Origin of the sequence: Streptomyces sp. NPDC060002, from assembly GCF_042737245.1 — a bacterium.
Classification (GTDB): domain Bacteria; phylum Actinomycetota; class Actinomycetes; order Streptomycetales; family Streptomycetaceae; genus Streptomyces.
In genome coordinates this window covers 1-43069 of sequence record NZ_JBHWUW010000062.1, presented here as the reverse complement: position 1 = coordinate 43069, position 43069 = coordinate 1, and the positions used below count along the sequence as shown (strand labels likewise).

30 protein-coding genes and 1 pseudogene are annotated in these 43069 nt (G+C 70.2%); 13 read left to right on the top strand and 18 right to left on the bottom strand.

Annotation, left to right across the window (positions count from 1 at the left end; all coding sequences use genetic code 11):
* Positions 1 to 165 precede the first annotated feature (165 nt).
* The gene (locus ACFWBD_RS35405; protein ID WP_385676224.1) at positions 166 to 1827 is read left to right on the top strand and encodes a threonine/serine exporter ThrE family protein; all 1662 of its coding nucleotides are present in this window, start codon (positions 166 to 168) and stop codon (positions 1825 to 1827) included.
* A 48-nt stretch (positions 1828 to 1875) separates the two neighbouring features.
* Here the strand turns inward: ACFWBD_RS35405 and ACFWBD_RS35400 are convergent, their stop codons facing one another.
* On the bottom strand, positions 1876 to 2886 hold the full coding sequence (locus tag ACFWBD_RS35400) for a DedA family protein (RefSeq protein ID WP_385676221.1): 1011 nt from the start codon (positions 2884 to 2886) through the stop codon (positions 1876 to 1878).
* 141 nt (positions 2887 to 3027) lie between these two features.
* On the opposite strand from ACFWBD_RS35400, the gene ACFWBD_RS35395 reads away from it, so the two are divergent.
* Positions 3028 to 3393, top strand: coding sequence for a YbjQ family protein (locus ACFWBD_RS35395; RefSeq protein ID WP_385676218.1), 366 nt, complete (start codon positions 3028 to 3030; stop codon positions 3391 to 3393).
* Between the two features lie 28 nt (positions 3394 to 3421).
* On the opposite strand, the gene ACFWBD_RS35390 is transcribed toward ACFWBD_RS35395, so the two are convergent.
* Entirely contained in the window at positions 3422 to 4183 is a 762-nt protein-coding gene (locus tag ACFWBD_RS35390) for a MerR family transcriptional regulator (RefSeq protein ID WP_385676215.1), read from the bottom strand.
* A gap of 127 nt (positions 4184 to 4310) precedes the next feature.
* On the opposite strand from ACFWBD_RS35390, the gene ACFWBD_RS35385 reads away from it, so the two are divergent.
* Both ACFWBD_RS35385 and ACFWBD_RS35380 read left to right on the top strand, forming a co-directional pair.
* Complete coding sequence (locus ACFWBD_RS35385; RefSeq protein WP_385676212.1) at positions 4311 to 5594, top strand: ion channel protein; 1284 nt, start codon at positions 4311 to 4313, stop codon at positions 5592 to 5594.
* Between the two features lie 29 nt (positions 5595 to 5623).
* Complete coding sequence (locus ACFWBD_RS35380) at positions 5624 to 7030, top strand: glutamate decarboxylase (RefSeq protein ID WP_385676209.1); 1407 nt, start codon at positions 5624 to 5626, stop codon at positions 7028 to 7030.
* Between the two features lie 8 nt (positions 7031 to 7038).
* Here the strand turns inward: ACFWBD_RS35380 and ACFWBD_RS35375 are convergent, their stop codons facing one another.
* The 5 genes from ACFWBD_RS35375 to ACFWBD_RS35355 form a co-directional block, all read right to left on the bottom strand.
* On the bottom strand, positions 7039 to 7800 hold the full coding sequence (locus tag ACFWBD_RS35375) for an ABC transporter permease (protein ID WP_385676206.1): 762 nt from the start codon (positions 7798 to 7800) through the stop codon (positions 7039 to 7041).
* 52 nt (positions 7801 to 7852) lie between these two features.
* Positions 7853 to 8824, bottom strand: a complete 972-nt coding sequence (locus ACFWBD_RS35370; protein ID WP_385676203.1) for an ATP-binding cassette domain-containing protein — start codon at positions 8822 to 8824, stop codon at positions 7853 to 7855.
* A gap of 92 nt (positions 8825 to 8916) precedes the next feature.
* Positions 8917 to 9558, bottom strand: coding sequence for a PadR family transcriptional regulator (locus ACFWBD_RS35365; protein ID WP_385676200.1), 642 nt, complete (start codon positions 9556 to 9558; stop codon positions 8917 to 8919).
* A gap of 95 nt (positions 9559 to 9653) precedes the next feature.
* Entirely contained in the window at positions 9654 to 11114 is a 1461-nt protein-coding gene (locus tag ACFWBD_RS35360) for an aldehyde dehydrogenase family protein (protein ID WP_385676197.1), read from the bottom strand.
* A 131-nt stretch (positions 11115 to 11245) separates the two neighbouring features.
* Complete coding sequence (locus ACFWBD_RS35355; protein WP_351764882.1) at positions 11246 to 12073, bottom strand: helix-turn-helix transcriptional regulator; 828 nt, start codon at positions 12071 to 12073, stop codon at positions 11246 to 11248.
* A gap of 353 nt (positions 12074 to 12426) precedes the next feature.
* On the opposite strand from ACFWBD_RS35355, the gene ACFWBD_RS35350 reads away from it, so the two are divergent.
* A complete protein-coding gene (locus tag ACFWBD_RS35350; protein WP_385676194.1) occupies positions 12427 to 12933 on the top strand; it encodes an ATP-binding protein in 507 nt (168 codons plus the stop codon).
* A gap of 124 nt (positions 12934 to 13057) precedes the next feature.
* Here ACFWBD_RS35350 and ACFWBD_RS35345 read toward each other — a convergent pair whose 3' ends face one another.
* Positions 13058 to 13276 (bottom strand): DUF397 domain-containing protein, encoded by a 219-nt coding sequence (locus tag ACFWBD_RS35345; protein WP_052183895.1) that lies wholly within the window; start codon positions 13274 to 13276, stop codon positions 13058 to 13060.
* 1071 nt (positions 13277 to 14347) lie between these two features.
* Between ACFWBD_RS35345 and rpsN the strand changes: the two are divergent.
* The 3 genes and pseudogenes from rpsN to ACFWBD_RS35330 all read left to right on the top strand — a co-directional run.
* A pseudogene (gene rpsN / locus ACFWBD_RS35340) lies at positions 14348 to 14581 on the top strand (30S ribosomal protein S14); the annotation flags it as partial.
* Positions 14582 to 14707: 126 nt separating this feature from the next.
* On the top strand, positions 14708 to 15235 hold the full coding sequence (locus ACFWBD_RS35335; RefSeq protein WP_385676191.1) for a hypothetical protein: 528 nt from the start codon (positions 14708 to 14710) through the stop codon (positions 15233 to 15235).
* 180 nt (positions 15236 to 15415) lie between these two features.
* Positions 15416 to 15967 carry a DUF4232 domain-containing protein gene (locus ACFWBD_RS35330; RefSeq protein WP_385676188.1) on the top strand — a complete coding sequence of 184 codons (552 nt, stop codon included), beginning with the start codon at positions 15416 to 15418 and terminating at the stop codon, positions 15965 to 15967.
* Between the two features lie 180 nt (positions 15968 to 16147).
* Here the strand turns inward: ACFWBD_RS35330 and ACFWBD_RS35325 are convergent, their stop codons facing one another.
* Entirely contained in the window at positions 16148 to 17461 is a 1314-nt protein-coding gene (locus tag ACFWBD_RS35325) for a DUF2786 domain-containing protein (RefSeq protein WP_385676186.1), read from the bottom strand.
* 91 nt (positions 17462 to 17552) lie between these two features.
* Here ACFWBD_RS35325 and ACFWBD_RS35320 point away from each other — a divergent pair, with 91 nt between their 5' ends.
* Both ACFWBD_RS35320 and ACFWBD_RS35315 read left to right on the top strand, forming a co-directional pair.
* Positions 17553 to 18287, top strand: coding sequence for a Clp protease N-terminal domain-containing protein (locus ACFWBD_RS35320; protein ID WP_385676183.1), 735 nt, complete (start codon positions 17553 to 17555; stop codon positions 18285 to 18287).
* Positions 18288 to 18327: 40 nt separating this feature from the next.
* Entirely contained in the window at positions 18328 to 20058 is a 1731-nt protein-coding gene (locus ACFWBD_RS35315) for a bifunctional 3'-5' exonuclease/DNA polymerase (protein WP_385676180.1), read from the top strand.
* A gap of 249 nt (positions 20059 to 20307) precedes the next feature.
* Here the strand turns inward: ACFWBD_RS35315 and ACFWBD_RS35310 are convergent, their stop codons facing one another.
* Positions 20308 to 21201, bottom strand: a complete 894-nt coding sequence (locus ACFWBD_RS35310) for a glycosyltransferase family 2 protein (RefSeq protein ID WP_385676230.1) — start codon at positions 21199 to 21201, stop codon at positions 20308 to 20310.
* Positions 21202 to 21480: 279 nt separating this feature from the next.
* Positions 21481 to 21903, bottom strand: coding sequence for a DUF3052 domain-containing protein (locus tag ACFWBD_RS35305; protein ID WP_385676177.1), 423 nt, complete (start codon positions 21901 to 21903; stop codon positions 21481 to 21483).
* Positions 21904 to 21967: 64 nt separating this feature from the next.
* On the opposite strand from ACFWBD_RS35305, the gene ACFWBD_RS35300 reads away from it, so the two are divergent.
* Positions 21968 to 22933 carry a D-2-hydroxyacid dehydrogenase family protein gene (locus tag ACFWBD_RS35300; protein WP_385676174.1) on the top strand — a complete coding sequence of 322 codons (966 nt, stop codon included), beginning with the start codon at positions 21968 to 21970 and terminating at the stop codon, positions 22931 to 22933.
* A 36-nt stretch (positions 22934 to 22969) separates the two neighbouring features.
* Here ACFWBD_RS35300 and ACFWBD_RS35295 read toward each other — a convergent pair whose 3' ends face one another.
* The gene (locus tag ACFWBD_RS35295; RefSeq protein ID WP_385676172.1) at positions 22970 to 23791 is read right to left on the bottom strand and encodes a hypothetical protein; all 822 of its coding nucleotides are present in this window, start codon (positions 23789 to 23791) and stop codon (positions 22970 to 22972) included.
* Positions 23792 to 23990: 199 nt separating this feature from the next.
* Between ACFWBD_RS35295 and ACFWBD_RS35290 the strand changes: the two genes are divergently transcribed.
* Entirely contained in the window at positions 23991 to 24191 is a 201-nt protein-coding gene (locus ACFWBD_RS35290; RefSeq protein ID WP_385676169.1) for a DUF397 domain-containing protein, read from the top strand.
* Positions 24192 to 24197: 6 nt separating this feature from the next.
* Here the strand turns inward: ACFWBD_RS35290 and ACFWBD_RS35285 are convergent, their stop codons facing one another.
* Positions 24198 to 24626 (bottom strand): hypothetical protein, encoded by a 429-nt coding sequence (locus ACFWBD_RS35285; protein ID WP_385676166.1) that lies wholly within the window; start codon positions 24624 to 24626, stop codon positions 24198 to 24200.
* A 6-nt stretch (positions 24627 to 24632) separates the two neighbouring features.
* Positions 24633 to 32429: a ricin-type beta-trefoil lectin domain protein gene (locus ACFWBD_RS35280; RefSeq protein ID WP_385676227.1), complete on the bottom strand. Its 7797-nt coding sequence runs from the start codon at positions 32427 to 32429 to the stop codon at positions 24633 to 24635.
* 388 nt (positions 32430 to 32817) lie between these two features.
* Between ACFWBD_RS35280 and ACFWBD_RS35275 the strand changes: the two genes are divergently transcribed.
* Positions 32818 to 36318 carry a DNRLRE domain-containing protein gene (locus tag ACFWBD_RS35275; protein ID WP_385676163.1) on the top strand — a complete coding sequence of 1167 codons (3501 nt, stop codon included), beginning with the start codon at positions 32818 to 32820 and terminating at the stop codon, positions 36316 to 36318.
* Positions 36319 to 37904: 1586 nt separating this feature from the next.
* Here ACFWBD_RS35275 and haaN read toward each other — a convergent pair.
* From haaN to haaT, 4 genes are all read right to left on the bottom strand, one after another.
* Positions 37905 to 38378 (bottom strand): cyclophane-containing RiPP N-acetyltransferase HaaN, encoded by a 474-nt coding sequence (haaN, locus tag ACFWBD_RS35270; protein WP_385676160.1) that lies wholly within the window; start codon positions 38376 to 38378, stop codon positions 37905 to 37907.
* A gap of 81 nt (positions 38379 to 38459) precedes the next feature.
* On the bottom strand, positions 38460 to 39623 hold the full coding sequence (locus tag ACFWBD_RS35265; protein ID WP_385676157.1) for an FxsB family cyclophane-forming radical SAM/SPASM peptide maturase: 1164 nt from the start codon (positions 39621 to 39623) through the stop codon (positions 38460 to 38462).
* A gap of 13 nt (positions 39624 to 39636) precedes the next feature.
* Positions 39637 to 39828: a HaaA family cyclophane-containing RiPP peptide gene (haaA, locus tag ACFWBD_RS35260; protein ID WP_385676154.1), complete on the bottom strand. Its 192-nt coding sequence runs from the start codon at positions 39826 to 39828 to the stop codon at positions 39637 to 39639.
* 140 nt (positions 39829 to 39968) lie between these two features.
* Positions 39969 to 42749: a cyclophane-containing RiPP biosynthesis TPR protein HaaT gene (haaT, locus tag ACFWBD_RS35255; protein ID WP_385676151.1), complete on the bottom strand. Its 2781-nt coding sequence runs from the start codon at positions 42747 to 42749 to the stop codon at positions 39969 to 39971.
* Positions 42750 to 43069: the final 320 nt, after the last annotated feature.

Sequence of the window (43069 nt, the reverse complement as noted above, 5' to 3'; positions counted from 1 at the left end):
TCTTTTTGCGGGGTGACAACCTGTTTTACTATGCCCGGGGGCGCCCTGTTGGGTTTGGGCGGGTTTGGGGGGCGGGGGGGCCCCCCCGCCTCGGGGGCCCCCCCCTCCGCGTGTCTGTGTTCATACTGAGGCGTACGAAAGGTGTCGTTCAGGGAGCGTTGCTGAGTGTCGGAGGCGGAGGACCGCAAACCGCAGTCGGACGAGGCGAGGAGTGGCTTCGACCCCGAGATCACGTCCGAGTTCGCGATCCCGGCGGGGCTGGCCGTCCCCAGAACCGGCGGTGAGCCGGAGACCACGTCCGAGTTCGCCGTACCGAACGGACTGGACGTGGGCCCGCCGGCCGCCGGGGAGGGCGAGGGGTCGCAGTTCAGCCTGCCGAGCACGTACAGCGCCCGGGAGGCCCCGGCCGCCTTCACACCGCCCGACGGCGTGCCGGTGGTGAGCCTGATCAAGGACCTCCCCTGGCAGGACCGGATGCGCACGATGCTGCGGATGCCGGTATCCGATCGGCCCGCGCCGGAGCCGAGGCCCAAGGTGGAGGAGGGCGGCCCGGCCGTCCCGCGCGTGCTCGACCTGACCTTGCGCATCGGCGAGCTGCTGCTCGCGGGCGGGGAGGGCGCCGAGGACGTGGAGGCCGCGATGTTCGCGGTCTGCCGCTCCTACGGGCTCGACCGCTGCGAACCGAACGTCACCTTCACGCTGCTGTCGATCTCGTACCAGCCGTCTCTGGTGGAGGACCCGGTGACGGCGTCCCGGACGGTCCGCCGCCGGGGCACCGACTACACGCGCCTGGCGGCCGTCTTCCGGCTCGTGGACGACCTGAGCGACCCGGAGAGCCATCTCTCCCTGGAAGAGGCCTACCGGCGGCTCGCGGAGATGCGCCGCAACCGGCATCCGTACCCGACCTGGGTGCTGACGTCGGCGAGCGGGCTGCTCGCGGGCGCGGCCTCGGTGCTGGTCGGCGGTGACCTGGTCGTGTTCGTGGCGGCGGCGCTCGGCGCGATGCTCGGTGACCGGCTGGCGTGGCTCTGCGCGGGGCGCGGGCTGCCGGAGTTCTACCAGTTCCTGGTCGCCGCGATGCCGCCGGCCGCGATAGGCATCGCGCTCACGCTGGCGGACGTCGAGGTGAAGGCGTCCGCGGTCATCACCGGTGGGCTGTTCGCGCTGCTGCCCGGACGGGCGCTGGTGGCGGGCGTCCAGGACGGCCTGACCGGTTTCTACATCACCGCGGCCGCGCGGCTGCTGGAGGTCATGTACTTCTTCGTGGGCATCGTGGCGGGCGTGCTGGTGATGCTCTACGTCGGTGTGCAGCTCGGCGCGCATCTCAATCCCGACGCGGCCCTGGGCGTCACCGAGCGGCCGCTGTGGCAGATCGGCGCGTCGATGCTGCTGTCGTTGACCTTCGCGGTACTGCTTCAGCAGGAACGATCCACCGTGCTGGCCGTCACCTTGAACGGCGGTGTGGCGTGGTCGGTGTACGGCGCGATGCACTACGCCGGGGAGATCTCGCCGGTCGCCTCCACGGCCGTCGCGGCGGGCGTGGTGGGGCTGTTCGGGCAGTTGCTCTCGCGCTACCGGTTCGCCTCCGCCCTGCCGTACACGACCGCCGCGATCGGGCCCCTGCTGCCGGGATCGGCGACCTACTTCGGGCTGCTGGCCATCGCGCAGGACGAGCTGGACGCGGGGCTGGTGTCGATCACCAAGGCCGCGGCTCTGGCGATGGCCATCGCGATCGGTGTGAACCTCGGGTCCGAGATCTCGCGGCTGTTCCTGCGGATCGGCTCCGCCGAGAAGCGGCGGGCCGCCAAGCGGACGCGCGGCTTTTGAGAGGCGTCCTCCGAGGGGTGTCCTGCGACGCCCTTCGGAGGCGTGTTTCTAGTAGCCCTGGTTGTTGTTGTCGTACGGGTACCGGCTGTTCTGCTGGGCGCCGTACGGCTGCTCCTGCGGCTGCTGGGGCTGCTGGGGCTGCTGCCAGTCCTGGGGGTACTGCTGCTGTTGCGGGTACTGCTGCTGCTGGCCGTAGTAGTCGGTCTGGTGGCCCTGGTGCTGACCGTGGTTCTGTTGCTGGCCCTGGTACTGACCGTGGTTCTGGTTCTGGTTCTGGTTCTGGTCGTGGTGCCGCCCCTGGTTGCCGTACGGGTACTGCTCGTCGTGCTGGTCGATCCGGCGGAGCTGGGTCGTCGCGTCGTCCAATACCGGGGGCTGCTGCTGGTGGTGCTGGTGCTGCTGCCCCGGAGTCTGCGACGGGGTCTGCTGCGGGTTCTTCTTGGACTTCGAGCGGGCCCGCAGGAACTCGATGATGATCGGGACCACGGAGACGAGGACGATCAGGATGAGGATCGCTTCGATGTTCTTCTTGACGAAGTCGATGTTGCCCAGCCAGGAGCCCAGCAGGGTGACGCCCGCGCCCCACAGGACGCCGCCGATGACGTTGAAGACCAGGAAGGAGCGGTACCGCATGCCGCTGACGCCGGCGATGATCGGCGTGAAGGTGCGCACGATGGGCACGAAGCGGGCCAGGACCAGGGACTTCGGGCCGTACTTCTCGAAGAACTCGTGCGCCTTGGTGACGTTCTCCTGCTTGAAGAGCCGGGAGTCCGGCCGGTTGAAGAGCGACGGCCCGACCTTGTTGCCGAACATGTAACCCGCCTGGTCGCCCAGGATCGCGGCGACGCAGATCAGCGCGACCGCGCCCCACAGCGGGAAGTCCAGCTGGTTCGACGTGATCAGCAGGCCGGCGGTGAACAGCAGGGAGTCACCGGGCAGGAAGAACCCGATCAGCAGGCCGGACTCCGCGAAGACGATGAGCAACAGGCCCCAGAGACCGAAGTTGTCGAGCAGGTAATTGGGGTCCAGCCAGCTCGGTCCGAGGGCGATCGTCGTCACGGTTCCGGGCTCCTGATGGGTGGGGGAAGGTACGGCTTCCATGGTGCAGCCGCACAAAGCTATCAACGCAATGTGTGCGCCCCAGGTTCCACGGATGTCTCCGGGATGCACTGTGGGCCCGCTGGGACGAAGCTGTGAGCCATGGGCATCGAAGACTACGGCGGCGGGCAGGGCCCCGAGCCGGACGTACTGGTCGTCACCACGAACGACGCACCCGGGTTCCGGGTGCAGCAGGTCATCGGCGAGGTCTTCGGGCTGACCGTGCGCTCACGGCACCTGGGCAGCCAGATCGGCGCGGGCCTCAAGTCGATGATCGGCGGTGAGCTCAAAGGCTTGACGAAGACCCTCGTCGAGACCCGCAACCAGGCCATGGAACGCCTCGTCGAGCAGGCACGCGTGCGTGGAGCCAACGGCGTGCTGATGTTCCGCTTCGACGTGACGGAGGCGGCGGAGGTGGGCACCGAGGTGTGCGCGTACGGAACCGCGGTGGTCCTGGTCCGGGAGTAGCCCCGGAGCAGGACCCACAGGGACGGCCTTACGCCGCCTGCCGGGCCGCGTTCGTTGCGATCGCCTCCTTGAGGTGCTCGGCGAGGCCCGGCCGCATCGCGTCGTAGAACGCCTTGAAGCGCTCGTCGGAGACGTACATCTCCCCCAGACAGCGGTGCGTCTCGTACGAGCAGTCGTAGAACCACCTGCTGATGTGCTGCCGGTGTTCCTCGGCCATCCCCAGCGCGGCCTCGCCGGTGGGCGGCTCGCCGGCGGACATGAGGTCCTCGTAGCGCGCACCCCAGTCGGAGACCTCGTCCTGCATGCGCTTCCAGTCGTCCTTCGTGTAGCGGGCGGCGCGGCGCTGCGACTCCGCGTAGGCCTCCGTGCCGCCCCAGCGCTGCTCCGCCTCCTCGGCGTACCGCTCCGGGTCCTTGTCGCCGAAGACCTCGAACCTCTCCTCGGGCGTGAGGTGGATACCCATCTCGCGTGCCTCCATCGCGTGTTCCACGGCCGCGGCCATCTTCTGCAGCTGCTCGATCCGGACGGTCAGCAGTTCGTGCTGCCGGCGCAGGTGCGCGCGCGGGTCGGCCGCCGGATCGTCGAGCAGGGCCGCGACGTCCTCGAGCGGGAAGCCGAGCTCGCGGTAGAACAGGATCCGCTGGAGCCGGTCGAGGTCGGCGTCGTCGTAGCGCCGGTGGCCCGCGTGGCTGCGCCCGCCGGGGACGAGCAGGCCGATGTCGTCGTAGTGGTGCAGCGCGCGCACCGTGACACCGGCGAATCCGGCGACCTGTCCTACCGAGTAGCTCACTTCGTCCGCTCCTTCCTCCGTACGCGCTCCACGGTGCGTCCTCACGCCACGTGAGGTGCAAGGCCGATTCCCCCGCGTCCGCTCCCGTCCGGATGTCATGTCTGTTTTGCCCGCTTATCGTGAGCGCGTGGCCCAGGACACCGCGCAGCAGGCGCCCCTCCCTCCGGCGACCCCGGCACGCGCCCTGCTGCCGTCGATCCTGCCCGCTCTCGCCGTCGGCGTGCTGGCGAGCCTGCTGCTCCTGCTGGTGGAGGGGGTGGCCGAGCAGTTCGAGCACGTGCTGTGGCAGAACCTGCCGGACGCACTGGGCGTCGGCCGCTACTCGGTGCTGTGGATGCTCGTCGTGCTCACCGCGACCGGGGTGCTGGTGGGGCTGGTGGTGTGGAAGGTGCCGGGGCACGCCGGCCCCGATCCGGCCACGATGGGGCTGGACGCGCGCGTGCTGGCGCCGGGGGTCCTCCCAGGACTGCTGGTGGCGACCGTGCTGATGCTGGCGGGCGGGCCGAGCCTGGGCCCGGAGAACCCGATCATCGCGGTGAACGTGGGGCTCGCCGTCTGGCTGGGCCGCCGGCTCCGGCCGCGGGCGCCGGGCGCGTTGTGGGTGGTGCTCGCGGAGGCGGCGACCATCGGCGCGCTGTTCGGCACACCGGTGGCCGCGGCGCTGCTGATCTCCGAGGCGCTGGCGGGGCGGCAGACCGAGGGGCCGCTGTGGGACCACGTCTTCGCGCCGTTGGTCGCCGCCTCGGCCGGCGCGATGACGACCACTCTGGTGGCCCATCCGACCTTCGACCTCGATCTGCCGGTGCTCGGGGAGCCCGGGTGGGTCGATCTGCTGGCGGCTGTCGTGATCGCCGTGGTGGGCGCGCTGCTCGCCATGTGCGCCGTCTACGCCTTCCCGTACGTCCACGGCGCGTTCAGGCTGCTGCGGCACCCGATGGTGGCGCTGCCGGTCGGCGGACTCGTCCTGGGCCTGCTGGGGGCCCTGGGTGGCCATCTGACGCTCTTCAAGGGGCTGGACGAGGTCGGTGAGCTCGCGGCCGATCCCGAGGGCTGGTCGGCCGGGCAGTTCGCCACGATGACGGTGGTGAAACTGGCCGCGCTGCTCGTCGCCGCGTCCTGCGGTTTCCGGGGCGGGCGGATCTTCCCGGCCGTGTTCGTGGGCACCGCCCTCGGTCTCACCGCTCACGCGCTCGTGTCGGACGTCCATCCGTCGGTGGGCGTGGCGGCCGGGGTGCTGGGCGTGCTCCTGGCGATCACCCGGCAGGGCTGGGTGAGTCTCTTCGTCGCCGCCGTACTGGTCGCCTCGGCCTCGATCATCGCCCTGCTCTGTGTCGCCTCGCTGCCGGCCTGGCTGCTGGTGACGGGGCGGCCCCAGATGCAGTTGCACGCGGACGGAACTCCGGTCCGCTGACACCCGTTCGATCCTTCAGGAGGCACTCCATGCCGTTGCACAAAGGTCCCGCGAAGCCCGACGAGCGTCCCCTGTCCGTGAACCCCTTCTACGGTGAGGCGGATCCGGTCGGCGGCATGATCGAGGCGCCGCCCAAGCACCGGCTGCCGGACGGCCCGACGCCGCCGTCGACGGCGTACCAGCTGGTGCACGACGAACTGATGCTGGACGGCAACTCGCGTCTCAACCTGGCCACCTTCGTCACCACGTGGATGGAGCCGCAGGCCGGGGTGCTGATGGCGGAGTGCCGGGACAAGAACATGATCGACAAGGACGAGTACCCGCGCACCGCCGAGCTGGAGCGGCGCTGTGTGGCGATGCTCGCCGAGCTGTGGAACGCGCCCGATCCGTCGGCGGCCGTGGGCTGTTCGACGACCGGGTCGAGCGAGGCGTGCATGCTCGCCGGCATGGCGCTGAAACGGCGGTGGGCGCAGCGCAACGCCGACCGCTACCCCGGCGCCCGGCCGAACCTCGTGATGGGCGTCAACGTCCAGGTCTGCTGGGAGAAGTTCTGCAACTTCTGGGAGGTGGAGGCCCGTCTGATCCCCATGGAGGGGGACCGGTTCCACCTCGATCCGCAGGCCGCGGCCGAGCTGTGCGACGAGAACACCATCGGGGTCGTCGGCATCCTCGGCTCCACCTTCGACGGGTCCTATGAGCCGATCGCCGATCTGTGCGCGGCGCTGGACGCCCTTCAGGAGCGGACCGGCCTCGACATCGCGGTGCACGTCGACGGCGCGTCCGGCGCGATGATCGCCCCCTTCCTCGACGAGGACCTGGTGTGGGACTTCCGCCTCGCGCGCGTGGCGTCCATCAACACCTCGGGGCACAAGTACGGGCTGGTGTACCCGGGCGTGGGCTGGGCGCTGTGGCGGGACAAGGAGGCCCTGCCGGAGGAGCTCGTGTTCCGGGTGAACTACCTGGGCGGCGACATGCCGACCTTCGCCCTCAACTTCTCCCGGCCGGGCGCCCAGGTCGTCGCGCAGTACTACACGCTGCTGCGGCTGGGCCGCGCGGGCTACCGGGCGGTGCAGCAGACCACGCGGGACGTGGCCCGGGCCATCGCCGAACGCGTGGAGGCGCTCGGCGACTTCCGGCTCCTCACCCGGGGCGACGAGCTGCCGGTGTTCGCCTTCACGACGGCCCCGGGCGTGGACGCGTACGACGTCTTCGACGTCTCACGGCGGCTGCGCGAGAGCGGCTGGCTGGTGCCCGCGTACACGTTCCCGCCGAACCGGGAGGACCTGTCCGTCCTGCGGGTCGTGTGCAGGAACGGCTTCTCGGAGGACCTCGCCGACATGTTCGTGGAGGACCTGTCCCGACTGCTGCCGGAGCTCCGCCGGCAGTCGGGCCCGAACACACGGGACAAGAGCGCGGCGACCGGGTTCCACCACTAGTCGTCGGCTCAGCGGCTCATGCGGGTGAACTTCCGGACCGCCAGGGGGAAGAAGATCGCCAGCAGGGCCAGGGGCCAGGCGGTGGCCGCCCAGATGTGGGCCGGGTCGGCGCTTAGGCCGCCGAACAGGTCACGTACCGCTGTCGCCGTCCGCGACATCGGGTTCCATTCGACGGCCGTGCCCAGCCAGCCGGGCATGGAGGCGGGGGTGGCCAGGGCGTTGGAGAGGAAGCCGACCGGCCAGACCAGGATCTGGACGGCCTGCACCATCTCCGGTTTCCCGGCCACCAGCGCCAGGTGGATGCCGATCCACAGCATCGCGAAGCGGAAGAGGAGGAGCAGAGCCACCGCGGCCAGGAAGGCGCCCGGGCCGCCCTGGGGGCGCCAGCCGAGCGCGAGGCCGACGACGATCAGCACGGCCAGGCCCACGGCCGACTGGAGCATGTCGGCGGCCGAACGGCCCACCAGGACCGCGCCGTCGGCCATCGGCATGGCACGGAAGCGGTCGATGACGCCCTTGTTGAGATCCTGGGTGACGGCGAGCATCGTGCCCTCCAGGCCGAAGGCCATGGTGAGCGCGAGCATGCCGGGCATCAGATAGTCGAGGTAGTCGCCGCTCACCCCGCGGCCGCCGCCGACCAGGTAGCCGAACATCAGCAGCAGCATCACGGGGAAGACCAGACCGACGACCAGCCGGCCCGGCTGCCGTGCCCAGTGGGCGAGTTCGCGCCGGGTCATGGTCCAGGAATCGGTCAGTGCGTACGTACTCACACGGTCTCCTTCGTACGCGTCATGGTCCAGGAACCGGTCAGTGCGTACGTACTCACACGGTCTCCTTCGTGCGGTCGTCCTGCCCGGTCAGGTGCAGGAACACCTCGTCCAGCGTGGGGCGGCGCAGCGCCACGTCCTCCGCCTCGACGCCGGCCTCCTCCAGGGCGCGGACGACGGCGGAGAGGGCGGCCATGCGGTCGGTGACCGGGGCGCTGAGCAGGCGGCGGTCGGGGTCGACGGTGACGTCCCGCTCGGGCAGGGGCAGCAGCGCGAGGGCCGCGCCCAGGTGGCCCGCGTCGCGCAGGACGACGTCGATGCGGTCGCCGCCCGTCAGCGCCTTCAGTTCGTCCGCCGTGCCGTCGGCGATCACGTGGCCCCGGTCGACGACGGAGATCCGGTCGGCGAGCTGATCGGCCTCCTCCAGGTACTGGGTGGTGAGCACGACCGTCGTGCCGCCGCCGACCAGTGAGCGGACCGCAGACCACACCTCGGCGCGCCCGCGCGGGTCGAGGCCGGTGGTCGGCTCGTCCAGGAAGAGCACCTCCGGGTCGGTGCCGTGCCGGTTGCCGATGAGGGAGGCGGCCAGGTCCAGGCGGCGGCGCATGCCTCCGCTGAAGGCGCGGACCGGCTTGCGGCCGGTGGCGGTGAGGTCGAAGCGCTCCAGGAGCTCGTCGGCGCGCACGCGCGCGTGGCGGGCGCCGAGGTGGTGGAGGCGGCCGAACATCTCCAGGTTCTGGCGGCCGCCCAGCTCCTCGTCGAGGGCGGCGTGCTGGCCGAGCAGACCGATGCGCGGGCGGACCTCCCTGGCCTGGCGAACGACGTCGTGGCCGGCCACCTCGACGCGTCCGGAGTCCGGCCGCAGCAGCGTGGACAGGATCCTGACCAGGGTCGTCTTGCCCGCGCCGTTCGGCCCGAGCACCCCGTGCACGGTGCCCCGGGCCACCGTGAGGTCGAGCCCGTCCAGTGCGTGTGTGTCGCCGTACCTCTTGCGTACGCCTTCGACGGTGATCGCCGTGCCGGCCATGAAAGTCCCCCGCTCCTTCGCTGATCCCGCTGACTAATCAAACTTGACTACCGACTCAAAGTATCTCCGCGGATGCGAGTCGTCAAACTTGATTAGCGGGCGTCCCCCGGATGCCGTTCATCCGTCGCGTACGGGTTCTCCTCGCCCTCCGCGAGGACGCCGACGAACGGCTCGCCCTCCCCCGCGAAGGTGTACGCGCCCCGCTCGATCCGCGCGATCAGGCCCTGTGTCCACGCGGCCTCGGCGTCGGCCGTGTGAAGCCAGAGGTTCATGATCTCCCCGATGTGGCCCAGCTGCTCCGGCCCGTCCTCGGGGACGTAGTGCCCGGTGACGGCGGTGCGCCACTCCTCGATGCCGTGGATGCGCTCCTTCAGCAGCGACACGGCCTCCGCGCGCGGGAGGTCGACCACGAAGCCGATGGCCGCCGACTTCACGTCCGTCTTCTGGTCGTAGGAGGTCAGCGCGTCGCGCAGCAGCCTGAAGTACTCCTCGGTGCCGGTCTCGGTGATCTCGTACTCGGTGCGCGGCGGGCCGCCCGCGGTGGACGGGGCCGTCTCGTGCTCGCGCAGCAGCCCCTGCTTCGCCATCTGCTTCAGGGCGTGGTAGATCGAGCCCGGCTTGGCGTTGGACCACTCATGCGCGCCCCAGTACTCCAGGTCGCCGCGCACCTGGTAGCCGTGGGCCCGCCCGTGCTGACGCACGGCGCCCAGCACGAGAAGACGGATCGCTGACATGCGCCCAGGTTATGGCGTGGCGGACATGCGCCCGTCAGGCAGGGCACATGTCCGCCGGTGCTGCCGGAGGGACGCCTCTCAGGGCGTCGGGCGGCTCAGAACGGGAAGCCGCTGCGGCCGTGCTGGACCGAGATCCACTTCGTGGTGGTGAAGGCCTCCAGGGTCGTCTCGCCGTTGAGGCGGCCGACGCCGGAGCTCTTCTCGCCGCCGAAGGGGACGATCGGCTCGTCGTGGACGGTGGCGTCGTTGACGTGGAACATGCCGGTGACGATCTGCTTGGCGAAGGCGACGCCCCGCTCGATGTCGGCGGTGTGGACCGCGCCGCTGAGGCCGTACGGCGTGTCGTTGGCGATGCGGACCGCCTCCTCCTCACCGTCGAAGGTGTTGATGAAGACGACCGGTCCGAAGACCTCCTGCTGGAGCAGGGCGGAGTCGACGGGCAGGCCGGCCAGCACGGAGGGCTCGACGAGGTTGTCGGTGGTCGTGCCGTGCAGCAGGGCGGTCGCGCCCTCGGCGATCGCCTGCTCGACGGCGCCGGTCACGGCCTCCGCCTGCTGGGAGTTGATCACCGGGCCGATGGCGGTCTGCGGGTCGCGCGGGTCGCCGGCCTTGAGGGTCTTCACCTTGGCGACGAACTTCTCGGTGAACTCGTCCGCCAGCGAACGGTCGACCAGGATGCGGTTGGCGGCCATGCAGACCTGGCCCTGGTGGACGAAGCGGCTGAAGACGGCCGCGTCGACCGCGTAGTCGACGTCGGCGTCGTCGAGGACGACGAAGGCGCTGTTGCCGCCGAGTTCGATGATCGACCGCTTGAAGTGCGAGGCGGCGACGGTGGCGACATGACGGCCGACCTTGTCGGAACCGGTGAAGGAGATGACCCGCGGGATCGGGTGCTCCAGGAAGGCGTCGCCGATCTCGGCGATGTCGGTCACCACGACGTTCAGCAGGCCCGGGGGCAGACCGGCGTCCTCGAAGAGCTTGGCGATCACGGTGCCGCCGGCGATCGGGGTGTTCTGGTGCGGCTTGAGCACCACGCCGTTGCCGAGGGCCAGCGCGGGGGCGACGGACTTCAGCGACAGCAGGAAGGGGACGTTGAACGGGCTGATCACACCGACGACGCCTACCGGCTCCCGGTAGACGCGGTTCTCCTTGCCGTCGATCGGCGAGGGCAGGATGCGGCCCTCGGGACGCAGCGCCAGGTGGATCGACTCGCGCAGAAACTCCTTGGCGAGGTGCAGCTCGAAGGCGGCCTTGCCGAAGGTGCCGCCGGCCTCGGCGACGAGGACCTCGCTGATCTCCGCCTCGCGCTCCTCGACCAGCCGCAGCACCTTCTCGAAGACCGAGCGGCGGGCATAGGCGTTGGTCGCGGCCCACTGCTTCTGGACGCGGGCGGCGGCCCGGTAGGCGTCGTCGACTTCCTCGACGGTGGCTATGGTGATCGAGGCCAGCTTCTCGCCGTCGTAGGGGTTGAAGTCGATGATGTCCCAGGACCCCGTCCCTGGACGCCACTTACCGTCGATGTACTGCTGAGCCAGGTCCGTGAAGTAGGACGACATGTGCTCCCTCAATCCCCTGCTGCGATCGGCTGCGATCGATCGGCGTCACGATCTGATCACACGTCATCGTACGGGTGTTTCAAAGGAGTTGGGGCAGTTCCCGGAGCGTCCTAGGGGAATCCCTAGGACGCTCACCAGGACAGCTGGATCAGTCCGCGCAGGAGGTCCCGGCTCTCGTCCGGTCCGGGGCTGTCCTGCTGGAGCTCCTTCAGCGCCTGCTCGTACTGCGCGACGTCCTCACGCTTGTCGAGGTACAGGGCGCTCGTGAGCTGCTCCAGGTAGACGACGTCCTGAAGGTCGGACTCCGGGAAGCTCAGGATGGTGAAGGCGCCTGACTCGCCGGAGTGCCCGCCGAAGCTGAACGGCATCACCTGGAGCCGCACGTTGGGGCGCTCGGAGATCTCGATCAGATGCTGGAGCTGCCCGCGCATCACCTCGCGGTCGCCGTACGGCCGGCGCAGCGCCGCCTCGTCGAGGACGATGTGGAAGTCGGGGGCGCTCTCGGCGACGAGGTACTTCTGCCGCTCCAGACGCAGCGCCACCCGCCGGTCGATGTCGGCCGCGCTCGCACCCTTCATGCCCCGGCTGACGACCGCGTGGGCGTACGCCTCGGTCTGGAGCAGGCCGTGCACGAACTGGACCTCGTACGCCCGGATCAGCGCGGCCGCGCCCTCCAGGCCGACGTAGGTGGGGAACCAGTTGGGCAGGACATCCGAGTAACTGTGCCACCAGCCCGCCACGTTGGCCTCACGGGCGAGTCCGACGAGCGCCTGGCGCTCGGTGTCGTCCGTGATGCCGTACAGGGTCAGCAGGTCTTCCACGTCCCGGGTCTTGAAGCTCACCCGGCCCAGTTCCATCCGGCTGATCTTCGACTCCGAGGCCCTGATCGAGTATCCCGCCGCCTCGCGCGTGATGCCGCGTGCCTCACGCAGTCGCCGTAGTTGCGAACCGAGCAGCATCCGCCGCACCACCGATCCGGGCTCTCCCGCGCTCACGTTCGCCAGCCTCCCCAACCGTCTTAGGGGCCGCAGTCTGCCACTAAAACACTTCGAGCAGTACTCGTCTGATTACAGATATGGAAAGAAGACAAAGGATACGTACAGCGCGATGCGAGGGAACAGTGAGGGGAAAGCAAGAGAAGTGGCTCTGATGGGCGAGAAGTTGGCGGAAAAAATGGCCAAGAAGCGGTACGGGCGGGTCCATTTCGGTCACGTGCACGTGCATCTGCCCTTGCATCCGCAGTGCGCATCGGAAACCATGGTCTCGCGCCACCGCTGCATCGCAACGACCGCGAATCCCGGGAGTGCCTCGCATGGGGACGAATGGATCGACCATGCTCGAGCCGTTACGGCAGGGCCTTCCGCCGCTTGACCCTGCGGCCGTGTCCAACGCCGCCTCGTGTGCACTGCCAGCCCGCTTCGAAGCGGTGCGCGAGGCACGGCAGTTCACCAAGCGGACCCTCGGCCAGTGGGACGTCGGCGACCGTTTCGACGACGTCTGTCTGGTCGTCTCGGAGCTGGTGACCAACGCACTGAGACACGGAGTGTCCTCCGACGACGTTCCGCATGTGCAGGACCGGCGGCATCCGCCCGTTCGGCTGCACCTGATGCGGTGGACCGAGCGGCTCGTGTGCGCCGTGCGGGACCCCAGCCGTGGGAGTCCGCTGCCCCGCGAGAGCGACGACTTCTCGGCGGAGTCGGGCCGCGGCCTGTTCCTCGTCGACTCCTTCGCCGACGGCTGGGGCTGGCACCCGCTCTCCGGCAGTCTGGGCGGCAAAGTCGTCTGGGCGCTCTTCCGGCTGCACACGCCTGCCGAATGACGAACCGCGGCGCGCTCTGACGCCGCGGTTCTACGCGCGTTGCCAACCGTTTTCACGGGACATTTCCGAAATCCGGGTGCGCGCGGCGGAGAAGCGGAGGAGAGGGCGAGGACGTCGAGGGACGTCAGCTCGCGATCAGGTGGTCGAACTCGCCGTCTTTGATGCCGAGCAGCATCGCCTCGATCTCCGCGCGGGTGTAGACGAGTGCGGGACCGTCGGGGAAGCGCGAGTTGCGCACGGCCACGTCACCGCCCGGCAGCCGTGCGAACTCGACGCAGGAACCCTGCGAGTTGCTGTGCCGGCTCTTCTGCCAGGCAACCCCGTACAGCTGTGTGGCCGTCATGCCGTTGTGCACGTCGTGCCCCCCGTCAACGTGGTGGTCCACAGGTCGCTCCCTGGTGGTGCACTGGCTCGTGTGGCCATTGGTGCCGTGGTCAACTGTCCCGGATCATAACCCCGTTCATATGCATCCGCATGAGCAGATGCACGTGCACGCCGGGTGCTTGCCTGGTTACAGCTTTGACGCCCGCTTTACCCGGCGTTCCGCCCCGCACATCGGGGTCAGCGGTCGGCGTCAGGTCCACATGAAAAAGTCGTCCGGATCGAACCACTCGTGCACTAGGAACAGACGCGTGGCACGGCCGTCCTGTTCCGTCGACCGGGGAACGGATCGGCTGCCGGGGGCCGGCGCGGGGCGGTGGGGCCGTCCCGAAGGAAGCGGTTCCGGCGGATGCCCGTCATCCGCTCGGCACGGTAGGAGGTCCCTCCGGATGTGGCTCCTCCCGGTGCGCGTCGGTGACGCAGGGTGGCGGGCGGTGAGGCGGCCCGGCACGCCTCCGGCATCCCGCCGGCCACCGAAACCCCCCGACACCTGTCCGTCCGAGGACGGCGCGGCCGGTCCGTCGTCCCCGCCCGGAACCGGAACACCGCGGGCGACGACGGTCGACGGCGACAAGCCGCCACCCCCGCACAGGACGGTGAAGTCGGTCGCGAGGGCGGGACGGGGGCGGCCCGACGCGGTAGCGACGACTCGGCTGACTGTCGGACCGACGGCTGCTTCGGACGGCCAGGGCGAGTAGACGCCCCAGGTGAATCCGCTCGTACAGGTGAGGGCCGGGCCATACGGAGTCGGCGGGGCCGGAAGTACGGATGGAACCGCTCCCGGGCGGGGCGTGAGTAGACGCGGAGGACGCGTACAGGACAGGCGCGGGAGGGGGTTGCGGCGGCCCGGCGCGAGCGGTGGAGCGGAGTACCCGCACCGGCCCGGCGCGGACGATGCCCGGGGGTGGGGCCCGGGGCGGGGTGAGGCCCCGGGCGGGGTGGGGTAGCGGTGGAGCGGAGTACCCGCACCGGCCCGGCGCGGACGATGCCCGGGGGTGGGGCCCGGGGCGGGGTGAGGCCCCGGGCGGGGTGGGCCGAGCTGAAGGAGATCATCCGGCGGCCGTCGTCGGCGGAGACCGAACGGCAGGCGGCTCAGCGGGAGTTGCGCGCCCAGCCGCGGGACGCGAGCGCGACGCGCGTACGCAACCGGGACCAGGTGGACGGGCGCCCGCGCGGGTACTTCCGGACGTTCGGGCTGTCCCTGGTGAGGGTGCGGGAGCAGGCCCACGCGGGGCATCTGCCCGGGGTCCGGAAGTCGTCCTGGTAGGTCACAGGCCACCCCCAGTGTTCTGCCGGGGCTTGCTGGTAGCTTGCTGCGGTCCCCTACCGGTCCGTACGGCCTCACGGTCCGTGCGGTCGACCCGGCCGGCCGGCTACAGCTTGGGAGCTTGCAGTGACTTCGGCGATCTTCTCGCGGGGCGCGTCACGTCGGCCGGTGCGGGCCACGGCCGTTGCCGTGGCCGCCACGCTGGCGGGCGTACTCGTGCTGACGGGGTGCGGTGACGACGGAGGGTCCGACGACGGCTCCTCGGCGACGCCCACGACGGCGACCGGGGGCACGAGCGGCGCCACGGACTCCGCGTCCGCCTCGACCTCCGTCTCCGCCTCCGGCGAGCTGGAGGGCAGTTGGCTCGCCACTACGGACGGCAAGGCCGTCGCCCTGATCATCACCGGGAAGCAGGCCGCCCTCTTCGTGACCGGCGGGACCGTGTGCAGCGGGACCGCCGGCGAGGAGGCGGGCATGCAGATGATCCACCTCAAGTGCACCAGCGGAAAGGGCGACCGGACGACCGGCATGGTCGACTCCGCCGATGCGAAGTCCCTGAAGGTCACCTGGTCGGGTGCGGTCGGCAAGGAGACGTTCGCCAAGGCGGAGGCCGGCCAGTGGCCGTCGGGGCTGCCGACACCCGGCCTCGGGTAGTCCCGGAGTCCTGAGGTCCCGGAGGCCTGGAGGCCTGGAGGCCTGGAACGCCCCGGACGCCCCGGACGCCCCGGACGCCCCGGACAGCGAAGCGGTCACGAGAGCGGGGGCGCGCGACACGTGCACGCACGCGTGCGTGATGATCCTTCGAGCACCGTCACGAAACCCTAGGGATCACTCATGCGCGCCGTTCCCCTCACCGTCACCGCTCTCGCGGCGGCTCTGCTCCTCACCGCCTGCGGCGGCGGGGACGACAGCGGTTCCGACACCGACGAGAGCAAGGCCGCCGGATCGACCGGCGCCACCGGCACCACCGGAACCACCTGCGCCGCCGGCGACCTCGGCCAGGAGGTCGGGCCCGTCAACGCCGCTCCCGCCGCCGGTGACAGCGGCAATGTCACCGTCACGCTCACCAACAAGGGCGCGGAGTGCGTCCTGGACGGCTTCCCCACGGTCGAACTCACCGCCGACAGCGGCTCCGCGACCGTGCCGAAGGACGAGGCCGCCGAGGCGCAGGCGCTGACCCTCCCGGCGCAGGGCACCGCCACCTTCACGATCACCTACGTACGCGGCGAGGGCGGCGGCGACGGCCTCGCCGTCAAGACGGTGAAGTACGGCCTGCCGGGCGGCTCGGCCGACCAGAGCTTCCCCTGGTCCTACGGCGATGTCGCCCTCAAGAGCGAGAAGGTTCCGGACGCGACGGTGAGCGCCTTCCAGCAGGCGGGCGACTGATCCACCGGATACCGGGCCCCCGCCGAGGGTGCGCCACGGCAACCTGGGATGTCCCGGCCAACCGGGGGTGCCACAGCAGCCGGAGCTGCCACGACCCCACCGGGGACGTCACGGCAACAGGGGTGCCACGGCCAACCGGGGGTGCCACGGCAACCGGACGTGCCACGGCCTGCCGGGGTGTTACGGCAGTCGGGGCCGGGATCGCATCCGGGCCCGGTCCGCCGCTTCGGCGCCCTCGGTCCAGCCCGCCTCGTCGTTGACTCCGCGCAGGCGGGTGGAGACCGTCTCGGGGAACATCCGGTCCGTCGCGGCGGTGACCGCGACCTCGCGGGAGGCGAGGACCGGCAGCAGTTCGTCGGTCACCTGGGTCTCGGCGGCGGCGGTGACCTCGCCCAGACGGGCGCCGATGCGGTGGGCGTAGGCGGCGAGGAAGGACTGCCGGAAGGTCTTGGTCCGCCTGCGGCCGCCGGCCCGCTGGGCCGCCTCCGCCTTCGCCATCGCGGACTGCGCCTGCACCAGCAGCGAGGTGTAGAGCAGCTCCACCGCCTCCAGATCGGCCTCGAAGCCGACGACCGTGGAGAAGGCGAAGGGTTCGTTCCACACCGCCCGGCAGTGGTTCGCGTCGGCGACCGCGTTCAGCAGCACCGCCTTGGCCTGCTCGTACGGCGGCTCGACCCCGATCCGGCAGGCGCCCGGCGCGTCCGGAGCCGGGGCCTGGGCGTCGAGCAGCGCCTCGTCGACGCTGTGCCGGGCCATCAGCTCCTGCGCCTTCGCCGTGAGCGCCTCCGCCTCCTGCGGAAACCCGGTCGCCTCGGCCTTGGCGAGCAGCGCGCGGATGCGGGTGAGCATGCGGGAGTGCGAGCCCGGGCGGGACTGCCGGTGCGGTGCGGGTTCCTGGAGGGGTTCGAGAGCGGGCAGGCGCAGCAGCAGGCGGTAGAGCTCCAGGACCGTGGTGGCGTGCGAGAAACGGTCGGTGACGGGCGCGGGCGCAGTGTCGGCGGACAGCTCCGCCAGCTGGGCCGCCCAACGCCGCCCGCGCGCGCGGTCGTCGCGTGCCTGCGTGCGGATCAGCTCCGTCACCAGGCCCACGTGGACGTCGTCCAGCTCGCGCCGTACGAAACGTACGAGGTCGGCGGGCTGCCAGCCCCGCCGCCAGGCCACCGCCACGAACTCCGCGCCCTGCCGCACCAGTTCGGCGTCCGCCGCGCGGTCGGCGGCGAGGAGCGAGGCGCCGGTGTCGAGGGTGGCGTCGGCGGTGTCGTAGAGCGCGGCCCGGAAGGCGCGTTCGACGGTGCCGGACGCGCCGCCGGACGGGCCGCCGGACGAGTCATCGCTCGGGCCGCCGGACGAGTCGCCGCTCGGGCCGCCGGACGAGTCGCCGCTCGGGCCGTCGCTCGGGCCGCCGCTCGGGCCGTCACTCGGGCCGCCGCTCGGGCCGCCGCTCGGGCCGTCACTCGGGCCGCCGCTCGGGCTGCTGTGGTCGGTGCTGCTCACCGGTCGATCGTGTCACGGAGCGCGGCGCCGAAGCCCACGGGAGTGACAACCTCGGGTTGACACCCCTCTACTGTCAACCTAAGGTTGACACATGACGTCTCCACGACCCGGCACCACCTCGTCCGTCCGCCTCGACGACCTCATCGACGCCATCAAGAAGGTCCACAACGAGCCGCTCGACCAGCTCCAGGACGCCGTCATCGCCGCCGACCACCTGGGCGACGTGGCAGACCACCTCATCGGCCACTTCGTCGACCAGGCCCGCCGCTCGGGCGCATCCTGGACCGACATCGGCCGGAGCATGGGCGTCACCCGGCAGGCCGCCCAGAAGCGGTTCGTGCCGAAGGAGTCGGCCGACCTCGACGCGAGCCAGGGCTTCACCCGCTACACCCCCCGCGCGCGGAACGTGGTCATGGCCGCGCACAACGCGGCCAGGACCGCCGGCAACGCCGAAGGGCTGCCCGCGCACCTCGTCCTCGGCCTGCTCGCCGAACCGGAGGGCCTCGCCGCGAAGGCGATCGCCGAGCAGGGCGTCTCCCCGGACGCGGTCCGCGAGGCCGCGACCGCCACGCTCCCGCCGGCCGTGGAGGACGCGCCCGAGCTGGTCCCCTACGGTCCGGACGCCAAGAAGGTCCTGGAGCTCACCTTCCGCGAGGCGCTCCGCCTCGGCCACAACTACATCGGCACCGAGCACATCCTGCTGGCCCTGCTGGAGTTCGAGAACGGCGAGGGCGTCCTCAGCGGCCTCGGCATCGACAAGAGCGGCACCGAACGGTACGTCGCGCAGGTCCTGGCCACGATCTCGGTGAGGCCGGACCAGGAGTAGCTGTCGGGCCGTTGTCAGACCCCCCTGCCACACTCGCAGCATGGCCGACCGGTGGGCACTCGCTCCGACCGAGGACGGTGGCGTGGAACTCGCCCCCCTCGGTCCCGGCGGGCTGCCCACCGGCCCGGTGCAGCGGGAGGCGGACCTGGCGCGGGCCGTACGTGAGCGGCCCGACGTCACCCGCTGGGTCTGGCGTTCCACGGCCGAGGTGTATCCGCGTCTGCTCGCCACGGGGGTGCGAGTGGAGCGGTGCTACGACGTCGAGGACGCCGAGACCCTCCTCCTGGGTCACGAGGGGCGCTCCGGCGAGCCCCGCTCGGCGGCCGCCGCGCTGGCCCGGCTGCGCGGCGGACCCGTACCGCCCGACCCGCCGCAGCGCTCCGCCGCGCCCGGCGCGCAGTCCTCCCTGTTCGAGGCGCAGGACACCGCCGTCCGGCTGCCGCTGGAGGACCTCCTCGCCGTCTACGCCGAGCAGCAGCGGCGGCACGAGCGGGCCGAACACCCGGCGCGGATGAGGCTGCTGACGGCGGCCGAGTCGGCGGGGATGCTGGTGGCCGCCGAGATGAACCGGTCCGGGCTGCCGTGGAGCGCGGAGGTGCACCGCGCGGTCCTGCACGACCTGCTCGGCGAGCGGTACGCGGGCGGGGGTGAGCCCCGGCGGCTGGCCGAACTGGCCGACGAGGTGTCGGCCGCCTTCGGGCGCCGGGTCCGCCCCGACCTGCCCGCCGACGTGGTCAAGGCTTTCGCGCAGGCCGGCATCCGGATCAAGTCGACCCGGCGCTGGGAGATCGAGACCCTGGACCACCCTGCCGTGAAGCCGCTGATCGAGTACAAGAAGCTGTACCGGATCTGGGTGGCTCACGGGTGGTCCTGGCTCCAGGACTGGGTACGGGACGGGCGGTTCCGGCCGGAGTTCCTCGCGCACGGCACGGTCACCGGGCGCTGGGTGACCAACGGCGGGGGCGCCCTCCAGATCCCCAAGATCATCCGGCAGGCCGTGGTCGCCGACCCGGGCTGGCGGCTCGTCGTCGCCGACGCCGACCAGATGGAGCCGCGCGTGCTGGCGGCGATCTCCCGCGATCCCGGGCTGATGGAGGTCGCCGGCCGGGAGACCGACCTCTACCAGGCCGTCTCCGACCGCGCCTTCTCCGGCGACCGCGCCCAGGCGAAACTCGCCGTCCTCGGCGCGGTCTACGGCCAGACCTCCGGGGACGGTCTGAAGAACCTCGCCGCACTCCGCCGCCGCTTCCCGCGCGCGGTGGCGTACGTCGACGACGCGGCCCGGGCCGGCGAGGAGGGGCGGCTCGTGCGGACCTGGCTCGGCCGGACCTGCCCTCCTGCGACCGGGGCGGGGGACGAGGGTACGGAGGAGGCCGGCATCCCGGTCGACTCCGGCGGCCTTGGCGGTCCCGCAGGTCCCGTCGGGGAGGACGAGACCTCCGCCGACCGGCAGTGGGTGCCGGGGTACGCCTCGACCAACGCACGCGCGCGTGGCCGGTTCGCCCGCAACTTCGTCGTCCAGGGCAGCGCCGCCGACTGGGCGCTGCTGCTGCTCGCCGCGCTACGGCGCACCTGCGCGGGGATGGCGGCCGAGCTGGTCTTCTTCCAGCACGACGAGGTGATCGTGCACTGCCCGCAGGAGGAGGCCGAAACGGTCGTCGCCGCGATCCGGGAGGCGTCCGGCCTGGCCGGGCGGCTGACGTTCGGGGAGACGCCGGTGCGGTTTCCGTTCACCACGGCGGTGGTGGAGTGCTACGCCGACGCGAAGTGATCGGCTCCGGCCCACTCCGCCTTCGCGAGCTCGCGGGCGAAGTCCCGTACCAGGTCGTCCGAGGTGCGGCGCTGCGCGCGGCGAGTCGGGCGGCGACCACGCGCAGCGCGAGCGGCAGGCGGCCGGTGAGGTCGACGAGGGGGTGGGCCGCGTCCGGACCGGCACACCCCTCGCCCGGGCCGGAGGCCGCGCGCAGCAGGGGCCCTGCGTCCCGTTCCGCGTCGGTCCCGTACTGGTCCCGACGGCCCCTCAGATGACCGGCGGCCTGCCCAGCCGGGTCAGCCGCCACACCGTCCGCCACTTCATGGGCCGCCGATGTCCGGCCGGCTTGCGCACGCCCTCCGCGAACCCGCCGAACCAGGCCTTGAGACCGCCGAGCGAGCGGGTGCGCAGGAGGGTGACGGCGATCCAGACGCCCAGGTGGACGGGGATGAGGAGCAGCGGAAGGTTGCGCCGGACCAGCCAGACCCGGTTCCGGGCCGTGACGCGGTGGTATATCGCGTGCCGGGCGGGCGAGGTCTTGGGGTGCTGGAGCAGCAGCTCGGGCGCGTAGAGGATCTTCCAGCCGGCGTCGGTGGCCCGCCAGGCCAGGTCGGTCTCCTCGTGCGCGAAGAAGAACTCGGCGGGCCAGTCGCCGGTCTCCGCGAGCATGGTCATGCTCAGGGCGTGGCCGCCGCCGAGGAAGCCGGTGACGTACCCGCCCTGCATCGGGTCCGAGGCGCCGACGCGCGGTACGTGCCGGCGCTGGGTCTCGCCGTGCTCGTCGGCGATACGGAAGCCGACGATGCCGAGGCGCGGATCGGCGGTGTACAGGTCGCGTACGCGGCTCAGCACGCCGGCGTCGACGAGCAGCCCGTCGTCGTCCAGTTCGACCACGACGTCCACGTCGCCGTACTCCCGCAGGCGGGCGAGGGCGACGTTGCGGCCGCCGGGGCAGCCGAGGTTCTCGTCGACGTCGATCGTGGTGACCTCGCCGGGCAGGAAGAGGCGCTGGGCGAAGTCGGGGAGTTCGCAGCCGTTGCCGACGATCACGATGCGGGCGGGTGGCAGGTCCTGCTTGGCCACCGACTCCAGCAGCGCGTCGACCTCGGCGGGCCGGTTGCCCATGGTCACCACGGCCACGGCGATCCTCGGTCCCGCCACCTCTCCGATGTCCGCCACGTCCCCGATGTCCGTCACGTCCACCACGTCCCTCACTCCGTCCGGCCCTCGACGCGACCGCGTCCCGTCCACGCGCGGGCCGTCGTTCACCTAGATGTTGCCTCAGGTGCGGGCGTTGCTCCGAAGCCGCCTCATTTTGCTTCCCTTTTATGCCGGTTCTGCCTAAGCGAGTTCCGTCGGCCCGGCCTCGGCCGTGCCGGTTCTGGACACGTCAGCCCTGAACACGCCGGCTCCGGATACGTCGGCCGTGGATACGTCGGTTCAGCCGCGTCGGTTTTCCCTGCGCCGGACGAACTTGAGCCCCGACCAGTCCTCACCCAGCGCCGCGACCTTCACATCCACGACGCCGAGAGGGAGGAAGAGGTCGCGGAGGGCGTTCTCGGTGATGTCGCTGACATGTCCGGCCGCCTTGCGGGGCCAGGCGATCCAGAGCATGGCGTCGTCGGCGAGGTCGCGGACGAGGGCCCGGGTCTCGGCGGCGAGGTCGGTATGGGCGCGGTAGAAGGCCACGGTGAGGTCGGCGTCGCGGGGGCCGCCCGGGGCGAGCTGGACTCCGTCGGGGAGTCCGGGGACCTCCCACCCGGCCGGGGCGTGGCGCAGCCGCACCCGTTGGCCGGGCTTGACGCCGAGTTTCCTGGCGAGGGGGGTGCCGGAGTAACCGCCGGTCGCGGCCGAGTCGCTCACGGGCTCACCGTAACCTCGGACCGGACCCGCCCCCGGTCGGAATCACCTCACCTGGAGGAAAGCCGTGCCCCTCCGCTGTGCCGTACTCGACGACTTCCAGAACGTCGCGACGACTCTCGCCGACTGGTCGGTGCCGGCGTCGGGCGAGGAGGTGGAGGTCGTCTCCTTCACCGAGCACTTCGGCGACGAGGACGCACTCGCCGTGGCGCTCGCCGGCTTCGACTGTGTGGTCACCCTGCGGGAGCGCGTCCCCTTCCCGGCGTCGCTGCTGGACCGTCTCCCCCGGCTGCGCCTGCTGATCGCCTCCGGCATGCGCAATTCGGTGATCGACTTCGCGGCGGCGAAGGCGAACGGCGTGACGGTGTGCGGTACGGAGAGCTCCTCGACTCCGCCGGTCGAGCTGACGTGGGCGTTGCTGCTGGGCCTCGCGCGCGGGCTGGTGCAGGAGAGCACCGCTCTGCGGGAGGGCGGGCCGTGGCAGTCCACCGTCGGCGCGGACCTGCACGGGCGGCGGCTCGGACTGCTGGGCCTGGGGAAGATCGGGAGTGCGGTCGCCCGGGTGGGCCTCGCCTTCGGCATGGAGGTGAGCGCCTGGAGCCAGAACCTGACGGCGGGTCGGGCGGCGGAGGCAGGCGTGCGGTTGGCGGCCTCGAAGGAGGAGCTGCTCGCCGGGAGCGACTTCGTGTCGATCCACCTCGCCCTGAGCGACCGCACCCGGGGACTGCTCGGCCCCGCCGAACTGGCCCTGCTCAAGCCGACGGCGTACCTGGTGAACACCTCGCGGGCGGCGATCGTCGACCAGGACGCGCTACTGACGGCGCTGCGTGAGGGCCGTATCGCGGGCGCGGGGGTCGACGTCTTCGACGTGGAACCCCTCCCCGCCGACCACCCGATGCGAACGACTCCCCGCCTCCTGGCCACTCCCCACCTGGGCTACGTGTCCCGGGCGAACTACGAGCGGTACTACGGGCAGGCGGTGGAGGGAGTGCGGGCGTATCTGGCGGGGGCGCCGGTGCGGGTGCTGGGCTGAACTCCGGCACCCACGACGGGGCGTGGGCCGGACCGTCTACTCGGTGGCGTCGAAGAGCTGGGCCGCGCCGGTCGCGTGGACCGCACGCTCGGACCAGACGGCCAGTTGGTCGGAGTCGGTGCGGGCTTCGACCCGGGCTCGGACGTCTTCCGGCACGGTGATGCCACGCCACTCAAGAATGCGAAGAGTCATCTCGGCCCGCTCCCGGACCCGACCCTCCTCGCGGCCTTCCTCCCGGCCTTCCTCCCGTACCTCCTGGGCGAGCGGGTGTCGCCAGAAGTACTGCATCGCCGTCATCAGGTCCCTCCACATCTGCCGGACCTGGTCATCCGCCAGGCACGAGTCGACGAACTGCACGAGGACCGAGGCACTGTCGCGGTCGATGGTCCGCAGGGCGGCTGCCAGCGATTCCAGTATGGCGGGAGCCTGTCGCCCGCGGCCGTGTGTCATGGCGGAAAGCACCGCAAGAGCTACGTCCTGCTTGGCCTCTTCCTCGGTGGCGATGACGGGGACACTGTCCGGCCCCAGCACGAAGGGCCGCACTGTCAGCGAGGGCACACCGCGCACGCCGAGGTGGATGGGCTGCGCCGCCCAACGGGCGGTGGCGCTGCTCTGGGTGACGACGATCAGCACCGGTTCACAGCGGTACTTCTCGTAGAGGTAGCTGAGGCAGTACGGCCAACTGCCGCGTTTCCTCTCGTCCGGCTGGCCCTGCGACTCCACGACCAAGAGGTAGCTGCCCTCGTCCGTCTCGGCCCGCAGCAGCGTGTCCACGCGGCGCTCGACGGGCTCGACCTCGGTGAGGTCGACGTTCATGCCGGCGAAGTCGTACGGCGCGGGAAAGGGAATGCCTAACACCTGTTGCAGGGCACGGGTCAGCAGCGCGGGGTCTGGACCCGGCGCAGCGTGACGGGCCGGAAGGTACGGCCCTCGTCGATTCCGAAGCTCAGCTCGGCGCCCTTCGAACGCTCTTCCGTAAGCTGAAGGCGGAGTCGCTGGAGCCCGGAGCCTCGCGCGACTTCATGAGCAGGCTGGCGAAGGAACTGTGAGGCGCGCTGTGACCACTCCCGGCAACTGGCAGAAGTCATCCTTCTCCGGGGGCTCCGACGGCAACAACTGCCTCGAACTCACCGCCACCCCCGCCACCCTCCACCTCCGCGAGAGCGACACCCCGGCAACGGTCCTCACGCCCACTGCCGACGCCCTCGCCCACCTCCTGGCAGGCATACGCACCGACGCCCTCAACGAACCGATATGAAACCGGTCATGTGTCTTTTCTGCGAGGCCCGGAGCCCGGGGCCGGACGGAATCCCAGAGCCTCGTTGACAGCGAGTGAAATTTCTATGAGGCGTTCGCGAGGAACGGCGGGGACCCGGAAAGCGTTGCCGGTGGCTCCCGCCAGAAAGCCATCCGGCAGATCAACCGCGTACTTCTCCACATAGTGGCCGAGGTCCCAACGCCAAACCCATTCGCCGTCGCTCAGCACGGATGAGCCGCTTCGGATCCGCCCCTGACCATCCACCACGTCGAGGCAACTCTCCGAGACGTCGAGGATGGGGTGCCCTGCCCTGAGGTAGGCGACCACTTCGCTCACCGGATAGGACGCGGGCGTTCCCAGGGCCTCCTGAATGTCTTCGGAGTACACAGCAGGCCCTTGTGGTTCAAGCTGGCGATAAAACCCGACGAAATGCACTACGAGTCACCCTCCTACGATGGGAAGGAATATACGCCAGTACCCGCCCTCAGCGATTTGCGGGGTCTGACCGGGGCCAAGGCTGGGATTGGTACCCACCTTGTTGGTGGGAGCGCGCACGATCACTCCCATCTCATTGGCGACCTGCTGCGCGATGCCGGAATTGTCAGCCCCTGAGTGACAGACCATCAGCCTGATGTTGCCGCCCCTGTAGTTAGGGTTGTTGGTGACCGCGTCGACGAGCTGGCCACCGTTCACCTGCCCTTCCTCAAGGTCGAGGTAGCCATCTCGCGTACCGTGAGCGACGACATCGTGCTCACCCTCGTTCAGAACGTTCTGGGAATTCCTCACGGTGCTCGGGTCGTCGCCCACTCTGGTGAACGTGTCGCCGTGGGTGACGCTGCTGCCGGCGGGTATCGCCCCATCCATCTCATCGAGGCCATTGCCCGAGCCCCCACCGCCGGAGTTCCCCGAGTCCTCCTTGCCCGACTTGCTGCGCGAGCCGCCGGACTTGTTCTCCGCCTTGCCGCCGCCCGAGGAGCCCTTGGACTGGGCGCTTCGGCCGGACTTGACCTGGACCGAGTTACCCCTGGCGCCCTTCGAGCCGGTGTGGGCCTTCTTCTTCAGGGCCTCCGCGGCTCGCTTGGCCGCTTCTCTCGCCTTGCGCTTCGCCTCGGCTGCGGCCGCCTCCGCGGCCTTCTTCGCCTTCAACAGCGCGACCTTGGCGGCCTTGGCCGCCTTCATGCCGATCTCGGCGGCGCGCTTCGCCGCGCGGAAGGCCTTGACCGCGCTCATCGTGCCCTTGAAGGCACGCCACATCTTCTTGCCCTTGGAGAAGACGCTGGTCCACGGGATGGCGTCCATCAGGAGGCTGCCGCAGGCCCACAGGTCGCCCTGGGTGAAGCAGCCGACCACGTCGTTCCAGCCGATGAACTCCTTGAACACGGCCCAGCCGGTCGCCAGGATCACATCGCCGATCGAGCGGTTCAGCGTTTTCTGGTACTCGGCCATCTTCGCGTCCAGCGCCGCGATCGAGGCGTCGAAGCTGGATGCCGAGGAGGTCAGACCGGACGGGTCGGCGTGGGTCACCGGGCTGTTGTTGGCGTACGAGTAGCCGTTGGCCTGGAGCGGATCGCTGTCGTCCAGGACCGGGTCGGCCGAGATGAAGCGGCCCGTCCCGGGGTCGTACTCCCGGGAGCCCATGTGCGTCAGGCCGGTCTCGTTGTCCTCGTCGCCCGTGTGGAACCCGGTGTGCGTGCGCGGTCCGAGGTTCGCGGCGCGGTCCTCGCCCCACGGGTCCCGCTTCGTGGTGCGCACGGTCATGCCGGCGTCGAAGCGGACCTCCGCCACCGGGGTGCCGTTGAGGTCTGTCGCCTGGGCGAACAGGTACTCGGCGACGCCGGCCGTGCTGTTGGTGCCCTCGCGGTAACGGGTGACCGCCGGGCCGCCGATGCCCGCGTAGGTGCGCTCGGTGTAGCGGGTCTTGCCCGTGGTGGTCAGCGAGACCTTGGTGTCGGGGAGGTTCAGCACCGCGCCGGCGCCGGTGCGCTCCAGCAGGCGGTTGCCCATGGCGTCGTAGACGTAGGTCGTCTTGGAGGCGGGCTTCCACAGCTGGGTGGCGACGGTCGAGTTGCAGGCCGCCAGGGTGAGGTCCGTGCCGGCCGTCGACGCGGGGGCGGACAGGCACAGGCCCGACGAGTGCTTGATCTGTCCCGTGCTCAGGGTCTCCCAGCGCTGCGCCGTGGCGGTGGCCGCCACGGTGGTGTCGCAGACCTGCATGAGGACCGCCGACCCCGCCGCGGTGCCGGTCGGCTGGGCGCAGCTCCCACCGGCGACGAGCTGGCCGATCGCCGTGTTCTCGACCGTGCCGTTGTTGTCGGCGTCGGTGGCCTTGAGGCGGAAGTTCTGTGCCTTGCTGCCGTTGCAGACGTAGATCTGGACGGCGGTGCCCGCGGCGTTGCTGCCGTTGGACAGGTCCAGGCACATGTCGCCGGTGCCCACCCAGGCGCCCGAGCCGTCCGCGCCGAAGCCCGTCACGGACTCGACCTTGCCGTCCCAGGTCCAGGTCAGGGCCTGGGCGGTGTCGCCGCCCGTGCTGCGCTTCTCCAGGTCGCCTGCGCTGTCGTACGTCTGGTCCGAGCGGGTCTTGACCGCCGCCCCGGCCGCTGTCGTCGACGTGGTGGTGTACGAGGTGAGGGTGTGCGGCTGGTCGTTCTTCGCGGTGTCGCTGGTGCCGTAGGCGTAGTCGGTGACGACGTCGCCCTTGGTGTCACGCACCCCGGCCGTGATGGTCGGGGTGGCCTGGTACGCCGTCTTCTTGGTGCGGTTGCCCAGGACGTCGTATTCGTACGACTGCCAGTAGCCGGAGTTGTTGGCGGAGACGTTGACCTTGCCGTCGGAGTAGACCGGCTCGGCGGTGGTCTTGCCGGTGGCGACGCAGGCGCCGCCCGGCGTCGTCCACGCCTCCTTCAGCTGACCGAGCGCGTCGTACTTGAAGCACTGCTGGTCGGTCGTCGTGCCCATGCGGTCGGCGACGGACAGGACGTTGCCCGAGGCGTCGTAGGAGTAGGAGCGCTTGCTCACCTCGCTGCCGGGGACGAGGGTCGTGTCGGGGGTCGAGGTCTCCCGGATCAGCCTGCTGGTCAGCAGCTCGCCGGTGGACTCGTCGAGGGTGTTCTCCTGCCACAGGCGGCGACCCACCTCGCCCACCGTCGCGCGCAGCACCTGCCCGTACGGCGAGTACGCCGTCTCGGAGGCGTACCAGTCCTTGCCGGAGACCGTGGTCGGCAGGCCGGCCTCGTTGTAGCGGGTGATCACGGCTTCGGCGTCGAGGCCGCCGGCCGCCGGGGCGGTGTACTTCTCCAGCTGGCCGTCGGCGTTGTACGCGTAGGAGTACGTGTACTGGGTGGCGAAGCCTTCGGCGGTCAGGCCCGCGGTCGAGCCGGGCGGCAGCGCCGTGGTCATGGCCGTCGGCTGGTAGTCGGCCGTGTATCCGCCGACGCTGGTGGTGTACGCCTTGCCGTCGTTGAGGCGGGTGGCCGAGGACAGCTGGCCCTTGCCGCCGGGCGCGGCGTCGTAGGCGTAGGTCTGCGCGACGGTCGCGGTGGTGGAGCCCTTCGGCGTGACCTTGACCTGCTCGACGCGGTTCAGGCGCTCGTAGGTGTACGAGACGGTCTGGCCGCGGGCGTCGGTCGCCTTGTCCACGCGGCCGTACGCGTCGTAGTCGGTGTGGGCGGCGCCCGCGTCCGGGTCGGTGGTGTCGGTGACCCGGCCCAGCGCGTCGTACTTCCAGGTGCGGGTGTTGCCGACGTCGTCGGTGCTGGTCACCATGTCGCCGCGGACGTCGTACTCGTAGGTCGTGGTGATCGCGCCGGCCTCGGTCAGCGAGGTGTCGCCGAAGGTGTCCTGGCGGGTGGTGCGGCCCAGCGCGTCCGTCCACACCCGGGAGGCGGGCGTGCCCTGCGGCTGGCGGACGACCGTGTAGTCGAGGCCGTACTCGTAGCGGGTGCGGCGGTCCGTGGTCTGCACGTCCTTGCCGGCGTTGGTGAACTTCTCGCCCGTCTGCGGGTAGGAGCTGTGCACCGGAGTGACCGTCAGGACGCGGCCCAGGCCGTCGTACGTGTACGAGGTGGCGTTGGGGACCAGCGCCTCGGAGTCGGGGGCGACCAGCTTGGTGTCCGGGTCGCCCTCCATGTAGTACGCGTTGCGGGTGTAGCGCACCTGGCCGGAGCTGTTGTGCAGGGTGTCGGTGACCAGTCGGCCGCCGTCCACCGCGGGGGTCTGGGTCTGGCGTTCGCGGCCCAGGCCGTCGTAGATCGTGGTCGACGACTGGTACGTGCCGTCGCCGGCGGCGGTGCTCGGGTTGCCCGAGAGCGACTCGGTGACCACAGATACCGGCTTGTCCGAGTCGATGTCGTAGGTGTACCTGACCGTCGGGTCGTCCGTCGCGGCCTGCGTGGCGTCCCAGGCGGCGACGGCGCGGCCGAGCGGGTCGTACTCGTACGACTCGACGTGGTTGTTGGCGTCGGTCGACCTGATCGTGACGCCGCGGCCGGGCTCGAGGGTGGCGATGTCGGTGAAGCCGGTCTCCACCCCGTCGACGACCTTGCTGCCGGTGACCGTGTCGATCCGGTAGACCTGGCCGCTGTCCGGCGTGTACTTGGTCGTGTCGACGACGCCGGTCGGGTCGGTGGCCTTGACGACGCGGCCGAGCGCGTCGTACTCCATTCGCGACTCGGGGTTGGCCGTCTCCCAGCCCGTGCCGGTGCCGGTCGGCGCGACCGTCCTGGTCACCAGGCCCTTGGTGGGCGCTGCGGTGTGCGAGGTGGCGCCGTCGTAGTACATGCGCGAGGCGCTGACCAGGGTCGAGGCGGTGGCGCTGGAGAGGTCGGCGGAGCAGGTGGTCGTGCCGGTGGTGGTGACGGTCTGGGCGACCAGGCCGACGAGGTAGGTGTCGCCGTCCGTGTTGTGCGTGTACGAGGTCGCGGTGCACGACTCGTCGCCGGTGACGGCCGTGTCGCCGAACTCGCGAACCTTGGTCGGTAGTCCGTAGGTGGCGTCGTAGTCGGTCTGGGTGGTCAGCGTGCGCAGGTAGGAGCCGTCCGGGCCCTTGACCGAGGCCTTGCTGACGGTCCTGGTCTCGCCGAGGGTGACGCGCTCGGACACGACGTCCGGGCCGTCGGTGCGGTTGCGGGTGGCCAGCCGGACCGGGGTGTCGGGGATGTTGACGGTTCGGGCGGTCCAGCCGGTCTTCGTGTCCGCGCTCGTGTCGGGGTAGGTCAGCGACTCGGCGACCATGCCGGCGTACGCCTTGCGGTCCTCCTTGAGCACCGCGCCGTTGATGTCCGTCATGTCGGAGGAGCGCTTGACGTCGTCGGACGCCTTCTCCGGGGTGTCGTCGGCGAGGACGTCGTCGCTCATACCCCGGAAGTAGCGGGTGACCGACTTGGAGGCGGCGGTGCCCTCACCCGCGTCCGTCACGCCGGTGGTCGTGATGACGGTCGGATAGCCGCGCCAGTCGTCCCAGGTGCGCTTCTTGGGACGGGAGAACTCCGACTGGTTCTTGGCCCACAGCGCGCCGTCCACCGCGTCGCCGAAGGTCTCGTACTTGTACTGCGTCACGATCTCCTTGGAGTCCGACAGACGCGGAAACTCGGTGATCTTGTCGACGACGTACTTGTGGAACCAGGAGATGCGTTTGTCCTCCAGCTCACCGTCCGCGTGCCAGTAGGCCGGATAACAGAGCTGGTCGTTCTTGTCGACGGCCGCCCGGGTGGCGCCGGTGAGGCACTTGTCGTCGGGGGCCTTGTAGTCGATGTGGGTGCGGCCGCCGTACTCGGAGACGACCTCCTGGATGCGCAGCCGGGCGAACACCTCGTCCGGGTCGGACGCGCTGGTCCCCACGCGGTTGGGCAGCGCGCTCTCGTTGTGACCGAAGGAGACCGGCTTGAGGGCGGCGGAGGAACCGTCGACCGCGTACCCGACCCGGCCGATGGACTCCAGCCACAGGGCGGTGTACTCGCCCGTCAGGTTCCACGGGAACGACTGCTTCAGGCCCCAGGAGTCGACCTTCGACAGCAGGGTCGTGGTGGCCGAGTCGCCCGCCAGACCACAGGCGTTGCGCTGACCGCTCTCGTTGCCGTCGGCGTCGGAGGTGTACTCCGTGAGCCGGACGCCCTGCTCACGCTGGGCGCAGGAGTCGACGGATACCAGCCGCTTGCGCGACCAGAAGGTCGGAGCGTACGTCTGGCACTTCTTGCCGGACTCGCAGGAGAGGTCGGCCGGGGTGTCGAACCAGGGCCGGGTCCGGTCGGACTGCTTGGAGTCGAAGTTGGTCCCCGAGCACGCCACCTTGAAGGCGTTGTCGTCGAAGCAGCGCTCGGCGGCGTGGAAGCGCATCCGGCCGAGCGGCTCTTCGCTGAACAGGGTTCCGGCGCGCTGCCCGTAGTCGATGTGGGTCAGGTAGCCGCCCCGGTCGTACACGACCGGAGGCTTCTCCTTCATGTTCTGCGCGTAGGAGTTCTTCTCCTGCTCCCACCACAGCGTCATCGCGCTGCCGGTGGTGTCCACGACGTAGTCGAGCTGGAAGCGCCAGCCCTGGTCGCAGAAGGAGTCCTTGAACGCGGGCTTGTAGCAGGGGTCGGTGTCGTGGTTGCCGGCGACGGGTACCGACAGCACCGACTTGGTCTCCGGCTTGCCGGAGGTCCAGCCCGGCAGGCGGTTGAGGCCGAAGTAGTACTGGGTGTTGTCGTCGGTGGTGACGCGCCAGAACTCGCCGTTGTCGTCACCGTTGTTCGAGCCGTCGATGCCGGTGATCCGCTTGTAGTCGGCGGCGTCGAGCAGCTCGACGCGCATGTTGTCGCCGCGGGCGCTCTTCCACTGCTTGGTGGTGTCGTCGCGCACCAGCTCGGTGGTGGTCCCGTTCAGGGACAGCACGGCGTTGTACGAGCCCCAGCACTGGTCGCCGGTGAAGTGACCCTTGTTGTTGGCGTTCGCGGTGTCGGCGGCGCAGCCCACGAAGGTGCGGGTGATGGAGCCGGGGTTGTAGTCCCAGCCCTCGCCGACCCAGGAGACCTGGTTGTTGGTGGAGGACGTACGTCCGTCCGACGTCTGCGAGTTGTAGCTGAGGGTGACGTTGGGCGAAGGACCGGCCGGGACCTGCGGGGCGGCCATCGTGTACGCGTAGCTGAACGCGCCGGAGGAGCCGCCGGCCGTCCAGGAGCCCGCGGACACGATCGGGCTGGCGGAGAAGTCGCCGCCGGAGCCCGCGCCGTAGGAGCTGCCCACGAGGAGGCCGCCGCCGGAGGAGTCGGCGATCTGCCGTACGGCGTCGGCGGGGCGGCCGGCATACCAGACCGCGGAGTTCACCGTGGAGTCGTTGCCCTGGTCGACGGCGGTGCCGGCGGTCGCCGTGGACGTGGCGCCCGAGACGGTCCGCAGCGCGGCCGTGTCCAGGGTGACGTTGACGAAGGTCTCCGGCACCGGCTTGTGGTCGTCGGTGGAGCCGACGACCTCGTCGGCCGCGCCGTCCTCGCCGGAGTCCTCCTCGGAGCCCGAGGAGTCACCGGCGTCCACCGCCACGCTGACGGTCCGGCCGGTGCGCTCGACGTCGGTGGTCACCGGAACGCCGGTGGAGCACTCCTCGACGTCGGGCGTCTCGGCGTAGCAGGACGGCATCAGGGTGAAGGAGAGCCGGTCGAGCCACTGGGCGCTGTAGGTCTCGGCGAGCTTGGTGGCGTCGATGGAGACGACGGCGTCACCGGTGGCGGTGTCGGGCGCGTCGACGGCGAGCATGAAGCCCTGCGCGCCGTTGGCCACGGCCGTGTCCTCGGACGCGGCGGCGACGCTCCACTGGCCTTCGAGGGCGTCGACCTGGGCGGCGGAGGCGCCCTCGGGCGCGCCGACACCGATGCTCATGACGCCGTCGGCCGACTTGGCGACCTCGGTCGTGGTGCCGGCGGCCATGGTGTCGACGGCCTTGCTGCCGGACGCCTCCGGGACCTCGGCGACGGCCGCCGGGTCGTACGGGCTCTCCGGCTCCGTCGAGATCTGGCCGGACAGGTCCTCGAGGGCGCCGGTCAACTCCTCGTCGACCGGCACCGGATCCGTCTCCTGGAGCTCGGCGAGGTCGACCGGCGTACGGGTGTCGTCGGGGCCGAAGGCCTCGGCACCGGGCAGGAGGGCCACATTGAGGGCAAGGACCAGCCCGGCTATGACGCCGAGCCGGGCTCTACGACGGGCCAGGCGTTCACGCGGCGATCTCGCCAGCGAACCCCTCCCGCACCACGACAGCACCGCACGCACGGTCAATTGACCCTTTCCGAGTCATAAACCATCAGAAACATGCGGACCGATGGCACATGGTGATCAGCGAATTACAAAACCGAGCACGAACATAAAGGAGCTGTGAAGATCCGCGTCAAGGTGTGCTGAATGTGTGTTAGCTATGTCACTGATCAAAACAAGACAAAGATCGGCAAAGAAACTTCCCAGGGCTCTTTACGCCTGTATTGCCAACCCGCCCCCACTTCAGGGGTGTTGATCTCACCCGGAGTAGCTGTCCATACTCCAACCGCCCAATCCGACGCGTCGCGCGCTCGTCACGGCTTGTCACCAGGCCCGAGGGCACCCCTGGAAGAGCCATGCCGCGGCGGTAAGTCACCTCGCGGCCAAGCCTGTTGGAGAAGGGCCCTTGAGCGACCTCGACACCGCCACGGAACCAAGTCCGCCCGGCAGACGGCGCCTTCGGCGCGCCGTCGCCGCCGCCGTCGCGCTGGCCGTGCTGGCCGGCGGCGCCGCCGTGCTGACCCTGCGGAACGGCTCCGCCGACCCCTCCGACACCAAGGCCGAGCGCGCCACGCGGCCGATCGACGAGGACGAAGCCCAGCGCCGCGCCCGCAAGAGCGGCAAGCAGGTCGAAGTCGCCGCGCTGACCGACGAGTTCTCCACCACGACGGCCAACGCCGACGGGTCGTTCACCTACGAGGTGTCGGTCGCGCCCGTGCGGGCCAGGAACGCCGAGGGCGCGTGGGCGCCCGTGGACACCACGCTCAAGCGGGCCGGCGACGGCGACGGCGATGACAAGGGCTGGCGCACCGTCAACAGCCCCTACCCCGTGACCTTCGCCGCCGGCGACCCGGACCGCGCCCCCGCCCGCAAGGCGGCGGCACGCACCTCCGGCGCCACCGCCCGGACGGCCGTCTTCCGCACCGGCGTGGGAGCCGGCACGAGTGCCGGTACCAGCACCAGTACGGGCACCGGCACCGGCACCGCCGAGCGGATCGACGACGCGGCCGACACCTCGTGGACCCGGCTGCTGACGATGACCGCCGAGGGCCACGCGATCGACCTCGACTGGCCAGGCACGCTGCCCGAGCCGGTCGTCGAGGACAACCGCGCGCTGTACGAGGGCGTCCTGCCCGGCGTGGATCTGATGCTGTCCGCGCGCGACACCGGCTTCACCCACGTCCTCGTGGTGCACACCCCCGAGGCCGCCGCGCAGCTGGCCGCAGCCCCGCCGCGCTACCGCGTGACCTCCACCGACCTCACCTTCGCCCTCGACCCGTCCACCGACGTGCTCATGGCCAAGGACGGCGGGGGCAACGAGATAGCCGTCTCCCCCACCCCGTTCCTGTGGGACTCCGCGGGCACCCACGAGTCGGACCCCGAGACGGACCCCGAGACCGCCGACCCGGAGTCCGCCACCGGCACCAACGAGGACCCCGAGATCGTAGAGAAGACCGCGGAAGGGGCGGGCGCGGCCGACCCCGCCGCCTACGCGCGGACCTCCGCCGCGGACGACACCCTCGCCCTGCCCGCCCTGAACGGCCCCGGCGAGGGCGCCCACGCCGCCACCGCCGCCGCCGACTTCGACAACGGCAGCGGCGTCCTGACCGTCACCCCGCCGAAGAGCTACCTCACCACCACCGAGAACCTGACCTACCCGCTCTTCGTCGACCCCTCCACGACCGGCGTCCGCGCCAACTGGACCACGGTCTACAAGCGGTACCCGGGCTCCAGCTTCTACGACGGCGCCAACTACAACGAGGACACCAAGGAAGCCCGCGTCGGCTTCGAGAAGCAGACCTGGGGCACCGCCCGGTCCTTCTTCAAGATGAAGATCAAGAGCTCCATCAAGGGCGCGACGGTCTCCAGCGCCACCCTGAAGGTCCTCGAAACCCACTCCTGGTCGTGCAGCAAGCGCACCGTTCAGCTGTGGCGGACCGACCCGTTCGGCACCAAGACCACCTGGAACAACCAGCCCGCCTGGAAGAGGAAGATCACTTCCAAGTCCTTCGCCTACGGCTGGAAGTCCAACAGCGCCTGCCCGAACGCCAACGTCAACTTCACCATCACCTCGCTGGCCCAGGAGGTCGCGAACAACGGCTGGACCGACTTCAACGTGGGCCTGGTCGCCTCCACCTCGTCCTCCGCCCCGACGGGATCCTCCAGCAGCCTCGAGACGGACACGTACTCGTGGAAGAAGTTCCAGGCGGAGGGCGGCGGTTCGCCCACGGCGGCCATCACCTACAACCGCAAGCCGAACACCCCGACGACCCTCACCATGAGCCCCGGCTCCTGTGACACCAGCGCCTCCCCGTACATCAAGATCGGCAAGTCGGCGAACATCTCCATCAGCGCCAAGGCCACCGACCCGGACGGCGTCCTCAAGGAGCTGGAGTTCGAACTCACGCGGACCGACACCGGCGCCAAGACCGTCTTCCACCGGCCGACGACCAGCGGTTCCGCCATCTCGGCCCCCCTCACCGGGCTCGTCAACGGCGTCACCTACCAGTGGCGGGTACGCGCCTGGGACCCCGACGCAAGCAGCCCCTGGGCCCCGACCAGCGGCACCCTCTACTGCCGCTTCGTCTACGACGCCGCCCTGCCCGACTCCCCCGCGCCCGTCGTGTCGACGGACTTCCCCGGTGACGAGGACGAGGACGGCAACCCCGAGGCCTGGTCCGTCGCCCCGTTCGGCACCGGCGGCGCCTTCACCTTCGCGGTCGGCGACACCTCCGAGACCGACATCGTGAAGTTCGTCTACTCCATCAACTCCACCAGCTACGCCGGCTACGTCTGCGCGAACGGCAAGCAGGGCACCACCGGCGGTCTCACGGCCTCCTGCACCACGCCCGTCAAGTCGGCCACGGTCACCGGCGTCAAGCCACCGGCCGCCGGTCCCAACACCCTGTACGTCAAGTCGTTCGACGCGGCCGGCAATCCGTCCCCCAACGCCCGCAAGTACTTCTTCTACGTCAAGCCCCGCCCGACTCCGGACGGCCCCGGCGACCTCAACGGTGACGGCAGCGCCGACCTCGCCCATGTCACCGCCGCCGGCAACCTGTGGATCGACACGGTCTCCGAGAACGGCGCCTGGATCTCCAGCTCCTTCGGCACCCACGACAAGGGCACCCTGATCAAGGACGGTGCCACCGCCCCGCACATCTGGCAGACCAAGGACGACGGCACGACCAGCTACGCCCTCGTCACCCACAACGGCGACTTCGCCCCCGCCGACGGCATCTCCGACTGGGTGGTCCGCACCCCCGACGGACGGCTCTTCGTCTACCCCGGCGACGGCTACGGCGCGATCGACGTCAGCAAGCGCGTCGAGGTACGTCTTCCCGCCAACGCCCCCGCGCCCGCCACCTTCTCGGAGATCAAGTCGGCCGGCGACATCACCGGTGACGGCCAGCCCGAGCTGTTCGTCGCCGGCGGCGTGAACGGCGCCGAGTTGTGGATCCTGAGCGGCTACACCGGCGGAGCGTTCAGCGAGGCCACCCAGATGACCACGACCTCCTGGGCGGAGGCCGACCGGGACTTCGTGGCGATCGCCGACTACAACGGTGACGGCGCGGCCGACATGACCTACCGCACCGCGGCGGGCAACATCATTCTGCGCAAGGGCATCCTCGACACCGACGGTTCCGGCACCGTCCTCAAGAGCCTGGGCCAGTCCGGCTGGAGCCTGGACGGCGACGACACCTACGCCGCCTCCACCTTCACCCGCGCCGCCTTCCCGCTGATCTACGGCACGCCCGACGCCACCGGGGACGGCATCCCCGACATCTGGACGGCCAACACCGCCGGAGCGCTCCTCCTCTACAAGGGCGGGGCCACCGCCATCGGCGCCGCGACGACGCTGCGTTCGAGCGGGTACACCACCACCTCGGTGAAGCAACTGGGCTGACCGGCCCCCGGCCGTCAGCGCCCAGAACGACCGGTGCCCCCTGCCCACCCGGGCAGGGGGCACCGTCCTGCGCGCCTCGAACCAGCCGACCGGCTACCTGCTGCCTGCCTGCCTGCCGTGATATGGCGCCCAGGGCCAGCCAGCCGGCCCTGTGTTGCGGGCGCCGAAGCAAGCGGGTCGTGCACCGCAGCCCGAGTCCCGCGCCGACAGCGGCCATCAGATACGCGGCGGGGTTCTCTCACATGCGTCTCGGCAGAGCGGACGACCCGGCGGACGCGGTGTGCGGACAGACACGGTGACGCGGACACGAGGACGCATCGGGGTGCTGAGGTCAGGGACAGGTGAGCGACGGCAATCCCCGTCCCCGCCGCACGGGTTGGCCGGCTCGGCCGGGAGGCAGGACCCGGGATGCACGGCAGCCCTGTTGAGGGGGACAGGGCAGAGGGGAACCGACCGCCTGCACGGTTCTGGCCGAAGCGACGTCCGTCACCACCATCGCCGAGTAAGCCACCGTTGGCGCCGACCAGACCCCTGACACCGACGCCCCGGGCCTGCAGCGACAGAGGCGCAGGCAGAGGCGCAGGCAGAGGCGCAGGCAGAGGCGCAGGCAGGCTCAGGTGCCGCCCGGCATGCGTCTGCCGCTCTTCGTCGGCCCCGGAACCCGCGACTGGGACCAAGACTGAGACCCGCGACAGCCGCGCGGCCCGCGCTCAGCGCCCCCGCCGCACCCACCAAAAGCAGAAGCCCCAGGTCACGGCGAGTGAGTCCTGAGGCTTCGGCAGAGCCGCCTTCGGGATTCGAACCCGAGACCTACGCATTACGAGAACGCAAGATCATTGCCCCGGGCTTCCCTGACCGTCCCTGTTTTCACTGTCTGCACAGGTCAGGGGGCACGGGGGTCGTCCGGGGCTTGGTGATCGTTCACGGGTTTTCACTGTCCTTCCGGCCCCATCCGGGCCCCAGGGAGGGCCCGTCGGCAGGCTCGCCAAGCCCTAGCCGGGCAGGTCTCCAGTTCAGGGCCGGACGATAAAGGGGCGTCCAGCGCACCATCTTTGCGCCGCGAAGAGAGGCCCCACCCCGCCATGGACGGCATCCTTGACGTTGCAGATGTCTTGCAAGGCCGTCTTCGTGCGGGACCACTCCTTATTCCGCGGGGGCCCGCAGTTCGCTCGTCAGCTGCTGACCAAAGCCACGGTTCCCTCGCACTCCTGGCATCGTCGTGTCGCTTGCCGCCTCGTGTTGCCCTCTGTCGCAACCGCCGGATAGCTGCTGCCCAGGCGGTCCCAGAGCCCAGGCGCCGGGGCGGGGATCCAGCCCCAGCGTGGTGCCCTCACCAACTCCTCTGTGAGGTGAGCGCACGCTCCCGGCAGGTGCGCATACTGCGTGGGCGAGATCAGGATCGCGTCCGCGGGAAAGCGTCGCCATTCCTGCCGTGGCTGAACGGCAGGACGCACTTTTCGCACGGACCCGTCAGTTGGGCAACCGCATCCCAGCCCGATGATGCACTCACACCGCTCGCAACGTTCTTCCTTCACAGCCCCGCTCATTCCGCTCCCCCACAGGGCCCCGTGCCCCGCTTCCAAGACTCACGCCACGTTGGTGAAGACCCGGTAGACGATCTTCCCTTCGAACTCCGCGAACCCGAGCGACTTGTAGAACGCACGAGCACCGGGGTTGTCACGGTCGGTCATCCACTCGACGCGGCTGCACCCGGGACGCGCGGCGGCGACGGCACGGAGTTCGTCCATGAGCCGCGCGCCGACGCCCTGTCGGCGGAGGGTGTCGCGGACGTACAGCTCCTTGAGGAAGAGGGAGTGCGTGGAGCCGGCACTGGGCCAGAGGAACGAGTAGGCGGCGAGGCCGACGATGTCACCGGCTTCGTCTTCGATCAGGAGCGCGGAGGCCAGCGGCGGCGAGCCGAAGAGGGCCTCCTCCACCTGGGCCCGGCGTTCCTCGAACGGCTGGATCTCCGTCGACTCGTAGAACCGCTCGATCTCCTCGATCAGCTCGGCCACAGCTGTGATGTCCCGCTTGTCGGCGGGCCGGATCGTCACGCTCATCGGCATCTCCCGTGCTTCCTCAGCTTCAGTCTCTTCGTTCACTCGCTCCAACGCGCGGTCCCGTCGTGGAGTACGGCATGGCTACGGAGGCGGAGCAGTCGACGCGTAGGTGTCGTCCCATCCGTGCTCTCGCAGGGAGTCCTGGACGTGCCGGATGAGGTGCTCCAGGTCCGCGCAGTAGACGGAGGGGTTTCGGTAGCCGCTGCCGGTGCTGAAGCGATGCGGGAGATAGCCTCCGCCGCAGACGTCCGCCAGCGGGCAGCTCTGGCACTGCTCGGCGAGCGCGGCCTTGCCGTGCTGTCGGTGCATAAGTTTCGGATGCCGAAGGGCCTCGTCGAAGGAATGGCTGAAGACGTCGAGCCCAAGCCAGGAGGCTCCTTCCTCGACGGACCGCAGGGTGTCCACGCCCTCGATGGTGCCGTCGGACTCGATGACGACACTCGTCGGCGGGGCGAGACCGAGCGTCTCCACCGAGCCGCGCACGCCGGAGCTGAGCGCCACGATGTCCTCCAGCATCCGGACACTGTGCTGGTACTCGGGACGGGCGAGCCAGGCGTCGTACACCCGACTCATCCACAGCCCGTACTCGGGCACGCTCGGGTCGTGGCGGTGCGGTGGGTCGTCGTGGGTACCGTGCGGCAGCCCGAAGTCGATCACCGGCGGCTCGAAGGAGGCCAGGTAGTCGTGGACCTCCACCGGGTCGTTGGCCAGGTCCACGACGGCGAGCAGTCCCGCGAACAGGTGCGGCCGGGACCGCAGGAGGGCGATGCCGCGCGCGGTGGCGGCGGCACTCGACCGCCCGGCGTGAGTCAGCCGGTGCAGGTCGTTCGCAGCCGGCGGCCCGTCGAGGCTGACGCCCACGGCCACCTCGTACTGCTCGAAGAGGTCCAGCCACGCTTCGGAGAGAAGCGTGGCGTTGGTCTGGAGCTCGAAGCGGACCTCCGTGCGGTCCGGGATCCCGCCCCGGACGGCGTCCAGCAGATCGGCCGTGTGTCGGGCGCCAGCGAGCAACGGCTCCCCGCCGTGCAGCACGACGTGGACAGTCGGCAGGCCGTGCGCCGTGACGTGTTCGCCGATCCGTCGGGCCGCGGCTCGGGCTACGTGCAGGTCCATCCTGGCGGGCAGACGACGCGCCGCCTGGTCCTTGGAGTTGAAGACGAAGCAGTAGTCGCAGTCGATGTTGCAGCGGTTGGCGACCTTGAGGATGAACGTCCGGAAGGGGGCGATGTCTTCGAGCAGTGTCATCGAGCGAGAGCGTTCACAAAGGCCAGGGCCAGATGAGCGAGGCCGTGTGGGCGCCGTCACCGACAGGGTTCGTGGCGGCCTGTTCGACTGCCTGTCGCTGGCGTACGCGGGCGGCGACGCGGTCCAGGACCACGTTGCCCCGCGCGGACTGCCGATCGGTGACGGCCGTGGTGTGCGGTGCGGGAACGGATGTGCGTGACGGCATTCAACGCTCCTCGTGATGCGTGATGGACGTGCCCGGAAGCCGAAGCCAGCGCGGTGTCGGCGGTTGAAGGGACAGATCGGTTCGCAACGTAGCAGCGTCGCCACTCACCGCGACATGCAATATCTGGCCATGCGCTCAGCTCATCCCGCCTGCGACACCAAGAGCCGTTCGATGTCGTCGACCGACGCGCTCGCACCCAACTGCCGGTACACGGTGACCGCTTCACGCAGTGGCCCCTCGGCCAGGGCAGGCCCTTCTACCATCCAGTCGCAGCGGCCGATCCCCTCCAGCGCCCGCGCCGTCTCCAACGGACAGCGGACGTCGCGAGCCAGGCCCAGCGCCTGCTCGAAACGCCGGCGCCCCGCGGCCGGATCACCGGACATACGCGATAGCGCTCCCCAGTGGTTAAGCACCTCCGCCTCGCCGCAGCGATCGCCGAGCTCGCGCAGGATCTCCAGACTCTGCCGGAACGCCTCGACAGCACCGTCCTGCTCACCGACGAGCCCACGGGCGACGCCCAGCTCGCTCAGCGAGGCAGCCTCGCCGCCGCGGCTGCCGAGATCGCGATAAGTCTCCAGAGCCTCCTCCAGCACGCGGATCGCTGTCGGTGCGTCGCCGGACAGACGGTCCAGCACCCCGAGGTGGCGGATGCTGTTCGCGCGGCCGAAGCGGTCGCCGAGATCGGTGTAATGCTCCAGCGCCTGGGTGTGGGCTTCGCGAGCACCGTCGAGATCGCCGGTGAGTCGCCGCACCACGCCCAACTCGTTGAGGGCGTACGCCTGGTGGACCCGGTCGTCCAACTCCTTGTAGATGTCGAACGATTCGCGGTGTCGCCGAGTGGCCAGGCCGTACTCGCCCATGAGGCAGTGCACGATGCCGAGGTCCCGAAGCGAGTTGGCCTCTCCGTACCGGTCGCCGAGCTCACGGTAGATGGACAGCGCTTCGGACTGTGCCTCGACCGACGCGTCGAACCGGCTCGTCTGCCGACGCACCATGCCGAGGTCCGCGAGGGAGTTGGCTTGTCCGTGCCGGTCTCCCAGCTGGCGGTAGAGGGCAAGAGCCTCTGTCTGGGCGCGGGCCCCGGCTTCGTTGTCCGCGGTCAGATACCAGACGATGCCCAGCTGGTTGAGGGCGCCCGCCTTACCGCGCAGGTCGCCGACAGCCTCGTACTGCGTCACCGCCTCGTTCAGGGCTTCGGTCGCCTCGGGGTAGGCGGCCATGAAGCGCCGTACGACACCGAGTTCGGTCAGCGCGCCGGCCAGCGCCCGCTGATCGCCGGTGTGACGGGCGGCCTCGGCGGCGGTCCGGTGCAGCCCGACGGCCTGGTCCCAGGGCCCGGCCTGCCGCAGGAAGGGAGCCATCGCCGCGGCCACACGGATCACGAGGTCGTGCTGGGCGAGCCCGTTCGCCTCTCGAATGCAGGCCAGTACGTTGGGCCGCTCGTTCTCCAGCCAGTCCAGGGCCGCAGTACGCGACTCCATGGCGGGTGTCTCCACCTCCGCCGCGCCGCCCGGTGGAGGTGGTACGACGGCACCGTCACGGACGATGTGTTCGTTCACGACGGCGAGTGCGGCCAGGTAGTAGGTGCACACACGCTGGACGGCCTGCACGTGGTCCATGCTGTCTTCCTCGTCAGCGAGACTGCGGGCGTAGTCGCGTAAGAGGTCGTGAAGCCGGTAGCGGTTTCCCGGGTGCTCGTCGATCAGGTGCGCGTCGTAGAGCGCGTCGAGTTGCAGGCGGGCGACTGCCACCGAGACCGCGCCGAGCGCGGCCCCGGCGTACGCGTCGAGATCCGTACCCGGGTAGAAGCCCAAGCTCCGGAAGAAGTGTTGGCGCTCTGGGGCGAGATCCTGGTACGAGAGGTCGAACGTCGCGGCGACCGCACGCTCCCCTGCCCGTAGCTCTCCCAGTCGGTCGCGGGAAGTAATCAGCCGCTCGCGCAGGTCCTCGGCGCTCCAGGACGGATGATGGCGCAGCCGTGCCGCGAGCAGCGAAACCCCCAGTGGAAGGTACCCGCACAGCCGCACCAGCTCCTCAAGCACATCACGGTCGAAGGTGTGCGCCGGCCGCCCGCTGAGCCGCACGAACAGGTCTACCGCGTGATCCGGCGGCAGCGCCTCCACCGGCAGCACCATCTCCTCGTGGGCGGCGAGTCGCTTGCGGCTGGTCACCAGCACCAAACAGTCGCTTCCGCCAGGGAGCAGGGGCTCCACCTGCCGGTAAGTAGCCGCGTTGTCGAGGATGAGCAGGGCCTTCTTCCCTGCCAGCCGGCTCCGCCACATGGCGGCGCGAGCCTCCGTGATCGCACCCATATCGTCGCCGACGGGGATCCGCTGAGTCGGCACACCGACCGCCGTGAGGAGCGAGGCCAGTGCTTCGGATGCCTGCACGGGACTGCGGCCCGTCGTGTGCCCGTTCAGGTTCACGAAAAGCTGCCCGTCGGGGAACCGCTCGGAGAGCACGTGCCCGGCGTGCACCGCGAAGGTCGTCTTCCCCACTCCGGGCATCCCGTCGATGACATGGACCAGCAGGGCCTCTCCGTTCTCCTGTGCAGCACGTACCGAGCGCACCAGCGACTCCAGCTCGGCCGACCGGTCGGTGAACGCAGTGGTGTCTCGCGGCAGCGACCTCAGTACCAGGGCGGCCCCGGGCAGACCTGATCCATCATCCGGGCGCACTGCCGGCTCGGGGCTCTGACCCGGTGTCCGGTGATCGTCCAACGCAGCGAGTAGCGCCGTCAGCCCGGCCGTGACCACTCCCAGAATGGCGAACGACAGCCAGGGATGCGCCTGCAACCACCCCAGCCATGAAGGCCAATGCGACTGCGCCGACACGGCGTTCGTTACCAGGCCGGCGAGCATCGTGGTCACCGCACCACCAGCGGCGACGGCGGCGATTGCGACACCGCGGCGGAGCCTCACGTGCACACCGCCCCTTCGGCAATGCCAGGCGCATCGGTTTCAAGGCAATTGTGTCTCAACAGCGCGCTCAGATCCGACCTGGCCACGAAGGCAACCCCCGAAATTCGACACCCCCACTTCACCAAGCGGACCAGCCCCTACGGACCTTGGTCAAGGTCACGTCTGCGCCAAGAGCGTCTCGTTCTCCACCTGCTGTGCCCTCCACCAGCTCCTTAGAAAATCCTGAGCTAAGACTTGTCCCGTAAATGATCTTCGTGCCTTCCGCGACCAGCAACCCTGTCCGCTGGTCCGGATGTGCGGCAGACTTCGGGCAACAGGCA

Bases quoted from the DNA above. Each gene is read 5' to 3' on its own strand.
- ACFWBD_RS35330 (WP_385676188.1), top strand. From the start codon at position 15,416: ATGCGCGCCGTTCCCCTCACCGTCACCGCTCTCGCGGCGGCTCTGCTC.
- ACFWBD_RS35380 (WP_385676209.1), top strand. From the start codon at position 5,624: ATGCCGTTGCACAAAGGTCCCGCGAAGCCCGACGAGCGTCCCCTGTCC.
- ACFWBD_RS35345 (WP_052183895.1), bottom strand. From the start codon at position 13,276: ATGACGGCCACACAGCTGTACGGGGTTGCCTGGCAGAAGAGCCGGCAC.
- ACFWBD_RS35365 (WP_385676200.1), bottom strand. From the start codon at position 9,558: ATGTCAGCGATCCGTCTTCTCGTGCTGGGCGCCGTGCGTCAGCACGGG.
- ACFWBD_RS35315 (WP_385676180.1), top strand. From the start codon at position 18,328: ATGGCCGACCGGTGGGCACTCGCTCCGACCGAGGACGGTGGCGTGGAA.
- ACFWBD_RS35395 (WP_385676218.1), top strand. From the start codon at position 3,028: ATGGGCATCGAAGACTACGGCGGCGGGCAGGGCCCCGAGCCGGACGTA.
- haaN (WP_385676160.1), bottom strand. From the start codon at position 38,378: ATGAGCGTGACGATCCGGCCCGCCGACAAGCGGGACATCACAGCTGTG.
- ACFWBD_RS35360 (WP_385676197.1), bottom strand. From the start codon at position 11,114: ATGTCGTCCTACTTCACGGACCTGGCTCAGCAGTACATCGACGGTAAG.
- ACFWBD_RS35355 (WP_351764882.1), bottom strand. From the start codon at position 12,073: ATGCTGCTCGGTTCGCAACTACGGCGACTGCGTGAGGCACGCGGCATC.
- ACFWBD_RS35370 (WP_385676203.1), bottom strand. From the start codon at position 8,824: ATGGCCGGCACGGCGATCACCGTCGAAGGCGTACGCAAGAGGTACGGC.
- ACFWBD_RS35320 (WP_385676183.1), top strand. From the start codon at position 17,553: ATGACGTCTCCACGACCCGGCACCACCTCGTCCGTCCGCCTCGACGAC.
- ACFWBD_RS35265 (WP_385676157.1), bottom strand. From the start codon at position 39,623: ATGACACTGCTCGAAGACATCGCCCCCTTCCGGACGTTCATCCTCAAG.
- haaA (WP_385676154.1), bottom strand. From the start codon at position 39,828: ATGCCGTCACGCACATCCGTTCCCGCACCGCACACCACGGCCGTCACC.
- ACFWBD_RS35350 (WP_385676194.1), top strand. From the start codon at position 12,427: ATGGGGACGAATGGATCGACCATGCTCGAGCCGTTACGGCAGGGCCTT.